This is a genomic window from Clostridium sp. DJ247, from assembly GCF_014231265.1.
This window is the reverse complement of the sequence record NZ_JABAIW010000039.1, coordinates 1-48493: the sequence shown is the minus strand read 5'-3', so window position 1 is coordinate 48493 and position 48493 is coordinate 1. Positions and strand designations below refer to the sequence as shown.

Below are 48493 nucleotides of genomic sequence, written 5' to 3'. Positions count from 1 at the left end.
GCTTAACCGATTCGCACAAAATCACAGATTTTGGCTCTCTGCTTAACTGGGAGTAAAGAGCGGCTACGTCCCTGGATTCGTTCCGCTAAGAAGCAGGTGGGGGTTAAATGCCTAAGTGGCATTTAACGGGCAGTTTAACCATAGTAATCGGCTAAAAGAAACTGCCCTGGAGTCATAGACAAACTCCATCTGATTCAAGTTTTACTTTATAACCAATATCTGATTAATATAATGCTATCTCTTTAGGCCATGGATCTTCTTTTGTTTTTCTCCAAGTTTTATCTATATACTGATGAGTATACTCTTGTTCCATAAGATGATAAATATATGCACCCCTTTTAGTTAACTCATACCCATCACAGACTTTTTTTAACAAACCAAAGTATTGAGCAAGTTTAAGTTCAATATTAAAAATCTGATCTAAATTTTCATTGAATAGTTTATAAAATTCCTTATTGCTTAATTTTAAGGTATATGCATTCCAGAATAACCAATAAAGTGCTCTGGTCCTTTTACTAAATTTCATGGTAAGTGCCGCCGGCTTTTTCTTATTATTAATGCAGGATATATATTCTTCCACCGAGAAAGTATTTATTTGAAAAGCCTTGGTTGTAAGTGTAGCAGCACTTGGTCCAAAACCCATATACATGTCCCTGGTAATTGAAGAATATTTTGGAATGTTGCTTTTGCCAAAGGTCCATACGGATGTTCTATCACAGCGTATTTGGCTGCTTGTTTCTTCAAGGCATGCTAAGAGGTCTTTCTTTTTTTCTCTGCTTAATGGCTTATTCTTATTGTTAGCATAAGAAAAGTCAATAAATGGGTATGTTGAAACCTGAGTGGCTCCTGATTCAAAAGCTGTTAAAAAGTCCTTCTTTAAATCATCTCTATTTTGTCTAGCCATACCAAAAATTAGATCCACATCAATTACATTAAATCCGGCTTCTTTTGCAAGCTTCACTTTATCCTCCCCGGAAATATATTCTCTGCCAAGATCACTTAAACATTTCTTTTGGAAAGATTGTATTCCTATGCTTACCATATTAAAACCTATATTTCTTAATTTAAATAAACAATCTTCATTAATATCTCGTGGATGGAGCTCTATACCAATGTTACCGATAATATCAAAGTTTTCCTTAAGTGCATGCATAATATCTGCCATCTCTTCTAACATAAGTGCAGGAGAGCCTCCACCAAAATATACACTAGTTATTTTTTTGTTGCTGTAAAGCTTCCCTGTCATAGCAATTTCATTTATCAAAGCTTCCTTATACCTTAGAGCTAACTCAACATCGTATTTCACTTTATTATATGGACAAAAAGAACATAGGGTAATGCAGAAGGGAATGTGTACATATACTATCATGAGTAGCTTTCATGCCATCCAAGCTTAAAAATATAACATCTGCTTCCGGAATATCTAATTCAATTGTGCCGTTAGTTACTATATTTACAATAAAGAATCCTATATTTTTTGCCTTTATTATTAGATCTCTTATGGTTTTAGTGTCATCCGTCCAAAGCATTGTTTCCCCACCACAAAAAAACAGTATTCTTATGCCTTCACTGTACATCTTCTTCATTTCGCTAGCTATATCCTCATAAGGATACATAATCTTGTTTATATTATTAACTGCACAATGCTTACAAGTTAGATTGCAGTAATCTGTTAAGATGATTGTACCTAAAATAGGGCTTTTATGCTTAAATAATATTGTCTTTATCCCAAATACGCACAAATGTAAAAAATCTCTTAACCTCAAACTTATCCTCTCCTATACGTAAATTGCATAAAGTTTAATTAATAGACTTATTTTTTATATATTTAGATGTTTACCCACGGAGTTCTTGAAATCTGTTATTAATGTATTGTAAATCAAAAGATGAACATATTCGTCTATTTTCCTTATCTAAGATTCTGTAGTGCTTTGATATGACATTTTGCTGTATCCTATAATTTTCATTTCCATTTATACTAAGTACTATTCAGTATTCAGTTGTTATCTAATATCATTTGGGATAACATTTTTTCTTTTATGTGATATAAATGTGGCTTTATCAAATGTTAAAATCTTTCAAATATCAAAGTTTCTCGTTTGGACATTCTATCTTCCATCCCAAGTGATGTTAGCTTTCAGTGGATTCAAGTATGTTATAGAAAAAAATAGATAACCCAGCCATTATTAGGTTATCTATTTACGAATGCTATTATAGTACTTCACAGTGAAAACTTAAATTGTACGTAGGGATATGTTGACAAAACTGAAGGCACATTTAAAAACTTTTTTATCAGTCTTAGTGAAGTGTTTAGAAAATCTTAGAACCTTAGATTGTTTGAGCGGAGCGAGTTTATCGAAGGTTCTTAGGTTTTCTAAAACACGAACTTTAGACTGATTAAAAGTTTTTAACGTACTGAAGTTTGGCAACATATCTCGGAGTATAATTTAAGTTTTCACTTGTTACATCTATAAAAGCCTAATAGTCTGAGCTATCGTGGCTAGGAGCATCCAGCACAACCTGAACATCCACTTGATTCAGGAGCAATTACTGGTTCAATAGAAAATGTACCAAGTCCATTTTCTTCTCCACACAATAGTACAAAATCACCATATTCAGCAAAAATACCTTTATTAACTATAAATGTTATATCTTCAACCTTCTGAGTTAAGTCACCTTGTCTTGCTTCATCTATAGTAATGTTAAAAAATGGTCCATGACAGGATGTTCCTCCAACATATATTCGTACATTATTAGAATCAGCATTTTTTCCTTCCAAAAAATTTTTAAATTCTTTATAAGCTAGATCTGATATTTTTAAAAAATTCATATATAAAACCTCCCTTATATGTTTTTAGTGTTAACAACTTTAATTTATTAATATTCATTATAAACTAATACAGTTTATAATGAAAGTATCTGCAAAAATTATAGTAGTTTATATTTTGCATACAAGCTGTCATATAGTATAGAGAAAATTTATAAACTGTAATATAATAGTAATTTTAATGTCTGAAGGAGAAAAAATTTTGAAAAGGCTTAAACCTCATAAGCTGCATGTAACTTATATGGAAGGAGTTTCTTATAAGGAACCAATTATACCCCGTTGTTATACACTAGCTTATTCAGATATTACAGGTAATCTGTTTTTAAATATAGGATTAGATTACCATTATAGTAACGGTGATACACTAAGAGATGAAGTTTCAGCAAATTGGGACATAGCTGATGGGAAGTATTTGCTTAAGCTTCACTGCCATGTTGAGGGAGAAAATAATATAAATGAGGCAAGAAGAAGGTACTTTATATTTAAGAAGGAGCTTCCATTAGCTATAGAAGCTCTTAGATACGGAGATAAGGCATTTTATCAGGCTCATACAAGGCTTGATGCTGCTCAAATTTATGTTTATTTTAATTCTATATATTCTTATTATAATAAAATAGAAAACTTCGGTACCCCTTCTGACTACAGATAAATTTAATTATGTTTCTTTGTTAAATAAAATATCCTTTTTAAAGATTATATTACTAAGAAAGGTTTATTATAAATAATGTAATTTAATTTACATTAATATAATATAACCTTCAGTAAATAATATTATTATAATAAAAATAATCTTTAGGAGGATAAATAAATGTCAAATAAAAGTCATGTAGATTTACAAAAATTAGATCAAGTTCCTTTGGGGCAACCTTTTGTGTATAAGGATGTTGTACAAGACAACTTTGATGATGATAAACATACTATAGATGGAAGAATATTTAAAGAAGAAGTTGAAAGTGGTCTGTATGATTCAGTAGAAATTGATAAAAATACAGGAAATCGTATGTTATATAGAAAATTGTAATATATAATCATGACCGAAATTTAACTTATACGACCGGATATATTACCATGTTTCGTCACGTTAAATATTTTTAATTAGTCTAAAGCTTAAATTTGAGAAAAATCTAAGAACTTTGATAAACTCGCTATGCTCAAACATATCTAAAGTTCTAAGATTTTTTCTCAAATTTTCGCTAAGACTAATAAAAAAATATTTAAATGTGACTTCAACATTGGTAATATACCCCTCCGTATAAGTTAAATTTAAGTATGGATATCTATAATATAAAAACAAGTATCTATCAATAGTATGCATTAATATAGTAATCTAGTCTCATATTAAGGGACTAGATTTTTCTTGTGTTTTTGTTTTAAAATATATACTGTGACTTTATAACTATATGAGAGTTTCCCTTGCGGAACTTTATATAGATACGTATAACTTAAATTTAACTTGTACGTAGGAATATGCTACCAAAACTGAAGGCACTTTTAAAAACTTTTTTATTAGTCTTAGTGAAGTGTTTTTGAAAATCTTAGAAGTTTTGATATGGTTGAAAGCCTGAATGGCTTTCAACCAGCGACTTATCAATGGTAATTGATAAGTTTGTCCGAACTGAGGTACGAGTTTATCAAAGCTTCTTAGAAACTTATAATGAAACTACTCTTCCTTTCGTCAGAGTAGTGCTCACAGAGTAAGCGACCATATCAAAATCACAGATTTTGGCTCTCTGCTTAAACACGAACTTTAGACTAATTAAAAGTTTTTAACGTGCCAAAGTTTGGTAGCATATTTCGGAGTACAAGTTAAATTTCGGGCGTGGTTATCTAAACTAAGTTGATATAAAGAGAGAGGTATTGGAAATGAATAAAAAAGATTTAGCCGATTTAAGAAAAGAATTTAAGTTAAGTAGCTATATGATGCCTATTAAAGAGATATATAGTGTATATTTAAAAAAAGATAACGGAGAAATTATTACAAAAGAGCTTAGTTATTTTGAAATGATGGATGTAGAAAAGAAAGAACTTTATCTAGAAAACTTTAAAAAAGTTTTGACTGGCACTATAGACACAAAAATTTTTGAGTTGGATTTTAAGAAAGTTCTAAATGAAAATACAAATAATGATGAAGTAGCTTTAACAAATAATATAGAGGCAAGTACACAAAATATTTTGTACCAGGCTTTAAGTTCAGGAGAGAGTATAGTTGAATATGCAGACAAAATAGTTGACAAAGTATCAAAAAATTATACATATGATACAGATATAGTTATAAATTTTGTAAAAGCAGAATACTACAAAGGAAACAAGAAGAGAAATAAAGAAGCAGATGAGTCCATAGATGATTATGTACAGGCTATAGAATTTATATTGTGCAGTATAAACAAAGTGGATGTTCCAAAAAAGGTTTTAAAATTTGATTATACAGAAATGACTTTTAAACCTAATTCCGCATTAGATATAACAATAAATTTAAAATCACCACTTGATGGTTTTATGTTCCCTAGTATTAATGGAGGATATATAGATGTAAATAAAGTTATGTATTACTCATCAAAAGCTAAACAGCTTAACTTTACTTTTGTAGAAGATGTATTAAATTGTGGTGTTAAACCAACTGCTATAGAAGAAAAAGAAAGTTTCAATGCCATACTTAATAATGTGGTAGGTGATAAAATAAAACCAGAAACCATGCAAGAAATATATGAAAGAATAAATGAAAAGCTAGAAGAGGATATAGACGAAGAAGAAGAACCAACCATTGACATGAAAGAAATAAAAGATATATTAGAGTTCAGTGGAATAGAGCAAACTGAAGCATTAGAAAGTGTTTTTGAAGAAGTTTGTGGAGGAAATTATGACTTTAAAGTGAAAAATATAATTCCTGATTTTGAAAGTAGATCCATAAAAATAGAAAATGAAACAACTAATATAACCATCACACCAAGGGAACTTGGTGCCATAAAGCAAGTAGTAAATAAAGAAGGAAGAAAGTGTTTATTAATTGAATTAAGTGATGACGTAGAATTGAATGGATTTAAGCTAGAAACTGAGGAAATCTAAAAAGTAAAGTTTGATATAAAGATTGCAAAAGTTTGATAAATATATTTTATTATAAATTTAACAAAGTTATTCATAAATTATTAACAACTTTGCCACTTGTGTGTCACAATGCTTATGTAATATTTAATTTGAATTAATGTAATTTTATTTATTATTCGTTAATATGAGCTAGGCAGGAGTGATAAGTTAATGAAAAAAAAGATAATAAAGTTTATAGTGGGTTGCTCAATAGTTGGTGTAGTTTCAGCAGGCGGGTATTTTGGATATAAGAGCTATGCCAGTAAGAGTACTGTAACCAGTAACAGAATTATAACAAATAAAGTAAAGAAAGGAAACATAGATATAACTGTACAAGCTACAGGAACTATTACAAGTGTCAACGAGGTTAGTGTATCCTCAAGTAATTCCGGAACTATTAAAAATCTCTCTTTTAAGGCAGGAGATCCAGTAAAAAAAGGAGATGTAATTTGCAACATAGATGATTCTAATGCACAGCAAAGTGTAGCTTCGGCACAGAATAGTTTAGCTCAAAAAAATTTAGAGCTTAGTAATCTAGAAAAGAGCTTAGATGATCTTTACATAAAGGCCCCAATAGATGGAAAAGTTAAATCAATATTTGTTTCGTCTGGAGATAATGTTAAAACAGCAAAACAAGCATATGGTGCCTTAGCAATTATTGTTGTAAATGACTCTTTAGAAGTACAAGTTCCATTCCCAGACAGTGGGAAAATAGAAACTGTGTATATATCACCAGGAGCTGAAGTTAAAAAAGGTGAAAAGATGTTTAAATTAGATGGGGAGACTATACAGAATAACATTAATGCTAAAAAACTAGAAATACAACAGGCTCAAAGTGATTTGAGTTTTAAGCAGTCTAGTCTTAGTAAAACTACTATCACCAGTTCGATAGATGGTGTAATTTCTACATTGAATGTTAAAGAAGGGGATACTATTGATAGTAATAATAAGGCTATAGCAACCATAACAGATTTAACACAGATGCAAGTTATTTTGCCAGTAGATGAACTTGATATAGATAAGGTTAAAGTAGGTCAAAAGGCTACTATAGGCGTAGATTCAATTAAAGATAAGACCTATGATGGAGTGGTTGAAAAAATCGCCCAAACTGGTAAGACAACTAATAACGTAACAACTTTTGATGTAACAGTTTCAGTAAGCAATCCTGAGCGTATAAAGCCGGGCATGAATGCTAATGTAACTATTGCAATTGAGAGTAAGGAAAATGTACTTACTATTCCAGTTGAAGCACTAATAGATAGAAATGGAAAGCATTTTGTAATGGTTCCGTCTTCCGATGGAACTAGTAAACAAGCTAATAGTAGTCAATCTCAAAAAACTGGACAAGCAACTAATAGTGCAGGAAATAACGGTAACTCTAAGAATAGTAGATCTGGTAACAGTGCTGGTTATGGAAACAATGCAGCTGGTAAGCTTATACAAGTCACTGTTGGACTACAAAATCAAAATCAAGCAGAAATAGTAGAAGGACTAAAAGAAGGAGACTCAGTTTTAATAACTCTACCTCAAACAAGCTCTAACAATACGAGAATTAACTTTGGAGGAGGAAACAACTTCGGCGGAGGTGGTGCCGTAAGATCATCCTCCGGAGGAAGAGGTAATTAAAATAAAAGGATACTCAAAATAATTTTTTGCGAAATACTTTTTAGGCCACTTGTAAAGAAGAGGATTTAGCACTGAAAATTAAATTCAGTACTAAATCCTATTTTTATATCAATTGCTTCAAGTCTTTTATGCAAATGTTCCATGAATTGTAGCTTCTGAGACTGCTGTTTATCTTAATAAAAATTTAAATGTAGCCTATTCAGTAGGAGCTATAGTATTCAAGGCTTCATTTTCTTCAATAGTTAAATTTCCGTTATTGACATTATCCTTCTCATCCTTAAGAATTATATCCTTAGACAACTTATTAAGCAATTGCTCAGCTTGTTCATAGGTGAGATAAGTTAAGGGTGTATCAAATTCTTTTATAGTATACTGTTTTAAGCTATCTATTGTCATGCCTTTAGATTGTGCTAATTCCCAAATAGTAGATTTTTGTTCTTTTTCCATCATAGGAGCCTTTGTACTTTGAATACTTTCTTTATGACTAGAAGGTTCATCATTCATTTCCTCATTTGTTACCAAACCATTTATTCCAAAAGCTCTTTTTAACACAAAAACTTCAGCAACTTTTTGTATCATAGCACTAGGATATTTTCTCCAAATCGGTGTGTTTTGATTATATTCCTCAAAGGATACATAACTAATAAATGGCCTTTTTCCTTTTCGATCACATCTAGCCCAAGCACCTAGTATCTTTCCACGCTTTGTACCAAACTTGTGAGTTATCTTATATTCAGCTGCATCAACTTCAAAGTTATCACCTTCGTGTACTACAAAACTTATTAACCCTCCAAACTCGGGGCTTGTGTGAGCATATTTTAAATATCCATCTCTACTTGTCATTATATTTGTTTGGCTTCCATACTTAGTAAACCAAATTTCTTTTTTAAATGGATCTAGATTATATTGCTGTGCTAAATAAAGAAATATTTTTATTTCATCCTCAGTTGCTCCTTTAGCTACTGTATTTTTAATTAAATTAATCTGTTCTTTATTATAGGATAATGTAGATTGATAAGGTTGATTTGTTTCGGAATCCATCCTACTCACCTCCTTATCTAGTTCCATTAATAATAGTTTAGACCTATATAATAATTTAATACAAGTAATTAATTCCTAAAAAAGCAACAATAAAATTTTTTAGTGAAAATGTTACCCAATAATACACTTTTATAATTAAAAATAAATGATAGAATGTAGTAGTAGTTAACATTAATGGAGGTGTACCAAATGAAGCCTAAAATCTTATTAAAAATAGAAGTTAGGAAAAGACTTGTAGAAGATATATTTGAGCTTGAAAAGAGTTTTAGGTAAGAATTAGCAATAATTTTGGTATTTTATGCAATTAAAAAATAGGTTAACAAGTGTAACATATTCATAGATTAGTTCATATAATGTTTCCTGTGAGATAAAGTGAAAATTTGAATCAGACTAAGCGCAATATTATTTGCAAAAAAAGCAAGGAGGAATTAATTAATGGAATTAATGGTGCTAGACAAAGATGAAAGTTGGAATCTCCATAAGGCAAGAGTATATGAGGAAAGCTTGCAGTTAGTTAAAGCTATTAAGGAAGATGATAAAGCCCATATAGCTGAAGAAGTGCTAGATAATATACAAGTAGCCATAGGAATAATAGAAAAGCTTTATCAGGACGGTATTGATATTCAACAAATAGTTCATAGGCATAACAAGAAGTTAGTTAACAAAGGGGGAAAAGCTAAAGCAACTATAAAATTCCAAATTAATAAAAAATAAAATGTTTGAGTTGGCTTGATGCCAGCTCACTTTATAGTAATAACTAAGAGTGTACAGACATGCCATACACTCTAGTTATAAAACCTATATTAAAAATCATTAGAATTTTTCAGTCTATCATCACTTCTATATTCTAGACCTATTGTGTCTTCTTTCATGAGTTCGTCTGTGTCTTGAATTGCCGCGCCTATGGTCATTATATTCAGTGTGTTGAAAATTGTCGTTATCAGAGTTATCTTGGCTATTATTATAGTTATCTTCATAATTATAATTCTGCCTATCTATATATTCAGCTTCTTTAGAATTAGGATTTTCATAGCTGGTATTGTAGTTATCTGGCTCATAGTTATAACCTTTATAGTCATTATAATCGGCATATTTAGTATCATGATTTTCATGTTTACTCTTATATTTATCTAGATGATCTTTAAGTATTTGAATATGCAATTCTTCATCTAGTATTATTCTCTTCAGCAGAATTTGTATATCGGCATCATTTATTTTAGAAATGTGTGCATTGTATTGGTCTATGGATCTTTGTTCAGATTTTATAGCTAATCTTAGTCTATTTCGTGTAGAGTTACTATAAGGGACTAAGTTGCTATTCCAAACCAAGCCGTTGCCACTTCTAAATACAGGATTACCACCTAGTTGTTTAATAACATCACCTAAAAGTTGAAGATGCTGCATTTCAACCATAGAGATTCCTAAAAAATCATCTGATAGCTCTGTTTCGTCACTTATTATGTGTGCATATATATATTGAGATATAGCTGTATACTCGCTAATTACACTACAATAATCATCCATCAAAATATTAGCAAAATAGAGATTTTCACGTGGAATATCTACTATAGGATAAGGTTTATTTACTCTATAATTTGAAATATCTACGTAACTCATTTACTCATCCACCTTAAATAATATTATCATCATAGATATTATATGATTCATACATATGAAGTGTTATTAAGGATCTGAAAAAATAACATAATTATGTTTTACAATACATAAATATACTTGTATAATTATGTGTTATAAAATCAAGTGGTTTAAAAAAGGAGCAAAATTATGGCTACTAAAAGATATAAAATAGATAACTATAAGGTTATTGCAAGAAAATTTTACGGAGAGAGACAAATTGATAAAGCTCTTAATTTTTATAATAAAGCCTATAACAGCGTTGGGGGCAGTGAGGATACAGAATTATTGTTAGATATGGCTTTAATATATGATGAAATAGAGGAAGATGAACTAGCAGAAAAGAAGTACAATGAAATATTAAGAATAAATTCAAAGGATGAAAGAGCCTACTATGGATTAGCTATTCTATATGATAACAGAAAAGAGTTTCAAGAAGCAATAAAGTACTATAACAAAGCAATAACATTAAACCCAGATTATAATCGTGCGTATTTCTTTCTGGCTGGAGCATATGATGAAATTGGAGATAAGGAAAACGCTATAAAGTGTTATGAAAAAGTTTTATCTATGGATAAGGAAGATTTTTGGGCTTGCACAAACTTAAGTTCTATTTATGAGGAATTGGGCCAGTATGAAATGGCACTGGCAATGATAAATAAGAGTTTAGAAATTGATGGTAATCACTATCTAGCTTTATTTAATAAAGGTGTAATACTTTGCAGAATGGGAAAAACTAATGAGGCTATGGAATACTATAAGCTTGCTATAGATGAGAATCCTTGTTATCCATATAGTTATCTTAATTTAGCTGTGATTTATAAAGAGAGAGAAGAATATTACACTGCTATAGATATAATAAGTGATGGTATAAGAAATAATTTGGATACGGAATTTTTATATTATAATAGGGCTTGCTATTATGTTAAAGTTAACAACTTTAAAGAGGCTGTAGAAGACTTAAAAGAAGCTATTAGGTTATACCCTGAATTTATAGATTATATACAGGAAGACGAGGAACTAAACCCTATAAAAAGGTATTTAGAAGAAGGGGTTAAATTTTAATATATTTGACGTGTATAAAATTTGTAAAAATGTAAATTAAAGCACTAATAAGCTAATAATATTATTAGTACTTATTAGTGCTTTGCTTCATGAATAGAAAATTAAAATAATATTATTATTTATGCAGCTGCATCTGCTACTTTATCTATAGTTCTTATCTTATATAAGAATAACATAAAGATTAATAGCGACACAACTACGCCTACTATATTTGAAAATATTGCATTTATTCTAAAGCCTTCTGGAGCTTGCAATATATAGCTTATAGATACAGCGGACATAAATGTTGCTGGTATGGTTGAAATCCAATGATTTTTACTTTTTCTAACTAAATATACGGAACAAGCCCAAAGTGTAACCATTGCGAATGCTTGTGTAAGCCAGTTCATATATCTCCAAAGTATAGGAAACTTAACAAATGTTAAGAAGAGAGATATAGCAAACATTGGTAGAGCTAATAATAACCTGTTCTTAATTTTATCTTGAGGGTATCCAATTATGTCAGCCAATGCAAGTCTTGCGCTTCTGAAAGCAGTATCGCCTGTAGTTATTGGACATACTATAACACCTAGAATGGCAAGTACGCCGCCAATAGATCCAAGCAGAGTTTTCGTTATTTCAAATACTGCCCCTGCAGCACCTGCTTTTCCTAAAATTACTTCACCTAGACCAGGAATACCATTATAGAAAGAAAGACCTGCGGCTACCCAAACAAGTGCAATGGCACCTTCTGCTATCATTGCCCCATAAAAAGCCTGTCTACCAAGTTTTTCAGATTTAAGACACCTTGCCATCATAGGTGACTGCGTGGCATGGAAACCAGAAATTGCTCCACAAGCAATAGTAACAAACATCATAGGCCACATAGGTAAATTAGATGGATGTAAATTAGCAAGTGTAACTTCAGGAATATGATAGCCCTTAATTAATATTGCACCACCAACACCAATTGCCATAGTAAATAAACATATACCGAATACAGGATATATTTTTCCTATTACAACGTCAATTGGAAGTATGGTTGCTAAAACGTAATATATAAATATAACTGCTATCCAAAAGCCAGTGCTTAAATATCCAGGAGTTAACTGAGCTAAAAGACCTGCTGGACCTGCTATAAACACTACACCAACAATAACACAAAAAAATACTGTTATAACTCTCATTACATTTTGAACTTTTTTCCCCAGATATAGACCGTGAATTTCTGAAAGACTTGCCCCATTATGTCTTAAAGAAATCATACCAGATAGGTAATCGTGAACAGCACCGCCTAAAATACATCCAATAATAACCCAAAGGAATGCTACTGGTCCATATAATGCACCTTGTAATGCTCCAAATACAGGTCCTAATCCCGCAATATTCAAAAGTTGGATTAGGAATATTTTCCATGTAGCCATAGGAATATAATCTACTCCATCTTGAACTGCGTATGCTGGTGTTTTTCTTGAATAATTTGCTCCAAATTGTTTTTCAACATATTTTGAATAAAACAAATAACCAATTAAAAGTAATAATAATCCAATTAAAAATGTGTACAAAAAAAATGCCTCCTTTTAAAAATATAAAGCTTTTAGTTTTGTTTTCCATAATATATTATGGAAATGGATATAAAAAGACCTATCTTCACCAAATGGGGCGAAGATAGGTCCGCGGTACCACCCAAATTTATTGCTTAATTTAGTTAACGGTGCAAAACCGGCTCAGCTTACTAATTTTTCAGCCTGCAGCTCAAGGATGATTTTCAACAGTTTTAGTTTATGGGCTTTCACCTATTCCCACTCTCTGTAAAACATATTATTGTCTACTTTTTCCTATCATAGCTGTTATGTTAAAACTATTAATATTTAATGAACTTTTTTATAATTTTAATATCTTTTCAGTATAATGTCAAGTAATGATTTTTCAAAACCTTATATCCATTTAGTGGAATTATTTGTATCATTATTAATAATTATTATTAATTATTTATTGATTATTTTTTCTCTAAGTAGTAAAATATAAATATAAATCCAGAGTAATTTAGTATGATATAGTATAGTACTATGTTTTATAAGAATAATAGTACCATATATCTTTAATAAATAGAGTTTAATATTAAAGATATACATATTTTAAAATATAAATCAGAGTAAAATACTCTGATATAAAGGAGAGATAACAATGGAAAATATACTTCTTAAAATAAATAATCTCAAAACCAAAGTTGAAGAAAAAGAAATATTAAAAGGATTAAATTTAGAAATTAAAAAAGGCGAAGTGCATGCAATTATGGGCCCTAATGGTGCTGGTAAATCCACTCTCGCTAATACTCTAATGGGCCATCCAAAATATGTAATAGATAATGGTGAAATATTTTTTCAGGAACAGCTGATAAATGATTTAAAGGTAGATGAGAGAGCACGAAGAGGAATATTTTTATCCTTCCAATATCCAGAAGAGGTACCTGGAATAACTGTAGAAAATTTTCTTAGAACAGCAAAAGGTGCGGTGGAAGGAAAACCACAAAACATAATAAAATTCAGAAAGTTGTTAAAGGAAAAAATGGCTTTGTTAAAAATTAATGAGGAGTATTCACAAAGATATTTGAATTTAGGTTTTTCTGGTGGTGAAAAAAAGAAAAATGAAATTTTACAAATGGCAATATTAGAACCTAAACTAGCAATATTGGATGAGACAGATTCCGGACTTGATGTAGATGCTGTAAGGATAGTTTCAGAAGGGGTAAAGAAGCTTGTTAGCAGTGAAAATTCAATACTTGTTATAACACATCATAACCGTGTATTAGATTACTTAAATCCTGACTATGTTCATATTTTAATTGACGGAAGAATAGTGAAAACTGGTGACATATCTTTAGCTAGAGAAATAGAAGAAAAGGGATATGATGCAATAAGGGCTCAAGTATAAATTTAGAGACAAGAAAAAAGAGAGGTGATTTAGTTTGGAAAAGAGTAAAACCTATGTAGAAGATATAGAACGTGGAATTTATGATATTAAGAATGATTTTAAATATAGTTATAAGACAGAGAAGGGGCTAACAAGAGAAATAATAGAGCAGATATCAGAGGAAAAAGATGAACCTAAATGGATGAGAGATTTTAGACTTAAAGCTTTAGATATATATAACAGTATGCCTATGCCAGCTTGGGGACCTGATCTAACGGATTTAGATGTAGAAAATATAGTAACTTATATAAGGCCTAATACAGACATGAAGCATGATTGGAATGATGTACCAGATGACATTAAGAAGACCTTTGATCTTCTTGGTATACCAAAAGCAGAACATGCGTCTTTGGCTGGAGTGGGTGCTCAATATGATTCAGAAGTAGTATACCATAATGTAAGTGAAGAACTTACCAATCAAGGAGTTCTTTATATGGATATGGAAACAGCAGTTAAGGAATATGAAGACTTTGTAAAACCTTATTTCATGAAGCTTGTACCTCCTAGTGATCATAAATTTGCAGCGCTGCATGGAGCAGTTTGGTCAGGTGGTTCCTTTGTATATGTACCAGCAGGAGTTCAGGTAGATATTCCTATACAATCCTATTTTAGATTAAATGCTCCTGGTGCAGGTCAATTCGAACATACTCTAATAGTAGTTGAAAAAGGAGCAAAAATTCATTATATAGAAGGTTGTTCAGCTCCTAAGTATTACGTTAACAATCTTCATGCTGGCTGTGTGGAACTTTTTGTAAAGGAAGATGCTACACTTAGATATAGTACTATAGAGAATTGGTCAAGAAATATGTATAATCTAAACACTAAAAGAGCAACAGTAGATAAAAATGGAACTATTGAATGGGTTTCTGGATCCTTTGGGTCAAAGGTATCAATGCTTTATCCTATGAGTATTCTAAAAGGTGAAGGTGCTAAGTCCGAATTTACAGGTGTTACCTTTGCAGGATCTGGTCAACATTTAGATACAGGGTCAAAGGTAGTTCATGCAGCACCATATACTACCTCTACCATAAACTCTAAGTCTATATCAAAAAATGGTGGAGTGGCTATATATAGAGGACTTTTAAGTGCAGCACCTAATGCCCACCATTGTAAGTCTACAGTATCTTGTGAGTCTTTAATGCTTGATAACCAATCAAGATCTGATACTGTACCAGTTATAAGTGTATCTAATGATAACATTGATATCGGACATGAAGCTAAAATAGGAAGAATAAGTGATGAAGCCATATTCTACCTAATGAGTAGGGGATTAAGCGAAGCTGATGCTAAGGCTATGATAGTAAGAGGCTTTGTTGAACCCATAGCAAAGGAGCTTCCACTGGAATATGCAGTTGAAATGAACAATCTAATTAAGTTAGAACTTGAAGGAACTATAGGTTAAGGGAGGGATCAATTTATGAATACAAATATAAAGGAAAATGTAAAGAGCAGACCAACTGATATAATAGAAATTATAAATAATAAAGAAGAGCATAAGTTGAACCAAACCGTAGTCCCAACCTGGAGACATTTAAAAGTCAATAGTTTTTTATTAAAAGACTATAAATTACCAAGTTTAGAACCTTATAAAAAGAAGTATATAAGTTTTGAAGAGAATACATTAAATGGAGTAGAAGTTTTAGATACAAAAAGTTGGGTGAAAAAAGGTAAAGATTTATGTGGTTACTTAAATACCAATGATAGTTTCGGAGTATCAAAGGAGCTAACATTTTTAGGGGAAAAAGGATTTAATAGTGGAGTATTTATAAGAACATCAGAAAATGCAGATATAAAATCTCCAATTAAATTAAATTTTGTTATGAATGATAAGAATCCTGTAGTCATTGACCATAATATAGTCATCGCAGAAAAAGGCAGTAAGGTTACACTTGTTATAGATTATAGTACAGACAACATAGATAAAGCATTGCATAATGGAGTAACAAAAGTCTTTGCTATGGATAACTCAAATGTTACAGTAGTTAAAATACAACGAATGAATGATAAATCTCAGCATTTTGACTCTAATGTAGCATTTGTTGAAAGAGGTGCAAAGGTAAATTGGATAACTATAGAATTTGGTAGCGAAACTAACATTACTAATTATATTTCTAATTTAAATGAAGATAATAGTTCTTCTGAACTTTATTCAGCTTACTTTGTAGATGGAAGCAGAAAGCAGGATATATATTACACAGCAAATCACTTTGGACGAAGAACTGAAAGTATTATGGATGTAAAAGGAGTACTAAAAGATAAGGCTAAAAAAGTCTTTAGAGGTAATATTGACTTTAAGAAAGGCTCAACAAAATCCAAAGGTGCCCAAACAGAAGATGTACTTTTGTTGGATGCTGCAGTAAAATCAGATTCTATTCCAATGCTTTTGTGTGAAGAGGATGATGTGGAGGGAGCTCATGCAGCTAGTGTAGGGCAAATGGATGAAGATAAATTATTCTACTTAATGAGTAGAGGTTTTAATGAGAAGGAAGCTAAAAAGCTTGTAGTTGAAGCCAAATTTACCCCTATATTTGATAGAATTCCAGTAAAAGAATTAAGAGAATTACTTATTGACGAACTTAATAGGAGGCTTGTAGATGAGCAAGATTGATATAAATAAAGTTAGAGAAGATTTTCCCATATTATCTATCAAAGTAAATGATAAGGATATAATTTACTTCGATAACGGTGCCACAACCCATAAACCTAGATCAGTTATAGAAGCTATTACCTATTACAATGAAAAAATAAATGGAAATCCTCATAGAGGTGCCCATTATTTAAGTGTGGCAGCTACAGAGGCTTATGAAGGAGCAAGAGAAAAAGTAAAAGATTTTATAGGTGCAGATAAAACCAATGAAATAATTTTTACTAAGAATACTACGGAATCTTTGAATCTTATTGCTTATACTTATGGAATGGCATTCATTGAACCCGGTGATGAAATAGTTGTTACAATATCTGAACATCACAGTAATATTCTTCCCTGGCAAATGGTAGCGAAAGCTAAAAATGCTGTATTAAAGTATATGTATACTGATAAGTATGGAAGATTAAATGAAGAAGAATATAAAAGCAAAATTACAGATAGGACAAAATTGGTAGCTATTGTTCAAATGTCTAATGTTCTTGCTACAATTTATCCTATTAAAGATATAATAAATTATGCACATACTAAAGGTGCCGTAGTGGTAGTTGATGGAGCACAGAGTGTACCTCACATGAAAGTAAATGTGAAAGATTTAGATGCAGATTTTTTCGTATTTTCCGGACATAAGATGCTAGCACCAATGGGTATTGGAGTATTATATGGAAAGGAAGAGTTACTTCTAAAAATGCCTCCCTTTTTACGAGGTGGAGATATGATAGAATATGTAACAGAACAGGAGGCTACCTTTGCTGAACTACCATTTAAATTTGAAGCAGGCACTCAAAATGTTGAAGGTGCAGTAGCTTTATCTGCTGCAATAGATTATCTGCAATCTATTGGATTTGAAAATATTGTAGAACATGAAAAAGAACTTACAGAGTATGCTCTAAATAAGATAAAGGAAATACCATATGTAACTGTATATGGACCTGAGAATGCAGAAGATAGGGGCGGAATAATATCTTTTAATATAGAGGGAGTTCATCCACATGATGTAGCTAGTATAGTAGATAGTTATGGAGTGGCTGTAAGGGCAGGACATCACTGTGCACAACCTTTAATGAAATACTTAGGTATACAGGCTTCTGCCAGAGCTAGCTTTTATTTTTATAATACTTTTGAAGAAGTAGATAGATTTATTGACAGCTTAAAAAATGTAAGGAAGTGGTTAGGGTATGGAGAATCTTAATTTAATATATACAGAGCTTATTATGGAGCATAATCAAAGTGGCCACAATAAAAGGTATTTAGAGCATGCTGATTGTAGAGAGAGAGGACATAATCCTAGTTGTGGCGACGATATAATTTTATCACTTAAGTTCAATAAAGATATAATTGAAGATGCTGCTTTTGAAGGTAGCGGTTGTGCTATATCTCAAGCATCAACATCTATGATGATCGATTTAATTAAGGGAAAAACAAAGGAAGAAGCTTTAGAATATGTTACTACCTTTATAGGTATGATTAAAAAAGAAGTAACTAATGAAGAAGAACTAGAAAAACTTGAAGATGCTATTGCTCTTCAAAATATATCCACTATGCCAGCTAGAGTAAAATGTGCAGTACTTGCTTGGCATACTTTAAAAGAAGCTATAAGAAAAAAAGAAAACGTGAATTAAACTATGATAAGTGGTATAGAGATAAACACTAAAAAATAAGTCTAAGTCTTATGTATATGAGATTTAGGCTTATTTTTTACATAATAAATTATTAAATATATCAAATATCAAATAGCTCCATATAATATATTAAAAATAAAGTGGAGCTTATTATTAATAGTTATAAGGTGGTAGATTTAAAATGTCAAGGTTATACTCTTTGGCAGGGATTTCTTTTATTTCTACAATAATGGGTGTATTGTTTAATATATTCGGAGGATTCCAAGTATCTGGCTCAATTCTAATTATTCTTATAGCTACAGATACAATACTAGGTATAAAAGCGGCCATAAAGTATAGAACATTTGCAAGTAGAGGTGTTATAAAATTTTTTAAAAAAATAGTTCTCTATAGTACGACAATAATAACTATAAGATTATTAGAAATTGGAGTTGTAGCTATAATTAAAACAGATATGTTATCACAAGTTATGGTAGCCTTTCTCATAATGTCAGAAACTATCAGTATATTAGAGAATTTAACTATACTTGGAGTTCCTATTCCATCGAACTTTGTTTCAATTATGATTAATAATTTGAAAATTATAGGCTTTGAGAAAGATTTGAAAAATACAATAAGTAATGAAAAAGATATTTTAGAAATTGATGAAATAATAAAATATCAACTTACTAATTTTAAGAATAATGATATTAGAAAACTATTGGAAATAAAATTTAGAACTTGGAGAACTGTGGCGCAGCAAATAAATGATGCTATAGATGATGATGATTTAAATAAAGAAAGACTATATTATAAAGTTATGTCATTAGTAGAGTTAAGTTCTAAGGAAATAGAGTATCAAGTTAAGCAAGATAAAATATGTAATGAATGCTTAAAAGAATTTAAAAATATTAATGACTCAAGGATTGAAAAGTGGTTAAAAAAAATAGAAGAAATATGTTATTCGGATAAAGACATACAAGTTAAAAAGGAAGAATTAATTGATAGTATAGTAGTACTTTTATATCAGACTATGCTAGATGCTCACAAAACCACGTTGTAGATTAGAGTCTGTAAGGCTCTTTTCATATTTATATTAAAGAATTAATGATATAAAAATATAGAAAGAACTCAATTTTAGAAGAGTTCTTTCTACAGTGAAATTATAAGGTTTTAAAGGGATTTTATTATAGCAAGATTAGTTATAAAACTAATCTAAGGAAAAGTATAACCTATATATAATTTTTTATTCAATTCAGACTATGCCAATAATGATAAAAATTTGTTATTTTGTATGTAGTTTAATAGAGTAATAATCACAAAAAAGCATAAACTTATAATGCAACAAAAAAATTATAAAAGATAAAAGGAGGAATTCATTATGGCAAACAGAGGAAATAGAGTTTTAGTTCCAGAAGCAAAGGCAGGACTTGATAAATTTAAAATGGAGGCTGCTAGAGAAGTAGGAGTAAATCTAAAAGAAGGATATAATGGAGACCTTACTGCAAGAGAAAATGGTTCAGTTGGAGGCCAGATGGTTAAAAGAATGGTAGAAGCCTACGAAAGAGGATTATAATAGTTTAAGTTTTAAACATAGGATCAGATAGATTACAATGCTATCTGATCCTTTTTAATTATAGCTCTAGAGAGGTCTAGCGTAGTAAACTTAACTTATGCTCCGCAATATGTTGCCAAGCTTCAGCACGTTAAAAACTTTTAATCAGTCTAAAGTTCGTGTTTTTGAAAATCTAAGAAGCTTTGATAAACTCGTACCTCAAACATATCAAAGCTCCCAAGATTTTCTAAAAACACTTCACTAAGACTGATAAAAAGTTTTTAAATGTGCCTTCAGCTTTGGAAACATATTCCTAAATTTCTATATTTTTTACTATAAACAATCTAATTTTCATGTAGTTTTTATTTTATGACGAGTAAATAATTATACTAATAAGATACATATATAATAGTTTAGCTTTGGAAAATTTCAAGTAATAATTGATTGCAAATACAAATAATATTAAATTAAGAGCAAATTTAATGATACTGAGTATTAAAAAAATATACCAGTAACTATATAAACATATTAATAAAATCTTATTATTTTTTTAACTAATATTTACAAGTTAATGAAAAAGTAGTAAACTATAATCAATGATAATAATTATTAATTACTAATAATTATTAATACTAATAAAAGGGGCGAATTAACTTGATATATAATATTTTAATTGGTGGAAGCGCTGGTCAAGGAATGGATACTATCAGCGCTATATTTGAAAAAATTCTAAAAAAAGAAGGATATTATACCTTTGCTACGAAGGACTATATGTCTAGAGTAAGAGGAGGTCATAATTTTATTCAGGTTAGGTTTGGAGAAAAACCCATAAATTCTCATCATACAGAATTAGACGCTATTATAGCATTAGATTTAAATACTACGAATCTTCATATAGACAGATTAAAGAAAACCGGTGTTTTAATATGTGATGAATCAATTAAATATGAGGATTCTAGAGTATTAACTATACCTATGAAAAAATCAGCTGCAGAAGTTGGAAATCCAAAAGTTATTGGAACTGTAGCTATAGGTGCTTTACTTAAAGTATTTGGCTTCCAAGAGGACAAGGCACAAAAAGTTTTACAAAATAAATTTTCTAAAAAAGTACTTGATGATAACATTCTTGCACTAAAAAAGGGATATGACTCCGCTAAAAAAGTATTTAATACAAGGGTATTAGAAGAAAAAGATACTATTCTAATAAATGGAAACCAAGCTATAGCTCTAGGGGCATTAGCAGCAGGGGTAAGTTTTTATTCTGCTTATCCTATGACACCATCAACCAGTGTTATGACATATCTTTCAAAAAAATCCAAAGAAGCTGGTATTATAGTAGAGCAAGCTGAGGATGAGATAGCTTCCATAATAATGGCTTTAGGAGCATCTTATGCAGGAGCTAGAGCTATGACAGGAACATCAGGTGGCGGACTATCACTTATGGTAGAAGCACTAGGACTTGCAGCGCAAATAGAAGTACCCCTTGTAATAGTAGATTCTCAAAGACCATCTCCAGCAACAGGTCTCCCTACTAGATCAGAACAAAGTGATTTAAGCTTTATTCTTACAGCTTCACATGGTGAAGCACCAAGAATGATTTTAGCTGTTAGAAGCCCTGAAGATGCCTTCTATCAAACAGCTAGAGCTTTAAATATTGCAGATAAATATCAAATACCAGTAATTATTCTTACAGATCAATATTTAGCTGATACTGCTAGAACTGTTAACCCTTTTGATTTTAGTAAGATTACTATTGAAAGACATATAGCTTCTGAAAAAGATTTGGAAAATGATTTAAAAGAAGGACCTTATAAGAGATATAAGTTAACTGAAACTGGAATATCTAAAAGAATACTTCCAGGTCAGATAGAAGGACAGATAGTATTAGTAGACAGCGATGAACATGATGAATATGGACATATTACAGAGTCGTCAAAAGTTCGTATTGCAATGATGAAGAAAAGAATGGGAAAATTAGATCTTTTAAAACAAGAAGTATTAGAGCCTGAATATTTTGGATCAGAAACTCCAGAAACACTTTTGGTTGGATGGGGATCTACCTATGGAGCTATAAAAGATGCCGTAGAGCAGTTGAATAAAGAAGGATTTTCTACAGGAGCACTGTTATTTGGAGATATATATCCACTGCCTGAAAAACTTTTAGCTAAGTATGCTGCTGATGTTAAAACAGTGATAAACGTAGAACAAAATTATACAGGACAACTAGCAAAGCTTATAAGGCAGGAAACTGGAATTAAAATGGATAAGAGCATATTAAAATATGATGGACGACAAATAAGTGCTTATGAAATATACAGCGAATTCAGAAAAGAGGTGCTATGAATGTTAGATAAGAAGATATATAATTCTAAGGATGAAGTAGCTTGGTGTCCAGGATGCGGAAACTTTGGTATAGTAAATGCATTAAAACAAGCCCTATCAGAGCTGGAACTTAAACCAGAAGAAGTTCTTTTATGTTCCGGAATAGGTCAAGCTGCTAAGACACCTCATTATATAAATACTAATGGTTTCAACAGCCTCCATGGGAGAGCTATTCCACCAGCAGTTGGAGCTAAAATAGCTAATAAGGATTTAAAAGTCATTATTACATCAGGAGACGGAGACAGTTATGGTGAAGGTGGAAATCATCTACTTCATAATATAAGAAGAAATGTAGATATAACTCATTTTGTTCATGATAACCAAATATATGGACTTACTAAAGGTCAGGGATCACCAACAACGGAAATAGGTCAAAAAACATCAATGCAGCTTGATGGAGTTATTGTTCCTAGATTCAATCCAGCAGCTTTTGCTATTAGCTTAGGGTGTACCTTTGTAGCAAGAGCTTTCTCGGGTGATGGAGATCAGTTAGTCAGTATAATGAAGAAGGCTATAAATCACAATGGATACTCTTTGGTAGATATTTTGCAACCTTGTGTAACCTTTAATCATGTAAATACCTATAAGTGGTACAAAGAAAGAGTATATAAGTTAGATGAAGAATATGATCCAACAGATAAAATAAAAGCTTTTGAAAAATCAATGGAATGGGGAGATGATGGTATACCTGTTGGTGTATTATATAAAGAAAATAGGCCTAGTTATATAGATAGTATTCCATACCTTAGAGATGGTGATCCTTTGGTTAATAGAAAATGGAGTCCAATAAATGCAGAGAAGTTTATGAATGAATTCAAGTAATTTAGTTAAAATAATAAGGCTGAATTACTAGCTAAAAGATAATTTCTATAATAGTTATATTGATATGACAAGTGGCTGTGGTAAAAGTCAAAATATATTCAGGATTTTGACTTTTACCACAGCCACTTGTATTAATTAAGAATTTTATGCTGTAGGTATCTATATAATTCTAGTAAAAGTTAACTAATTTTTATGTATTGGTTATTGTTATAATAATGTGTTATTATGTAATTTGTGTATATACTATTGGGGAATTATGTATATAGACATCAACTAAGCAGTAATATAATTATGCTATATAATAATAGCGCTCTCAAGTAATTTAATAGAGATTATTTTAAGTCAGCTCTAAAAGTGCGTTAGGAGGTACAAAATTGGATAATTCGAATCAATTAGAAAGAGAAAATATTGGTAAACTATTATGGAAGTTTTCAGTTCCAGCTATTATAGGTATGTTAGTTAATGCTATGTATAGTATTATAGACAGAATATTTGTAGGAAGAGCTGTGGGGCTTCTGGGAATTTCAGCCACTACAGTAGCATTTCCAATTATATTAGTTACTATGGCTTTTGGTATGTTAATAGGTATTGGAGCAGCGGCAACTATTTCTATTAGGCTAGGGCAGCATAAAAGAGAAGAGGCAGAACATATTTTAGGAAATGCTTTAATTTTAGTTATAATAGTATCGGTACTAGTAACTGCTTTAGGATTAATATTTGAGGAGCCCCTTTTAGTAATGTTTGGGGCAAGCAAGGAAGTATTGCCTTTAGCAAAGCAATTTATAAGAATTATATTAATTGGAACATTACTTCAAAATATAGGTTTCGGATTAAATAATATAATACGTTCAGAAGGAAACCCCAAGACAGCTATGGCTACTATGCTTATTGGAGCTATATTAAATATTATTCTTAATCCGTTATTTATTTTTGGATTAAAATTAGGTATACAAGGATCAGCTCTTGCAACTATAATATCACAGGCTGTATGCTCTATATGGGTATTAGCTTATTTTATGGGTAGAAAAAGTATGCTAAAATTCAAAATACCAAACTTAAAACTAGATTTTCATATAATAAGTCAAATATTTTCTATAGGTATGTCACCTTTTTTAATGCAGATAGTAGCTAGTGGAATTACAATAGTATTTAATAATGCATTACAAACTTATGGTGGAGATACTGCTATTGCTGCCATGGGAATTATAACTAGTGTAACTATGTTAATATTTATGCCTATTTTTGGTATCAATCAGGGAGCTCAACCTATTATAGGATATAATTATGGTGCTAAAAATTATGAAAGGGTAAAGAAGGCTTTAAAATTATCTATATTAGCTGCTACTTGTGTGTGTACTTTAGGTTTTATAATAATACAATTGATTCCTAGAGCTATAATCGGTGTATTTAGTAATAATGATATTCAACTGTTAGACATTGGAGCTAAAGGAATTAGAATCTTTCTCATTATGCTGCCCATTATAGGTTTTCAACTAGTTAGTGCAAATTTCTTCCAAGCAATAGGAAGAGCTAAAATAGCTATATTTTTAACTTTACTAAGACAGGTTATTGTATTATTACCATTACTGCTTATATTACCTAGCTTTTTAAAGCTTACAGGAGTGTGGGTTGCAGGACCTACTGCGGATTTGTTATCTTCTGTAATGACAGCAGTATTTATACTTAGAGAAACAAAAAAACTAGATAAGAATCACCTAGTATCTGATTAGAGATATATACAAGCTTAGTGTATATATTATCTTAATATTACTTACCACCAGTAATTATAACCCCATCCATAGAATCCGAAACCTGGTCCATCATAATAAGGATTAAAGAACGGATCCCATCCCCAATAAGGATACATAACAGTCACCTCCTATAAAGGCATGCCAGTTAAGACACACCTGTATGTTTTTTAGTGGTAGCTGAGACTATTATGTATTGTGCTTATATTATAGTTACATGAGTAATGTTACTAATAAGTATATTTTTAGTATAAAAATTTATAATTAGGTACTTATAAATTTATAGTTATCCAATCTTATTACTTAAGTAAATATATATAAGGGATATACAAAAGTTGTATATCCCAACACATAACAAACTAGAACTTGAACAACATGGGCAAAATTCGTGGTAATAGTTGCGGTATAACTTGAGGAAGTACTTGTGGTACAACCTGTCCAAGAATGCTTCCCCACATGCCATTAGGATTTCCAAAATTGTTGTAGTTAGGATAACCAGAATAGTTTTGGAAACCTTGATTTATTGGAGGAGAATAATTTTGATAATATGGGTTTCCACTAAAATTAGGATTTTGTGCATATCCACCATTGAAAAAGTTTCCCCAATCTACATTTCCTAAAACATTGTTCCAGTTAACGTTACTTAATAATGATCCTACTACAGGATTACCTAGGTAATTGAGAAGAGCTGGATTCCCTAAAATACTTCCCCAGTTGACGTTGCCCATAAAACTACCTAATATATTTCCTAAATTATTATTTTCCATAATAGTCACCTCCTAAAGGCTTGACCGTTTTGGTCTGCCAATGTATGTTTCATTTGTTCAATATTATGACTACTATGTATTCTTTAATATTATATATATTCATATGCTGTAATAATGCTACCTATAGAATTCCAACTCAGGAACTTGACTTAAACCACGGGATATGTTAATTTCCAGGTTCTTTATCTATATATGGATATATAATAAAAATTAAGCTATGAAAGAAAAAATAAATAAATACATGTCATAAAAACTTTATGTAAAATAATGAATTTATTTACATGGATATAAAAACATAACTAGAGAAAAATAAGAAATGCGAGGAGGTGATTTTATATGCCAAATAATCCAGTGGTAGCTCCACATGAACTTCTTGAGCTTCATGAACTAATGAATGCTAGTATAGTAGCAGCAAAAAAAACTAAGGTAAGTATGTCTATGGTTCAAGATCAAGAACTAAAAAGTTTTATGCAGGAATCATTTAATTTAAAAAAGTCTTCACTTAAACAGATGCAGGATTTTTTAACTAGTCAAATTAATATACAAGGTCAGAACAACAACCAAAATCAATCAAATGCTGTGAATGGTAATAAATAACTGTAGGAGGGAAAATATATGTCATGGGTAGATGACCTATTCGGTTCTGATGATAGTCAAGATGATAGCAATAAAAGTAGTAGTAATAACGATGATAAGAATAGTAAACTAAATGATAAAGAGATAGCCCTAGATATGTTAATAATGTCTAAGTTGGATATTACATCTATGGCAAAAGCAGTAACTGAAACTACTAATCCTCAACTTAGACAGATGCTTAGTTCTCAACTAAATAATTGCATAAATCAGCATTTTAGGTTAGCAGATATGGCTATAAATAAGCAATGGTATAATGCATATGCAAGTCCACAACAGCAATTACAACAAGATATAACTGAAGTACAACAATTGCAATAAGGTGAGAATTATGTAAGATGGATCTTAGGACTAATAGGTAATGGATAAGATTAGTGTGCATATTACTAATAAAAGACACATCTTCGGTGATGTGTCTTTAAAATCCCTAATTATATATGCAAAAGTTTATATAATTTTATAATTAGATAAAACTACCATGGTCTGTAGAACCAATAATAAGAATAAAAGTATGGATGGTAGTTGTAAGGATAGTATGGATAATGTTTATGATGATGTCGTCTGTAAATATAAAATTGTTACATAAAAATTTCATGGAGTATTAACGTTTTTATACAAATAGCAATCATAATATTTCCATCTTCTTAATATAATATGAGGTAATAATGTATGAGCTTTTTATAAGATATAGAATAAAAATATGTCTTATGAGGTTATGGAGGGTAATTATGGAAGGTTTTACTGTGATAGGTAAGAGTATTCCGAGAAAAGAGTCTATAGATAAAGTTACTGGAGCTGCGAAATATACTAATGATTATATAGTTAAGGGAATGCTGTATGTAAGATTAGTAACTAGTCCTTATGCTCATGCAAGGATTAAGTCTATTGACATTTCTAAAGCGCAAAAATCACCTGGAGTAAGATCGGTTATAACAGGAAAATATTTTCCACATCTAACAGGCGGTGTTATAAGAGACAAACCCATAATTGCTATAGATAAAGTAAGATATTATGGTGAACCAGTTGCGGCAGTAGTAGCTGATACTGAAGCCGCAGCACAGAAAGCAGCTCAATCAATTGAAGTTAAATACGAATCTTTGTCAGTAGTAAATTCACCAAGTGATGCATTAAAGAATGATGCACCCTTAGTTCATGAAGATTTAGCAAATTATAAGAGGGTAATGGAAGCTTCACCTGAAGCAAATACTAATATAGCTAGTAGGATTAAAGTAAGAAAAGGTCATATGAATATGGGGTGGGAGCATAGCGAAGTTATTGTTGAAGAAAAGTTATCCTTTCCACCTTCAGATCATGTTACTATGGAAACAAGATGTGCTCAGGTTGAAATCTTACCTAATGGCGATGTGATAGTGTATTCTACATCTCAATCCCCCTTTGAAGTGAAAAAATTAATGTCAGAATATTTCAATATTCCCCCTGGAAAGGTTATTGTTAATGTACCTCTGGTTGGTGGTGCATATGGAGGTAAAACTCCAGTTCAGTGGGAGCTTATTGCTTTCTTAGCATCGAAGTCTGTCAATGGAAGGCTGGTAAAGCTTACAAGTACTCGAGAGGAAGATTTAGTTACTTTTCCAGTTCATATAGGGTTAGATGCAAAAATAAAATTAGGATCTACTAAAAACGGAAGGTTAACAGCTGTAGAAATAACCTATTTATTTGACGGAGGAGCTTATTCAGATAGGGCTATAATTATAGCTAAAGCTGCAGCCTTAGACTGTACAGGCCCATACAGAATTGATAATGTATGGTGTGATTCGTTATGCATGTATACAAATCATCCTTATGCAACAGCTTTTAGGGGATTTGGACATCCAGAGCTTACCTTTGTAATAGAAAGGGCTATAGATACATTAGCCGGTAAAATCAATATAGATTCAATGGAATTAAGACTTAAAAATTCTATAATGCCAGGGGATACTACTCCAACAAGAGTAATTCTTAATAGAAGCAATATAGGAAACTTACCTAAATGTATTGAGAAATTGTCACAGTTAATCAATTGGGAAGAAGGAGATTTGATACAGTTAGATAACAATAAAGTTAGGGCTAAAGGTATAAGCTGTTTTTGGAAAAATTCAAATACGCCAGTTAATGCAGAAGGCGGAGCAATTTTAACTTTCAATAGAGATGGCAGCATAAATCTTATATGTGGAGCTGTAGAGATAGGACAAGGTACTAAAACAGTTCTTGCACAAATGTTGGCAGAAAGAATGAGAATGAATGTAGATAGAGTCTATGTAGAAATGAAAGTAAATACTAAATCTAATCCAGAACATTGGAAGACCGCAGCAAGCAGAACAATTCTTTTGGTAGGGGGAGCGGTTTTAGATGCTGCAGAAGATGCTATTAAACAGTTATTTAAAACTGCTGCAATAGTTTTAAGGTGCAGAGAAGGGGATTTAGACTTAACTAACGAAAGAGTATTTTTGAAGGATAATCCCAAAATAGGTATTGATATAAAGGAAATTGCTCATGGATATACTTATCCTAACGGAAACTCAATTGAAGGACAGGTAGTCGGTAGAGGAAAGTTTATTCTAAAGCATTTAACACATATAGATCCCAATACAGGATGTGGAAAGGCAGGTCCTGAATTGACTGTTGGTGCATCTGCAGTAGAAGTAGAATTGGATTTGAATGAATACAGTTATAAAATACTAAAGGCTGCTACTGTTATTGATGCTGGGAAGGTACTGAACCCTAAAGGTGCTCATGGACAAATTATCGGAGGTATGAGCATGGGTTTAAGCTTTGCTAATAGAGAAGAGTTTATTTTTGATAATGAAGGAGTTATAAAAAATATATCTTTAAGGACCTATAGAGTGATACATTATGGAGAAAATCCAGAATATTTGGTAGATTTTGTAGAAACTCCAGAAATAGATGCTCCTTATGGAGCACGTGGAATTGGAGAATATGGTGTAATCGGAATGCCAGCAGCGTTAGCTAACAGCTTATCTAAAGCGTCAGACACAAAGCTTAATAAATTACCTTTACTGCCTGAAGTAATTTGGAGGACTAAAAAGGAGAAAAAAGATGATTAGTTTTAATTTTAGTTACTATAAATCAGATTCTATACAGGAGGCAGTAAATTTACATTATCAGCTTAGTAAAGAAAATAAAAACCCTTTATATTATTCTGGAGGAACAGAAATTATAACTATGGCTAGAAGAAACAACATACACACTGAAGCAGTTATTGATATTAAGGGTATTCCAGAATGTAATGTGTTAAGTAGCAAAGCTGATGAATTTGTTGTAGGAGCTGCCATTACTCTAACACAAATAGCAGAGTCAAAAAGCATCCCTTTACTAAGCAAGGTATCTACTTTTCCAGCAGATCATACAGCTAGAGATAAGATAACTTTTTGTGGAAATATTTGTGGTAATATAATATATAGAGAGGCAGTATTAGGCTTACTTATAACTGATAGTACGGCAATAATTGTAGGGAAAAAGAATAAAAAAAGTTTTAATATAAATGATATTTTTAAAGAAAAAATCTTATTAGAAAAAGATGAATTTTTACTTCAAACTAGAACTAATAATGACTATAATAATGTTCCTTATATAGCTATAAGAAAAAACCAAAAAGGAAAAACAGGATATCCTTTAGTTAGTATGGCAGCATTAAAGAAGGATAACAAAATTAGAGTGGCACTTAGTGGTGTATGCGCCTTTCCATTTAGATGGATCAAGGGGGAAGAATATATAAATAATAAAGCTATTTCTTTAAAAGCTCGAGTGAAAGAAGCGATGAATAATTTACCAGCACCCATACTAGACAACGTTCAAGGATCTGCAGATTATAGAAAATTTATTTTGGAAAATACTCTTTATGATGCTTTAGTATTCTTAGAAGGGAAGAAAAGATGATTGAATATAATGGAATAGTAGAGTTAGAGCTTGATGTTAACGGAGAAAAAAGAATTGTAATTATAAGACCAGCAGATACACTTCTAAGGGTATTAAGGGAACACTTAGGGTTAACAGGTGGAAAACCAAGTTGTGAAAATGGAGATTGTGGAGCATGTACTGTTCTTGTAGACGGATTACCTATGAAATCCTGCATAATGTTAGCGGTTGAGGCTGTAGGACATAAGATATTAACCATAGAAGGTTTAAAAGACACCCCTATACAAAGAGCCTTTATAGAAAAATGGGCATTTCAATGTGGTTACTGTACTTCGGGTTTTATAATGAATTGCCATGGACTAATAATTAATCATCCCGATGCTGATGATGAAATCATTGAAGAGTGGCTTCAATCCAATATATGTAGATGTACAAGTTACGTAGAAATTAGAGAAGCGGTGAAATCTGTATTAAAGAAAGTGTAATATTAACGCTAGCTTAATTCAAGCTATAAAGTTATAGATAAACAACCTAGGAACTTGACTTAAACCCCGGAATATGTTGTCAGTTCTTCGGCAACATATCCCCGGGGCTAGATGAAGTTCTGAACTTCGAACCCTATATAAAGCTTTATTTGTTAAGTTTTGACCCTATGGTTGTCCAAAAATCAGGACTTTCAAGACCTAATCTCCACATAGCAACTCCAGATAGATCATATTTATTTACTAAGTCTAATTTATATCCGATACTTGTACTATTTTCAAGCCATACGCTATGGTAAACTCCTGAGCTATCCGTGTAATTAAAGTAAGGGCTTTTAGAAGTACTATCAAATTTAACTGCAGCACCATATTCTGATGCTATGTTTAAGGCTTGGTTTATACTATAACTTTTTGCTTTTTCTCCATTGGAAGGCCAATCATATGCGTATGCAGCCATACCTAGCATTATTTTTTCTTTAGGTATTACTGTTACAGCATAGTTGACTACTTTTTCAACCCAGTCTATAGATGCTATAGGTCCTGAGGAGCCACCGAACCAGTGTTCATCATAAGTCATTAAAATAATCTCATCTGCATAGTTCGAAAGCTGTGAATAGTCGTAGGCACCAGACCAATTATCAGAAGGTCTGTCAATGGTTTTAGCTGGAACTGATATACCTACTTCAAAGCCTTGAGTATTTAGAGTAGTATATAGTTCCTTCATAAAGGTTGTAAAATAGTTTCTATCATATGAATAAATTCCTTCAATATCTATGTTAACACCTTTATAATTATTATTTTTTAAAGAGTTAATTATGTTATTAATTAATCTTTGTCTATTTGAAGGATTTTCTAGCATATTTTTAGCTATTTCGCCATCAAAAGCATTAGATATCATAGCCACAGCCTGTATATTATTTTTATTAGCATAGTCTATTTGTTTAACTGGTATATTTCCAGTCATATTTCCTGATCCATCTATGTGAAATGTATCAGTAGCGATTTCATCTATATACCTAGAGTAATTTACCAAAGAGTTATAGGATGCTGCATCATTTGAGTTATAATAAGTAGAATAACCTAAGACTATTTTAGAATCCGATAAAATTCTTCGAACTAAACTATTTGGTATAATAGATATACCACCAAGAACCTTAATAGTAGATATAGAATTAATCTTAGATTTAATAAAGTTAGTCGTATTACTATAATAACCATCTGTCAAAATAACTGGAGCTGTATTTTTGGCTGCGGCTGCAGAGGCGCCTAAAGCATCTGGAAAGTTTTGACCAGAGGCCAAATAAATATTATTAAGGTTTAAGTCATTTATAAATTCATTTAAAACAGATAAATTAGTTTCATATCTGTTAGAACCACTTAAACGCTTAAAATTAGGTAAGTCCTTTACAACATTATCGCCTATAGCGCCTATCCCTCCAACAACATAATATTTATTTATATTGCTATTAGTTATATATTCTTTAACACTGCTAGGTAAGACCTTTGAAGATGTAAAAAGTACTGGCATTTGTTTTATAGCAGCTATAGATGAAACTGACAATGCATCTGGAAAGTTTTCACCAGAAGTTATAAATACTCCGTTATCTGAGCCGATTATTTTGGCAATTTTCACACTGGTTTCATACCTATCTTGTCCATATGTACGAGTAGAGTTTATGTTCAGAGATTCCAATTGATTTTCTACAGTATCAGAAATTACTGTGGGGCCTCCAATTATAAATACATTGTTTACACCTAGTCTTTGGATCTCTTGTATTGTACTAGAAGATAACGAAGAGTCATCAGTTAACAGGATAGGAGCATTATATTTTTTTGCTAGGGGGGCTGCACTAAGGCCATCTGCATAGCTTTTCCCAGAAACTAATACTGCGTAATCAGATTTACTCCATCCATCCTGGGAAGTTTTTTGAGAAGTCTCATATCTATCATTTCCTGCAAGTCTTAAGATGGAAGGATCCGCATAGGCCTTGTATGTACTAGAAGCAAGTACGAATATAAATAATGATAGAAATACTAGATAATTTTTAAAGCGCGACATTAATTTTGCCTCCTTATATGCTAAATAATATTACTCTTTAACTTAAAATGTTATTCATGAAACAGGATAGTTAATGATCCAAATATATTATCTTATATTTTTTTTATTAGTTCTACCGGTATATATATCCAACGAAGGTAAGACATTCATTATAGATGGTAAGAAGCTAAAGTCTATTAATCAATGGTTCAATAAAGAAAATAGCCGACTTCAGAGTATAAAAGACTTGCAAAGTATTAAAGGAACTACTAAAAAGCAATCTGAACTGAGGAATAATAGAAATAATAAAGTAAATGATTATATCAATAAAACCTGTAGATATATTATGAAGCCCCCACTTCTAAAGTGGGGGAGAGTTCACATACGGTAATCTATTATTTAAATCTTTTTACATGATTTAGACCTTCAATAATTAAGGATAAAGGATATCCCAAGAAGTAACAGGTACTTATAGATGCTAGTGCGTTATAGACATGTGCTTTTTCGAAAGTGTTTAAGGTAACCTCTTTTTGGGAATTATGAAAATCAAGATTAAATTTTATACCCTTTTGACAGTATCGAATTTCTTTAGCCATGAAATCACAAGAAGTTGTTATTCCATAAGTTATTATATGGAAGTTTGCAAGTTTTTTAATCTCTTGAAACCCAAGGTTATCTCCATTTACTATGCCAATACCATATATATTAAATAACTCACTTAATCTTTTCTTATTGATTTCTGAGTCATAAAGGTTACTACAAAAATATTCTGGTATATCAGTAAATATAATCATATCGAAATTATAGGCTTTTAGTCTATGATAATATAAGGATGTAGGTGAAAGTTCTTGTAGAGGTATATTTTCTATAGTATCTTCTATTTGTGCCTTTAATCCTAAATATCTTAATAGTTCTTTTACTAAATAAGTTGCTGAAGTATTTGTGTTAGAGCCGGCTATCCCAATAATATTGGATTTTTTAGAAGAGAGATTATTTATTTTAATAACATTATGCGATAGATTACTTAATAATGTGCTCTCCATATATATTCCCCCATTAATTATAATTTTCTTTTCATTAAGTATTGTCTTTTATAATACTAGTATACTCTTAACTTTTACTAAGTTTACTAATAATACTGCTTTAAATATTGTAAAAACTGCTTTAATATTAAAGCGTATTAAATATGGTAGAATCTTGTGGAGGAAGTATGATAGAAGAAAGTAGTTCTTTAAATAGTAAAAGAGGATATTTACAAGAAGATTTTATTTTCTTTCATCTAAAGGACAAAAATCAGCCAGAATTTGAATTACATTACCATGATTTTAACAAAATTATTATATTTATATCAGGAAAGGTGACATATTTAGTAGAAGGTAAAGCTTATGATTTAAGACCTTGGGACATTCTCTTTGTAAATAAAAATGAAATTCATAAACCTATTATAGACTTAAATGTGGACTATGAACGTATAATACTATGGGTAAACTCAAGATTTTTGAAAAACTATAGTAGTAATAATTGTAATTTACAAAGCTGTTTTGAGATTACATATAAACAAAAATATAATCTTCTTAGATTAAACTCAAATTTTACTAGAAGTATAAAATATACTACCTTTAAACTTGAGGATGCTAGTAAGAGCAATGAATTTGGGAGTCAAATTCTAAAAAACTCTCTTTTTCTTCAACTAATGGTATATTTGAATAGATTGGTCTTAGGATGTGAATATATAGAACAACATAATGAGGCAAGATACGATAAAAATATAAACGATATTATTAACTATATTAATGAAAATTTAAGTGGAGATTTATCTTTAGATACAATATCTGAGCAATTTTATGTGAGCAAATATTATCTTATGCATAAATTTAAAAAACAAACAGGATGTACAATTCATAGTTATATAACTCAAAAGAGGATTATTATGGCAAATAATTTGGTTAAAAAAGGTAAAAATATAACAGAGGCATGTGTTGAATGTGGATTTGGAGATTATTCTAGTTTTATAAGAGCATTTAAAAAGCTTTTTGGTATGGCACCAAAACAATACTATAGGAATATTTTAGAAATAGAAAAGCAGTACGATGAAGATATATGACTTAAAGTGCAGGATGGTATTTTATGCTTGGGCCACTTTTCCATTATTTGAAAAGCGGCCCAAGCTTTTTATAGTTTGCTTACATAAAATATTGACAAATTTTATTAGTAAGAATACAATGAATACATGAACAATCATTCATATGTTCATATAAGGGGGGATAACTTTGATAAATGAAAAGAATATTACTGAAACTTGTAATTGTACTATAATTCACGAAGATATAATAAATAAAGTAAAAGAAAATATACCATTAGAAGAAACCCTATATGATTTAGCAGAATTGTTTAAGGTTTTCGGAGATACAACAAGAATAAAAATAATATGTGCTCTTTTTCAAGCAGAAATGTGTGTATGTGATATGGCAGCTCTACTCGGAATGACACAGTCAGCGATATCTCATCAGCTTAGAGTACTGAAACAAGCTAGGCTGGTAAAGTATAGAAAAGAAGGTAAAGTAGTTTATTATTCCTTAGACGATGAACATGTAAAAGCTATATTTGATCAAGGTCTTATGCATATAAAAGAAAGATAAAACAAATTACAAATACATAAGGGGGGATTGCCACATGCCAGATAAAATTAAAAAAGTGCAAGTACTAAATGCTAACAAATTAAAAGTTCCCGAAAAAAATATAAAAAAAGAATTTATTCTACATGGGTTAGGATGTGCAAATTGTGCTGCTAAGATGGAAAAAAAGGTTTCTGAGTTAGAAGGAGTTTCTAATGTTTCTGTAAATTTTCTTACTAAAACTTTAGCTATGGAAATTAATGATTTATCTAAAGTTGAAGAACTTATAGCTGCAGCTAAAAAAACTGTTAATAACATTGAGTCTCATGTAGAAGTTAGAGAAAAAGAGCAAGGTGCATTATTAAAAAGAGATATATTGCTTGAAGGTTTATGTTGTGGCAATTGTGCAGCAAAAATTGAAAGAGAGGTTAACAATTTATCAGAGGTAACAAATGCACATATAAACTTTGTGTCTAAAAAATTGAGTATTGAGTTTAGTAATAAAAATTATGAAAGTGATATTATAGAAGAAGTTAAAAAGATTGTTAGTAGAATAGAACCTGGAGTTAAAGTATTAGTTAGTAAAGAGAATAATATAAAAGAAGCTTCTCACCATGACTACCACCATGATCATGGAAGTGAAAACAAAAAAGAAGAAATTATAAGATTAGCTATAGGTGCTGCAGTTTTTGCCATTGCTACTATATTTAAGTTTTCAAGTGGAATTGAATTTATTTTATATTTAATTAGCTATATATTAGTTGGTGGAGAGGTTATATTAAGAGCATTAAAAAATATTGCAAGAGGTCAGGTATTTGATGAAAACTTCTTGATGGCCATAGCAACTGTAGGAGCTTTTTCTATAAAACAATTTCCGGAAGGTGTAGCGGTTATGCTATTTTATCAAATAGGAGAGTTGTTTCAGAATGTAGCTGTAGACCGTTCGAGAAAATCTATATCAGAGTTAATGAATATTAGACCGAATTTTGCTAACTTAAAGATACACAATGAAATTAAAAAGGTATATCCAGAAGACGTAACAGTAGGAGATTTTATAGTTGTTAAACCAGGAGAGAAAGTACCTTTAGATAGTGTAGTAGTAGAAGGAAAGTCCATGATGGATACTTCAGCTTTAACTGGAGAGTCTGTACCAAGGGAAGCTGTAGTTGGAGATACTATTTTAGGTGGATTTATAAATAAAAATGGATTGTTAACTGTAAAGGTAACAAAGGAATTTGGGGAATCAACAGTAGCAAAAATATTAGATTTAGTTGAAAATGCAAGCAGTAAAAAGGCTCCAACTGAAAGTTTTATAACTAAATTTGCCAGATATTATACCCCTGTAGTTGTTATATCAGCAGCTGTATTAGCTTTTATTCCTCCTCTATTTATTACTGGGGCAAGCTTTTCACAATGGATATATAGAGCATTAGTATTTTTAGTTGTATCTTGTCCATGTGCTTTAGTAATATCTATACCTTTAGGTTTCTTTGGTGGTATAGGTGGAGCGTCAAGAAACGGTATTTTAGTAAAAGGTGGAAATTACTTAGAAGCGCTTAATGATGTTGATACTGTAGTTTTTGATAAGACAGGAACTCTTACAAAAGGTATATTTAAAGTAACAGCTATAAAGCCAGAAAATGGCTTAACAGAGGATGACTTATTAGAGTATGCTGCTTTTGCAGAATGTTATTCAAATCATCCTATAGCAAATTCCATTCTCAAGGCATACGGTAAAGAAATAAATAGAAATGAAATAGAAATATATGAAGAAATATCGGGACAAGGTATCAAGATTGAAACTAAAGGAAAGCAGGTTTTAGTGGGTAACATAAAACTGCTAAAGGGAGAAGGTATAGAATTTAGGCAAGTAGAAGCAGTAGGTACTGTGGTATATTTAGCTGTAGATAATAAATTTGCTGGATATATTGTTATCTCTGATGAAATTAAGGAAGACGCTGCCAAGGCTATTAAAGATTTAAAATTGTCAGGAGTATTTAAAACTGTAATGCTAACTGGAGATAACGAAAAAGTGGCTTCAAAAGTAGGGATAGCTTTAGGAATAGATGAAGTTTATTCAGAATTACTTCCAGATCAAAAGGTTGAAAAGTTAGAGGCTATAGAAAAGCAAAAAACATCAAAGGGCAAGTTGGTATTTGTTGGGGACGGAATAAATGATGCACCAGTACTAGCAAGAGCAGATATAGGAATAGCCATGGGTGGAGTTGGATCAGATGCGGCTATCGAGGCTGCAGATGTAGTAATTATGACTGACGAACCATGGAAGATTGTTTCAGCTATAAGAATAGCAAAGAAAACCAAAAGCATAGTTATGCAAAACATAGTTTTTGCATTAGGTATTAAGGTAATAATTCTAATACTAGGAGCCTTTGGAGTGGCAACTATGTGGGAAGCTGTATTTGGAGATGTAGGTGTAGCTGTAATTGCCATATTAAATGCCATGAGAGCTATGAAAGTAGATAAGTTATAAAAAGTTAACCTATTGAGTTGTATTTATTAAAATTAAAATTTTGATAAATACAATTACAATAGGTTAATTTTTTTATAAAACTTTCTCGATCATTATATTAGACTATGGAAGTTTTATTTTTGCTTCAAAATTTATAAAAATTTTTTATAAATTTTGAAGCAAAAATAAAAGCACATAAAAAGGATTATTTATTGTATATAAAGATTTTTTATGGGACATATATTTTAGAATCAATTGAATATATAAATAAATCATAGTACACAATAATAATGATTATTTGTGTTAACTATAAGCAATATACTAATGATAACTTTAGTTATAAAAGAGGCATAAGGATAATGAAAGTTAAGCTTAATGTTGTAGATAAATTATTAGATGTTATTGAAAAGTATTATTATGTATTCCTAATAATTATATTTTCACTAACTATATTTAATTTATTTTATTATTTAAAAGATACCCCTATATATAGTTGGGATGAGGCTAGGCACGGTATAAGTGCTTACGAAATGTTAAAAAAACAGGAATATATAGTAAATACTTATGGTTATAAAAATGATTATTGGAATTTAAAACCACCTATGAGTTTTTGGTTTATAATGCTTGGATATAAGCTAGCAGGATTCAATGCTCTAGGATTAAGGCTATTTTCAGCAATTGCAGCTTTTATAACAATATTTATATCATCCTTATTTGTAAAGTATAAACATGGAAAAGTATCTTCATTGATTTGTGCAGTAATTTTAACAGTTTCGCCTAAATATATAGTTATTCATAGTGCTAGAACAGGTGATGCAGATTCATTATTGGTGTTATTTTTTACAATATCTATGCTTTCTATGATATTAATTCATAAAAATATAAAATTCTTTTACTTATCTGGATTAGGATTTTCATGTGCTTTTCTAACTAAGAGTTGGCATGCATTAAACATAATAATTATTGGTTTTATATATTTATTATTTACAAAAATATTGTTTAAATTAAAGTTAAAACAATGGGGTATGTTCTTATTGAGTGCTTTTGGTCCAATACTAATTTGGGGAATTTTAAGATACAGAAAAGATGGTTTTGAGTTTTTTTATATGATGATAAATTATGATCTTTTAAGTAGAACTTCAACAACACTAGAAGGACATATAGGAGATAAATGGTTTTATTTTAGTATACTGAAGACATTTTACTCCATATGGTTATCACTATTAGCAACAAGCTTTATATTTTATATAACAACTCATTTAAATACCATATATATGAATAGATTTAAAATAAAAGAGAAACATTATATATTGGCACTAGTGCTTTGGATAACTATACCTTTAATATTATATACAAACGCAAAGACAAAAATAGCTTGGTACATATTACCTGTCTATATACCTATTGCAATATCTATTAGTTTATTATGTCATAAAATACTGAGAGGTGTAAAGAGGAACATAGTTGTACAGTTAGTAACTATAGTTTTAATAATAAAAGGTATATATGATTATGAAAACGTAATAAAAAATCACATTGTTAGCTTTAAAAATGATAACAGAAGAGTAACTTTTAATAAGACTTATGTATCACAAGATATTCAGGGGATAAAGGCTTATATTTATTATGATGATTATACTCCTATTAATGTTGGTCCTATGAGTGAGTTCAAGAGCTGGCGACAAAGTGATATGTTACAGGCAGAATTGTTCTGGGATTTAGTACCGGAAGATGGTGGATTAGAAGCATTTTTAAAAGATAACAATGAAAAATCTATTATAATACTACCTAAAAAACAGATAGTCAACAATCTTATTAAAGAGAAGCATTTAAATGTTTTATCAGATGGAGGATATTTTTATATTTTGAATAAAGATGTAAAATATAAAAAAGATATTTAGGTAAAAATTGTAAAATAGTTTATATATAATGTATAGTATTAGATAAATGTTGGGACTATATAATTAATTACATAAATGAAAATCAAATATGGTAAGTTATGGACTTTTAAATAGGAGGCAGTACTATGGAAAATAAAGAGTTGGTGTCGGTTATTGTACCAATGTATTATGAGGAAGATGTTGTAAGTGAATGTTATAAAAGGCTAAACAATGTAATGCATAGCACGAAACTCAACTATGAACTGATTTTTGTCAATGATGGTAGCAAGGATAAAACTATAGACATATTAAAAGTAATTGCACACAGTGATAAAAAAGTTAAAATAATAGATTTGTCTAGAAATTTTGGGCATCAGACTGCGGTTACAGCAGGTATATTTAACTCAAATGGAGATGCTGTAGTAATCATAGATGCTGATTTACAGGATCCACCAGAATTAATTTTAGATATGATAAATAAATGGAAGCAAGGCTTTCAAGTAGTATACGGAAAAAGGAAAAAAAGAAAAGGAGAAACTTGGTTTAAATTATTGACTGCAAAATACTTTTATAGGTTTTTAACCTATATGTCCGATGTATCTATACCTGAAGATACTGGTGATTTTAGATTGATGGATAGGAAAGTAGTAGAAGTTTTCAAATCTATGCCAGAAAGAAATAGATTTGTAAGAGGAATTGTGAGTTGGCTAGGATTTAATCAAACATGTATTGAATATGAGAGAGAGGAAAGATATGCAGGGGAAACCAAGTATCCATTAAAAAAAATGGTAAAATTAGCTTCTGATGGAATTATTTCATTTTCATTAAAACCACTAAAATTTATAATAAAATTAGGAATTTTAATGATACTTGCATCAATAGTTATAGCTTTATATGTTCTTGTTACAAAAACCTTAGATCATTCAGTAGGCAGCAGTACATTTTTAATGATAAGCATAATATTTTTTTGTGGCATTCAGCTGTTAGCAATGGGCATATTAGGAGAATATATTGGAAGGATATATGATGAAAGTAAGAATAGACCTTTATTTATCGTAAAAGATATGATAAATTTTCAAAAATCAGACATAGGGAAAGAAGTGAAAGAAATTAAAGAAGTAAAAGAAATTAAACAAATATCTTAGTTTAGCATATTCTTAATTAGAATCTTTTGGTGGAAGGAGTAGTACAAATGAAAGTTGTAGTTATAGGTTGTACACATGCTGGAACAGCTGCAATAAAGAATATAGCAGCATTACATCCTGATGCAAAAATAACTATATATGAGAGAAACGATAATATTTCATTTCTTTCATGTGGAATTGCATTATATGTTGGAGGTGTAGTAAAAGATCCTAAAGGATTATTTTACTCTTCTCCTGAAGAATTGGCCTCTCTTGGTGTAAAAACTAACATGAACCATGATGTATTAAAAACTGATTTAGAGAATAAAAAGTTAATAGTTCGTAATCTAAAAACCAATGAGGAATTCGAAGATACTTTTGATAAATTAATAGTTACAACAGGTTCATGGCCTATAGTACCTAAAATAGAAGGAATTGACTTAGATAATATTTTACTTTCTAAGAATTTTTATCATTCTAACACCATAACAGAAAGGGCTAAAACTGCAAATAAAATAGTAGTTGTAGGTGCAGGTTATATTGGAGTGGAATTGGTTGAAGCCTTTGAGACAAATGGAAAGAGTGTAACATTGATTGATGCACAAGATAGAATTTTAAGCAAATACTTAGATAAAGAGTATACAGATATAGCAGAGAAAGCCTTTTCAGACCATAATATAAAGTTGGCTTTAGGAGAAACTGTTACTAGATTTGAAGGAAACGACGGTAAGGTTTCAAAGGTTGTCACTGATAAAGGACAATATGAAGCGGATATGGTAATATTATGTATTGGATTTAAGCCAAATACACAATTGTTTAAGGACCAAATAGAGATGCTGCCTAATGGTGCTATAATAGTCGATGAGTATATGAGAACAAGTAAAGAAGGCGTATTTGCTGCTGGAGATAGCTGTGCAGTAATATACAATCCAACTGGAAAACATGAGTATATACCACTGGCTACAAATGCTGTACGTATGGGAACGTTAGTTGCTAGAAATTTAGTAAAACCAACTACCAAGTATATTGGTACTCAAGGAACATCTGGTATTAAAATATATGAATATAATATAGCATCCACAGGTCTTACAGAAGATTCAGCAAAAGCAGCTGGAATTAATGTTAAAGTCGTGAAAGTTACAGATAACTATAGACCAGAATTTATGCCTACATATGACTCTGCAACATTAAAAGTAGTTTATGAGGCAGAATCTAAGAAAATTTTAGGAGCACAAATTATTTCAAAAACGGATTTAACACAGGCAATAAACACCATGTCAGTTTGCATACAAAGTAAGTTCACTATAGATGAGTTAGCCTTCGTTGATTTCTTCTTCCAACCCCATTTTAACAAACCATGGAACTTATTAAATTTAGCTGGATTACAAGCTGAATAATTTTTTATGCTTTCACTAGGTAACCATATGATAAAATCCAAGATATAAATTTTTATATCTTGGATTTTTGTGTCTTATAAGTTTAAGTAAATCAATGCAAAATGTAAATTGGACAAAGATATTAAAAGTGTAATAAGATATACTCACAATTAGTTATACTAAGTTAAGGGGTGAACATTATGAAAAACTACACAGAGGTTATATCTAATGATTGGAAAGTTTTTATTGAAAAAGGATATATAAGTAATAGGGTAAGGCCTGAAATTGCAGAATCATGGAAAAGATGCAGGGCTTATGGTATTGATCATATGAATGGACGAGGAAATAATGCAACATTAGTTGATGCAGAAGTAAAAATTAAAGAAAATACTGACTTGATAATATCAGCTAGGCCAGTAATGGAAAGTATATATAGTATTGTAGCAGGTTCAGGATTTGCTATAATTCTATCAGATAAAGATGGTTATATAGTGGATATAATAGGTGATAGTGATATTATGCAAAGAGCAGAGGAATTAAATTTTATAAAAGGTGCTTTGTGGACTGAAGAATCAGTAGGAACAAATGCTATAGGTACGGCATTATATTTAAATAAACCAATTCAAACTATTGGGGCTGAACATTTTGGTATAAATCAGCACTCGTGGACATGCTCAGCGGCACCTATTCATGATGAAGATGGAAACATATGTGGATGTATTAATATGTCGGGAAACTACTATAATGCTCATTCTCATACCTTGGGTATTGTAACTGCTGCTGCACAATCAATACAAAAACAGTTAGAACTAACTATTTCTTACAATCTTATGAATGTAACTTTTGATTCCATATGTGAAGGTATGATTGTTTTAGATAGCAAATTGAAAATTAGGAGAGTCAATGATAGAGCATCTGATATTTTGAATATAACTCATGAGGAAGCTATGAATATAAATATAGTTGATACATTAAAAAGTGTAAATTTTTATGAAATAATTAGTCAAGCTCATAAAACTTATCACAATATGGATTGTGATTTTTATATAAAAAATAAAAGAATTAAATGTATAATGAATGCAGTTTCAATGATGGTAAGTGGTAAGTTAGTTGGGATAGTTATAACTTTTAGAGAAGTACAATATGCTCATAGAATAGTAAATAAAATTATAGGTTATAAAGCTTCTTATAGATTTGAAGATATAATAACTGAAAATAAAGAGATGAAGAGAGTTATAGACTTTGCTAAAAAAATATCTGAAAATGATTGTAATATACTTATTGAAGGAGAGAGTGGAACTGGAAAAGAACTTATGGCGCAATCAATACATAATTACAGTAATAGGTTAACAGGCCCTTTTGTTGCTGTTAACTGTGCTTCTATACCAAGAGAACTGGTAGAAAGTGAGCTTTTTGGTTATGAAAGAGGTGCTTTTACTGGAGCGTCAAAAGAAGGACATCCAGGTAAGTTTGAATTAGCAGATGGAGGAACAATTTTTTTAGATGAAATTGGAGAACTGCCCCTAGATATACAATCCAAGTTTCTAAGAATATTAGATAACAATAAAATTATTAGAGTTGGGGGATCTTATGAAAAACAGTTGAATGTACGTGTAATATGTGCTACTAACAGAAATTTAAAAGATGAAATCAGCAAGAAAAACTTTAGAAGTGATCTTTATTATAGATTAAATGTAATGCATATTAAAACTATACCTTTAAGACAAAGGAAAGAAGATATTGAAGGACTTACTAAATATTTTATAGAAAGATTAAATGCTAAAAATCATCATAATGTTAAAAAAATAAATAGATCATACATAAATATATTAAAAAAATATGATTGGCCGGGAAATGTAAGAGAATTGAGAAATATTGTAGAGAGAGATTATTATCTAAATGAAGAAATATTAACACATATTGGCGGAGGAGATGAGGCTTTATCAAAATCTAACTATGAAAAAGATAATAGATATAATGTAATTCCAATTCAAATTATAGAAAGAAAAACAATAGAAGATGCATTAAAAAAGTGTGATGGCAATATACTTAAGGCTGCCAAGTTGTTAAATATAAGCAGAGCAACTATTTATAGAAAAATGAAAAAATATAATATTAAAAATCAAGAAAATAAAGTGTATAAAAATGAGAGTTAATAAATGTAAAGTATCAAAATGATACATGAAAAAGTGTATTATTTTGATACAATATACTTAAAAATCGCATAAAAACTATGGTTTTAAATTTGGCATGATTATTGCTATATATATTTGTGAACATTTTAACATAACAAGTTGTTAACAAATCGCTTAAGATATACATAGTTATCTTAAGTAATATTATAATACATAGTAAATTATATAATTGGAGGAAAAATGATGAAAGCTGCATTATGGTATGAAAAACAAGATGTAAGAGTTGAAGAAATTCAAGAACCAAAGGTTACGAAAGGAACAGTAAAAATTAAAGTGAAATGGTGTGGAATCTGTGGTTCAGATTTACATGAATATTTAGGGGGACCAATATTTATTCCAGTTGGACAACCTCATCTACTAAGTGGTAATACTGCTCCAGTAGTTTTAGGCCATGAATTTTCAGGTGAAATTGTGGAAATTGGTGAAGGTGTAACAAAGTTCAATATTGGAGACAGAGTGGTTGTAGAACCAATAGTAGCCTGCGGAAAATGTCCAGCCTGTAAAGAGGGAAAGTATAATCTTTGTACATCACTAGGATTCCATGGACTTTGCGGAACTGGTGGAGGATTAGCAGAATACACTGTATTCCCAGAAGAATTTGTTCATAAAATACCAGAAAATATGTCTTATGAGCAAGCTGCATTAATAGAACCAATAGCAGTAGCACTACATTCAGTAAGAATTGCAAACTTTAAGACTGGAGATACAGCGCTTGTATTAGGTTCAGGACCAATTGGACTTGCTACTATAGAATGTTTAAAAGCTGCTGGTGCTAGTCTGGTAATAGTTCTTCAAAGAAAGTCAATAAGACAACAATACGCTAAGAGAGCGGGTGCGGATATAGTTCTTGATCCAAATGAAGTTGATATAGCAGAAGAGGTTAAGAAACTTACAGGTGGAGTAGGGGTAGATGCTGCCTTTGAAACTACAGGAGCTAAGATTGGTTTTGATACAGGAATTAACAGTTTGAAATACGAAGGTGTTATGGTAGTAACAAGTATTTGGGAAGATGAAATAAGCTTTAATCCTAATGCTTTAGTATTTACAGAAAAGAAAATAGTGGGAACATTGGCATATAGACATGAGTTCCCAGCAACAATTGCTCAAATGAGTGATGGAAGAATAAAAGCCCAAGAATATATTACAAAAAAAATAGTACTTGATGATATTGTAGAAGAAGGCTTTGGTGCCTTAACTGGACCAGAGAAGAAAACTCATGTAAAAATACTTGTAACACCAGATAAATCTCTTTTATAGACTTAGTTATTATTAAATAATAATAAACTATATACTCTTCTTAATTAGTTAAAGAATTGTACTAGTTTATCTCTTGTAGAAGCTAGGATTCATGCTTGATAGTTCATATATAAATAGAGATTTTAATTTAAGTCTTACTTAGTTATATTACAGTAAGCTATTAGTGTATTAAAATTAATTGCATACGCTAATAGCTTATTGAGATTATAGATAATATGTAAAATTATGGAGGAATTAGTATGTACAAAATAGTAGCAAAAAGACTTTTAGCACCACAAATATATTTAATGGATATTGAAGTACCTAGAGTGGCAAAATCTGCGAAACCTGGACAATTTGTTATAATTAAAATGGATGAAAAGGGTGAGAGAATACCTCTTACAATATGTGATTATGATGAAGAAAAGGGTACAGTAACTATAGTATTTCAAACTTTAGGTACATCTACAAAACAAATGGCAGAATATGAAGTAGGAGATTTTTTTGCAGACTTTGTTGGACCATTAGGTCAACCTTCTGAATTAGTTCATGAGAATATTGAAGATTTAAAAAATAAAAAAATCATGTTCATAGCTGGTGGCGTTGGAACAGCACCAGTATATCCTCAAGTGAAATGGCTTCATAATCATGGAGTTAAGGCGGATGTAATTATAGGATCAAAATCAAAAAATAATGTTATTTTAAATGAAGAAATGAGTAAAGTAGCAAATAATCTATATGTGGCTACAGATGATGGTTCCTATGGATATAAAGGACTTGTTACAGATTTATTAAAGGAGCTAGTAGAAAAAGAAGGTAAAGCATATGACTTGGTTATTGCTATAGGACCGATGATAATGATGAAATTCGTTGCTAAACTTACTAAGGAATTAGGAATAAACACAATAGTAAGCTTAAATCCAATAATGGTAGATGGAACAGGTATGTGTGGTGCTTGTAGAGTTACTGTTGGTGGAGAAACAAAATTTGCTTGTGTAGATGGACCGGAATTTGATGGACATCTTGTGGATTTTGATGAGGCTATGAGAAGACAAACTATGTATAAAACAGAAGAATCAAAAGAAGAATTCAGAAAAAGTCATAAACATGTAGGCGGTTGTTGTTGCGATAAGTAAATAACTTATAAGTATCAAGTATTTTTATAATTATTATTTTTAAATTTATAGTAATTAATTGTTTAGCAATTATTTAAAAAAGTATTTTTTAGAAGAGTTAATTCAGGAGGAAATATTATGGATAGAATGAAAAGAGTACCTATTAGAGAACAAGAACCTAAGGTTAGAGCAACAAATTTCCAAGAGGTGTGTCTAGGATATAATGAAGAGCAAGCTTTACAAGAAGCAAATAGATGTTTAGATTGCAAAAATCCTAAGTGTGTTACAAAATGTCCAGTGTCAATAAGTATACCAGAATTTATATCTAAAGTTAAAGTTGGAGATATTGAAAATGCAGCTAAAGTAATAGCTAAATCTAGTGCACTTCCAGCTGTTTGTGGAAGAGTATGCCCTCAGGAAAGACAATGTGAAGGACAATGTGTTTTAGGAATAAAAGGAGAAGCTGTGGCTATAGGTAAACTTGAAAGATTTGTAGCTGACTGGTCTAGAGAAAATAACGTGGACTTATCGGAAACAAAACCTAAGAATGGTAAAAAGGTTGCAGTAATAGGAAGTGGTCCTGCGGGACTTACCTGTGCAGGAGACTTAGCAAAACTCGGATACGATGTAACTATATTTGAAGCGTTACATGAAGCAGGTGGAGTTTTAGTTTATGGTATACCAGAATTTAGACTTCCAAAGGATACAGTAGTTAAATACGAGGTGGAAAATGTTAAAAAGCTTGGTGTTAAAATAGAAACTAACGTTATAGTTGGTAGAACTGTTACTATAGATGAGCTTATAGAAGAAGAAGGTTTTGACGCTGTATTCATAGGTTCTGGAGCAGGACTTCCAAAGTTCATGGGAATACCTGGAGAAAACCTAAATGGAGTTTTCTCAGCTAATGAATTTTTAACAAGAAGTAATCTAATGAAAGCTTTTAAAGAAGGATTTGATACACCTATAAGAGTAGGACAAAAGGTAGCTGTAGTAGGTGGTGGAAATGTTGCTATGGATGCTGCAAGAACCGCTTTAAGACTTGGAGCAGAAGTGCACATAGTATATAGGAGATCAGAAGCAGAACTTCCTGCAAGAGTGGAAGAAGTACATCATGCAAAGGAAGAAGGAGTAATATTTGATGTGCTTACAAACCCAATAGAAATTGTAGGAGACGAAAAAGGTTGGGTTAAGGGCATGAAATGTGTAAGAATGGAGCTTGGAGAGCCTGATGCTTCAGGAAGAAGAAAGCCTGTAGTGGTTCAGGGTTCAGAGTACATAATGGATGTTGATACAGTAATTATGTCTCTTGGTACATCACCAAACCCATTAATATCTTCTACAACTAAAGGTTTAGAAATAAATAAATATAAATGCATAGTAGCTGAAGAAGAAACAGGGTTAACTTCTAGAGAAAAAGTATATGCAGGTGGAGATGCAGTAACTGGTGCTGCTACTGTAATACTTGCTATGGGTGCTGGAAAAAAAGCTGCTAAAGCTATTGATGACATGTTATCACAATAAGAAATTAACATATATGGATAACCACGCCCGAGATTTAACTTATACTACGGAATATGCTGCCAAACTTCGGCACGTTAAAAATTTTTAATCAGTCTAAAGTTCGTGTTTTTGAAAATCTAAGAAGCATTGATAAACTCGTACCTCAAACATATCAAAGCTCCTAAGATTTTCTAAAAACACTTCACT

The 48493-nt window shown here is 30.9% G+C and carries 41 protein-coding genes and 1 other annotated feature; of the genes, 32 read left to right on the top strand and 9 right to left on the bottom strand.

The features are described from left to right. Window positions 1–223: 223 nt before the first annotated feature. The 3 genes from HGI79_RS15325 to HGI79_RS15315 all read right to left on the bottom strand — a co-directional run bounded on the left by HGI79_RS15325 (window position 224) and on the right by HGI79_RS15315 (window position 2830). Window positions 224–1306 carry a radical SAM protein gene (locus HGI79_RS15325; RefSeq protein WP_313885221.1) on the bottom strand — a complete coding sequence of 361 codons (1083 nt, stop codon included), beginning with the start codon at window positions 1304–1306 and terminating at the stop codon, window positions 224–226. 4 nt (window positions 1307–1310) lie between these two features. Next, window positions 1311–1766: a radical SAM protein gene (locus tag HGI79_RS15320; RefSeq protein ID WP_185651573.1), complete on the bottom strand. Its 456-nt coding sequence runs from the start codon at window positions 1764–1766 to the stop codon at window positions 1311–1313. Between the two features lie 734 nt (window positions 1767–2500). After that, window positions 2501–2830 (bottom strand): HesB-like protein, encoded by a 330-nt coding sequence (locus tag HGI79_RS15315; RefSeq protein ID WP_185651572.1) that lies wholly within the window; start codon window positions 2828–2830, stop codon window positions 2501–2503. 199 nt (window positions 2831–3029) lie between these two features. Here HGI79_RS15315 and HGI79_RS15310 point away from each other — a divergent pair, with 199 nt between their 5' ends. The 4 genes from HGI79_RS15310 (at window position 3030) to HGI79_RS15295 (ending at window position 7534) form a co-directional block, all read left to right on the top strand. Continuing rightward, window positions 3030–3476 (top strand): staygreen family protein, encoded by a 447-nt coding sequence (locus HGI79_RS15310; protein ID WP_185651571.1) that lies wholly within the window; start codon window positions 3030–3032, stop codon window positions 3474–3476. Window positions 3477–3635: 159 nt separating this feature from the next. Further along, window positions 3636–3848 (top strand): hypothetical protein, encoded by a 213-nt coding sequence (locus tag HGI79_RS15305; protein WP_185651570.1) that lies wholly within the window; start codon window positions 3636–3638, stop codon window positions 3846–3848. Between the two features lie 842 nt (window positions 3849–4690). Continuing rightward, the gene (locus HGI79_RS15300) at window positions 4691–5890 is read left to right on the top strand and encodes a DUF4317 domain-containing protein (RefSeq protein ID WP_185651569.1); all 1200 of its coding nucleotides are present in this window, start codon (window positions 4691–4693) and stop codon (window positions 5888–5890) included. 189 nt (window positions 5891–6079) lie between these two features. Further along, a complete protein-coding gene (locus HGI79_RS15295) occupies window positions 6080–7534 on the top strand; it encodes a biotin/lipoyl-binding protein (RefSeq protein ID WP_185651568.1) in 1455 nt (484 codons plus the stop codon). A 195-nt stretch (window positions 7535–7729) separates the two neighbouring features. Here HGI79_RS15295 and bet read toward each other — a convergent pair whose 3' ends face one another. Continuing rightward, complete coding sequence (bet, locus tag HGI79_RS15290; protein ID WP_185651567.1) at window positions 7730–8575, bottom strand: phage recombination protein Bet; 846 nt, start codon at window positions 8573–8575, stop codon at window positions 7730–7732. A 435-nt stretch (window positions 8576–9010) separates the two neighbouring features. Between bet and HGI79_RS15285 the strand changes: the two genes are divergently transcribed. Further along, on the top strand, window positions 9011–9289 hold the full coding sequence (locus HGI79_RS15285) for a MazG nucleotide pyrophosphohydrolase domain-containing protein (RefSeq protein WP_185651566.1): 279 nt from the start codon (window positions 9011–9013) through the stop codon (window positions 9287–9289). A gap of 126 nt (window positions 9290–9415) precedes the next feature. On the opposite strand, the gene HGI79_RS15280 is transcribed toward HGI79_RS15285, so the two are convergent. Beyond that, window positions 9416–10192, bottom strand: a complete 777-nt coding sequence (locus tag HGI79_RS15280; RefSeq protein ID WP_185651565.1) for a ferritin-like domain-containing protein — start codon at window positions 10190–10192, stop codon at window positions 9416–9418. 168 nt (window positions 10193–10360) lie between these two features. Here HGI79_RS15280 and HGI79_RS15275 point away from each other — a divergent pair, with 168 nt between their 5' ends. After that, window positions 10361–11275, top strand: coding sequence for a lipopolysaccharide assembly protein LapB (locus tag HGI79_RS15275; protein WP_185651564.1), 915 nt, complete (start codon window positions 10361–10363; stop codon window positions 11273–11275). A gap of 119 nt (window positions 11276–11394) precedes the next feature. Here HGI79_RS15275 and HGI79_RS15270 read toward each other — a convergent pair whose 3' ends face one another. Continuing rightward, entirely contained in the window at window positions 11395–12819 is a 1425-nt protein-coding gene (locus HGI79_RS15270) for a carbon starvation protein A (protein ID WP_185651563.1), read from the bottom strand. Window positions 12820–12909: 90 nt separating this feature from the next. After that, window positions 12910–13108, bottom strand: a binding site (T-box leader). Between the two features lie 333 nt (window positions 13109–13441). Between HGI79_RS15270 and sufC the strand changes: the two genes are divergently transcribed. The 10 genes from sufC (at window position 13442) to HGI79_RS15220 (ending at window position 24961) form a co-directional block, all read left to right on the top strand. Continuing rightward, entirely contained in the window at window positions 13442–14188 is a 747-nt protein-coding gene (gene sufC, locus HGI79_RS15265; protein ID WP_185651562.1) for a Fe-S cluster assembly ATPase SufC, read from the top strand. A 34-nt stretch (window positions 14189–14222) separates the two neighbouring features. Continuing rightward, the gene (sufB, locus tag HGI79_RS15260) at window positions 14223–15629 is read left to right on the top strand and encodes a Fe-S cluster assembly protein SufB (protein ID WP_185651561.1); all 1407 of its coding nucleotides are present in this window, start codon (window positions 14223–14225) and stop codon (window positions 15627–15629) included. 15 nt (window positions 15630–15644) lie between these two features. Beyond that, the gene (gene sufD / locus HGI79_RS15255; RefSeq protein ID WP_185651560.1) at window positions 15645–16835 is read left to right on the top strand and encodes a Fe-S cluster assembly protein SufD; all 1191 of its coding nucleotides are present in this window, start codon (window positions 15645–15647) and stop codon (window positions 16833–16835) included. Further along, window positions 16822–18063 carry a cysteine desulfurase gene (locus HGI79_RS15250; protein WP_207725793.1) on the top strand — a complete coding sequence of 414 codons (1242 nt, stop codon included), beginning with the start codon at window positions 16822–16824 and terminating at the stop codon, window positions 18061–18063. Before sufD ends, HGI79_RS15250 begins: the two co-directional genes overlap by 14 nt. After that, complete coding sequence (sufU, locus tag HGI79_RS15245) at window positions 18050–18493, top strand: Fe-S cluster assembly sulfur transfer protein SufU (RefSeq protein ID WP_185651559.1); 444 nt, start codon at window positions 18050–18052, stop codon at window positions 18491–18493. Before HGI79_RS15250 ends, sufU begins: the two co-directional genes overlap by 14 nt. A 181-nt stretch (window positions 18494–18674) precedes the next feature. Beyond that, the gene (locus tag HGI79_RS15240) at window positions 18675–19535 is read left to right on the top strand and encodes a phage holin family protein (RefSeq protein ID WP_185651558.1); all 861 of its coding nucleotides are present in this window, start codon (window positions 18675–18677) and stop codon (window positions 19533–19535) included. 318 nt (window positions 19536–19853) lie between these two features. Next, window positions 19854–20048 (top strand): alpha/beta-type small acid-soluble spore protein, encoded by a 195-nt coding sequence (locus HGI79_RS15235; protein ID WP_185651557.1) that lies wholly within the window; start codon window positions 19854–19856, stop codon window positions 20046–20048. A gap of 633 nt (window positions 20049–20681) precedes the next feature. Beyond that, window positions 20682–22370 carry a 2-oxoacid:acceptor oxidoreductase subunit alpha gene (locus HGI79_RS15230; protein WP_185651556.1) on the top strand — a complete coding sequence of 563 codons (1689 nt, stop codon included), beginning with the start codon at window positions 20682–20684 and terminating at the stop codon, window positions 22368–22370. Next, complete coding sequence (locus tag HGI79_RS15225; protein ID WP_185651555.1) at window positions 22371–23231, top strand: 2-oxoacid:ferredoxin oxidoreductase subunit beta; 861 nt, start codon at window positions 22371–22373, stop codon at window positions 23229–23231. A gap of 374 nt (window positions 23232–23605) precedes the next feature. After that, a complete protein-coding gene (locus HGI79_RS15220) occupies window positions 23606–24961 on the top strand; it encodes an MATE family efflux transporter (RefSeq protein ID WP_185651554.1) in 1356 nt (451 codons plus the stop codon). A 377-nt stretch (window positions 24962–25338) separates the two neighbouring features. Here the strand turns inward: HGI79_RS15220 and HGI79_RS15215 are convergent, their stop codons facing one another. After that, window positions 25339–25746 (bottom strand): hypothetical protein, encoded by a 408-nt coding sequence (locus HGI79_RS15215; RefSeq protein ID WP_185651553.1) that lies wholly within the window; start codon window positions 25744–25746, stop codon window positions 25339–25341. A gap of 336 nt (window positions 25747–26082) precedes the next feature. Between HGI79_RS15215 and HGI79_RS15210 the strand changes: the two genes are divergently transcribed. The 5 genes from HGI79_RS15210 to HGI79_RS15190 all read left to right on the top strand — a co-directional run bounded on the left by HGI79_RS15210 (window position 26083) and on the right by HGI79_RS15190 (window position 30740). After that, window positions 26083–26343 (top strand): hypothetical protein, encoded by a 261-nt coding sequence (locus tag HGI79_RS15210; protein WP_185651552.1) that lies wholly within the window; start codon window positions 26083–26085, stop codon window positions 26341–26343. An 18-nt stretch (window positions 26344–26361) separates the two neighbouring features. Beyond that, window positions 26362–26700 (top strand): spore coat protein, encoded by a 339-nt coding sequence (locus HGI79_RS15205; RefSeq protein ID WP_185651551.1) that lies wholly within the window; start codon window positions 26362–26364, stop codon window positions 26698–26700. A gap of 407 nt (window positions 26701–27107) precedes the next feature. Continuing rightward, the gene (locus tag HGI79_RS15200) at window positions 27108–29444 is read left to right on the top strand and encodes a xanthine dehydrogenase family protein molybdopterin-binding subunit (RefSeq protein ID WP_185651550.1); all 2337 of its coding nucleotides are present in this window, start codon (window positions 27108–27110) and stop codon (window positions 29442–29444) included. Beyond that, complete coding sequence (locus tag HGI79_RS15195) at window positions 29437–30276, top strand: FAD binding domain-containing protein (RefSeq protein ID WP_185651549.1); 840 nt, start codon at window positions 29437–29439, stop codon at window positions 30274–30276. The genes HGI79_RS15200 and HGI79_RS15195 overlap by 8 nt, the downstream gene beginning before the upstream one ends. After that, window positions 30273–30740, top strand: coding sequence for a (2Fe-2S)-binding protein (locus tag HGI79_RS15190; RefSeq protein WP_185651548.1), 468 nt, complete (start codon window positions 30273–30275; stop codon window positions 30738–30740). The genes HGI79_RS15195 and HGI79_RS15190 overlap by 4 nt, the downstream gene beginning before the upstream one ends. A 145-nt stretch (window positions 30741–30885) precedes the next feature. On the opposite strand, the gene HGI79_RS15185 is transcribed toward HGI79_RS15190, so the two are convergent. Continuing rightward, on the bottom strand, window positions 30886–32796 hold the full coding sequence (locus HGI79_RS15185; RefSeq protein ID WP_185651547.1) for a cell wall-binding repeat-containing protein: 1911 nt from the start codon (window positions 32794–32796) through the stop codon (window positions 30886–30888). Window positions 32797–32869: 73 nt separating this feature from the next. On the opposite strand from HGI79_RS15185, the gene HGI79_RS15180 reads away from it, so the two are divergent. Further along, window positions 32870–33166 carry a transposase gene (locus HGI79_RS15180; RefSeq protein ID WP_207725792.1) on the top strand — a complete coding sequence of 99 codons (297 nt, stop codon included), beginning with the start codon at window positions 32870–32872 and terminating at the stop codon, window positions 33164–33166. Between the two features lie 4 nt (window positions 33167–33170). Here the strand turns inward: HGI79_RS15180 and HGI79_RS15175 are convergent, their stop codons facing one another. Continuing rightward, on the bottom strand, window positions 33171–33818 hold the full coding sequence (locus tag HGI79_RS15175) for a Mur ligase family protein (protein WP_185651546.1): 648 nt from the start codon (window positions 33816–33818) through the stop codon (window positions 33171–33173). Window positions 33819–33985: 167 nt separating this feature from the next. Here HGI79_RS15175 and HGI79_RS15170 point away from each other — a divergent pair, with 167 nt between their 5' ends. The 10 genes from HGI79_RS15170 (at window position 33986) to gltA (ending at window position 48307) form a co-directional block, all read left to right on the top strand. Beyond that, window positions 33986–34879, top strand: coding sequence for an AraC family transcriptional regulator (locus tag HGI79_RS15170; RefSeq protein WP_185651545.1), 894 nt, complete (start codon window positions 33986–33988; stop codon window positions 34877–34879). A gap of 166 nt (window positions 34880–35045) precedes the next feature. Beyond that, window positions 35046–35414: a metalloregulator ArsR/SmtB family transcription factor gene (locus HGI79_RS15165; protein ID WP_207725790.1), complete on the top strand. Its 369-nt coding sequence runs from the start codon at window positions 35046–35048 to the stop codon at window positions 35412–35414. A gap of 34 nt (window positions 35415–35448) precedes the next feature. After that, window positions 35449–37881, top strand: a complete 2433-nt coding sequence (locus HGI79_RS15160; protein ID WP_185651544.1) for a heavy metal translocating P-type ATPase — start codon at window positions 35449–35451, stop codon at window positions 37879–37881. Window positions 37882–38219: 338 nt separating this feature from the next. Next, window positions 38220–39761, top strand: a complete 1542-nt coding sequence (locus tag HGI79_RS15155) for a glycosyltransferase family 39 protein (RefSeq protein WP_185651543.1) — start codon at window positions 38220–38222, stop codon at window positions 39759–39761. Window positions 39762–39886: 125 nt separating this feature from the next. Then, window positions 39887–40885: a glycosyltransferase family 2 protein gene (locus tag HGI79_RS15150; RefSeq protein WP_185651542.1), complete on the top strand. Its 999-nt coding sequence runs from the start codon at window positions 39887–39889 to the stop codon at window positions 40883–40885. A 47-nt stretch (window positions 40886–40932) separates the two neighbouring features. Beyond that, on the top strand, window positions 40933–42261 hold the full coding sequence (locus HGI79_RS15145; protein WP_185651541.1) for an FAD-dependent oxidoreductase: 1329 nt from the start codon (window positions 40933–40935) through the stop codon (window positions 42259–42261). Between the two features lie 179 nt (window positions 42262–42440). Beyond that, entirely contained in the window at window positions 42441–44396 is a 1956-nt protein-coding gene (locus HGI79_RS15140) for a sigma-54-dependent Fis family transcriptional regulator (RefSeq protein WP_185651540.1), read from the top strand. Between the two features lie 222 nt (window positions 44397–44618). Next, on the top strand, window positions 44619–45692 hold the full coding sequence (locus HGI79_RS15135) for a 2,3-butanediol dehydrogenase (protein ID WP_185651539.1): 1074 nt from the start codon (window positions 44619–44621) through the stop codon (window positions 45690–45692). Window positions 45693–45931: 239 nt separating this feature from the next. Further along, window positions 45932–46807, top strand: coding sequence for a sulfide/dihydroorotate dehydrogenase-like FAD/NAD-binding protein (locus tag HGI79_RS15130; protein ID WP_185651538.1), 876 nt, complete (start codon window positions 45932–45934; stop codon window positions 46805–46807). Between the two features lie 117 nt (window positions 46808–46924). After that, window positions 46925–48307 (top strand): NADPH-dependent glutamate synthase, encoded by a 1383-nt coding sequence (gene gltA, locus HGI79_RS15125; protein WP_185651537.1) that lies wholly within the window; start codon window positions 46925–46927, stop codon window positions 48305–48307. Window positions 48308–48493 lie beyond the last annotated feature (186 nt).

Bases quoted from the DNA above. Each gene is read 5' to 3' on its own strand.
- HGI79_RS15205 (WP_185651551.1), top strand. From the start codon at position 26,362: ATGTCATGGGTAGATGACCTATTCGGTTCTGATGATAGTCAAGATGAT.
- HGI79_RS15215 (WP_185651553.1), bottom strand. From the start codon at position 25,746: ATGGAAAATAATAATTTAGGAAATATATTAGGTAGTTTTATGGGCAAC.
- HGI79_RS15250 (WP_207725793.1), top strand. From the start codon at position 16,822: ATGAGCAAGATTGATATAAATAAAGTTAGAGAAGATTTTCCCATATTA.
- HGI79_RS15155 (WP_185651543.1), top strand. From the start codon at position 38,220: ATGAAAGTTAAGCTTAATGTTGTAGATAAATTATTAGATGTTATTGAA.
- sufC (WP_185651562.1), top strand. From the start codon at position 13,442: ATGGAAAATATACTTCTTAAAATAAATAATCTCAAAACCAAAGTTGAA.
- HGI79_RS15150 (WP_185651542.1), top strand. From the start codon at position 39,887: ATGGAAAATAAAGAGTTGGTGTCGGTTATTGTACCAATGTATTATGAG.
- HGI79_RS15180 (WP_207725792.1), top strand. From the start codon at position 32,870: ATGATCCAAATATATTATCTTATATTTTTTTTATTAGTTCTACCGGTA.
- HGI79_RS15185 (WP_185651547.1), bottom strand. From the start codon at position 32,796: ATGTCGCGCTTTAAAAATTATCTAGTATTTCTATCATTATTTATATTC.
- HGI79_RS15315 (WP_185651572.1), bottom strand. From the start codon at position 2,830: ATGAATTTTTTAAAAATATCAGATCTAGCTTATAAAGAATTTAAAAAT.
- HGI79_RS15305 (WP_185651570.1), top strand. From the start codon at position 3,636: ATGTCAAATAAAAGTCATGTAGATTTACAAAAATTAGATCAAGTTCCT.
- HGI79_RS15190 (WP_185651548.1), top strand. From the start codon at position 30,273: ATGATTGAATATAATGGAATAGTAGAGTTAGAGCTTGATGTTAACGGA.
- HGI79_RS15240 (WP_185651558.1), top strand. From the start codon at position 18,675: ATGTCAAGGTTATACTCTTTGGCAGGGATTTCTTTTATTTCTACAATA.
- HGI79_RS15195 (WP_185651549.1), top strand. From the start codon at position 29,437: ATGATTAGTTTTAATTTTAGTTACTATAAATCAGATTCTATACAGGAG.
- HGI79_RS15135 (WP_185651539.1), top strand. From the start codon at position 44,619: ATGAAAGCTGCATTATGGTATGAAAAACAAGATGTAAGAGTTGAAGAA.
- HGI79_RS15175 (WP_185651546.1), bottom strand. From the start codon at position 33,818: ATGGAGAGCACATTATTAAGTAATCTATCGCATAATGTTATTAAAATA.
- sufU (WP_185651559.1), top strand. From the start codon at position 18,050: ATGGAGAATCTTAATTTAATATATACAGAGCTTATTATGGAGCATAAT.
- HGI79_RS15130 (WP_185651538.1), top strand. From the start codon at position 45,932: ATGTACAAAATAGTAGCAAAAAGACTTTTAGCACCACAAATATATTTA.
- HGI79_RS15160 (WP_185651544.1), top strand. From the start codon at position 35,449: ATGCCAGATAAAATTAAAAAAGTGCAAGTACTAAATGCTAACAAATTA.
- bet (WP_185651567.1), bottom strand. From the start codon at position 8,575: ATGGATTCCGAAACAAATCAACCTTATCAATCTACATTATCCTATAAT.
- HGI79_RS15145 (WP_185651541.1), top strand. From the start codon at position 40,933: ATGAAAGTTGTAGTTATAGGTTGTACACATGCTGGAACAGCTGCAATA.
- sufD (WP_185651560.1), top strand. From the start codon at position 15,645: ATGAATACAAATATAAAGGAAAATGTAAAGAGCAGACCAACTGATATA.
- HGI79_RS15210 (WP_185651552.1), top strand. From the start codon at position 26,083: ATGCCAAATAATCCAGTGGTAGCTCCACATGAACTTCTTGAGCTTCAT.
- HGI79_RS15300 (WP_185651569.1), top strand. From the start codon at position 4,691: ATGAATAAAAAAGATTTAGCCGATTTAAGAAAAGAATTTAAGTTAAGT.
- HGI79_RS15235 (WP_185651557.1), top strand. From the start codon at position 19,854: ATGGCAAACAGAGGAAATAGAGTTTTAGTTCCAGAAGCAAAGGCAGGA.
- gltA (WP_185651537.1), top strand. From the start codon at position 46,925: ATGGATAGAATGAAAAGAGTACCTATTAGAGAACAAGAACCTAAGGTT.
- HGI79_RS15295 (WP_185651568.1), top strand. From the start codon at position 6,080: ATGAAAAAAAAGATAATAAAGTTTATAGTGGGTTGCTCAATAGTTGGT.
- HGI79_RS15200 (WP_185651550.1), top strand. From the start codon at position 27,108: ATGGAAGGTTTTACTGTGATAGGTAAGAGTATTCCGAGAAAAGAGTCT.
- HGI79_RS15275 (WP_185651564.1), top strand. From the start codon at position 10,361: ATGGCTACTAAAAGATATAAAATAGATAACTATAAGGTTATTGCAAGA.
- HGI79_RS15170 (WP_185651545.1), top strand. From the start codon at position 33,986: ATGATAGAAGAAAGTAGTTCTTTAAATAGTAAAAGAGGATATTTACAA.
- HGI79_RS15280 (WP_185651565.1), bottom strand. From the start codon at position 10,192: ATGAGTTACGTAGATATTTCAAATTATAGAGTAAATAAACCTTATCCT.
- HGI79_RS15225 (WP_185651555.1), top strand. From the start codon at position 22,371: ATGTTAGATAAGAAGATATATAATTCTAAGGATGAAGTAGCTTGGTGT.
- HGI79_RS15140 (WP_185651540.1), top strand. From the start codon at position 42,441: ATGAAAAACTACACAGAGGTTATATCTAATGATTGGAAAGTTTTTATT.
- HGI79_RS15285 (WP_185651566.1), top strand. From the start codon at position 9,011: ATGGAATTAATGGTGCTAGACAAAGATGAAAGTTGGAATCTCCATAAG.